This is a genomic window from Asticcacaulis sp. AC402 (genome assembly GCF_000495835.1).
Lineage (GTDB): Bacteria > Pseudomonadota > Alphaproteobacteria > Caulobacterales > Caulobacteraceae > Asticcacaulis.
Genome location: NZ_AWGC01000002.1, coordinates 1 through 56,524 on the forward strand (window position 1 = coordinate 1; position 56,524 = coordinate 56,524).

Genomic DNA, 56,524 nt, shown 5'->3' on the forward strand with positions numbered 1-56,524 from the left:
CGTGACAGGCTCCGAGCTTCCGGCTCCCCCTCCGCTTCGACGCGCGTCGCCTGAAGAAGGCTCGCTTGCTCAGCACCTCCCCCGCACGCGGTGGAGGATAATCTTGCTGCCTCTTGGCGCAGTTGCTGTAATATGTGACTATCCTCGCAAAACATAATGGGAGGATATCATGACCTTCAAAGCCGGCCTGCTCGCCGTTTTCGCCCTGCTGTTCAGCGCCCTGCCCGCCACCGCCCAAGAGGTCGTCTATCTCTGGGACAGGGGCCAGCCGGGCTTCGAAGCACGCAAGGACATCCCCGAACAGCATGCCGAATGGTGGTGGCGGTCGATCAACAATCCGTCCCTGACCGTGTTGCGCCCCGATCCGGCCAAGGCGTCACGTGCCGCCGTAATCGTGGTGCCCGGCGGCGGCCACCGCGATCTGGTCTTCGGCGAGGAAGGCCTGAAACCCGCCCAATATCTGCAAAGCCAGGGCGTCACGGCGTTCGCGCTGAAATATGTCCTCGCCCGCGAACCGGGCTCGCCCTATTCCATCCAGGGCGACGCCCAGGCAGACCTGCTGCGCGCCATCCGCTATGTCCGTGCCCATGCCGCCGACTACGACATTGACCCCGACAAGATCGGCGTCATGGGCTTTTCGGCCGGCGGCGAACTCACGTCGCTGGTGAGCTTCACACCCCAGGGCGGAACCCCCAACGCCGCTGATCCGATCGATCGCATCGACGCCCGGCCGGACTTTCTGATTGAGATCTATCCCGGCCCACTGGGTATCCCGACGTCGCTGGATCGCGCCCCGCCACCGGCCTTTTTCCTCAGCGCCTATGACGACCCTATGGCAGTGGCCGATTTCGACATGATCCTGAAGCTGTACAAAAAATACCCAGAAGTTCCCTATGAACTGCACGTGCTGTCGGGCGACGGCCACGGTTTCAACATGGGCGATCGCTCCAAGCGAAAGGCCGTCCGCGACTGGCCGGCGCGATTGGCCGATTGGCTGACCGACATGGGGTATCTGGCGAAATAGGGTTCCGTCTGCATAAAGCCCTGTCTATAGTTGCCCGCTACAAGGGGAGACCTTATGGCTGCGGAATTCTACGAACTGGGTGCAAAGCAGGCCCCCGACAAGAAACCTCTCTTCGGCGATGACCGCGCCCTGATCCGGGCCGGGCTGATCCTGCTGGCGGTCATGACGATCTGGCGGTTCTACATAGGCCTGATCAGCCACGTCATCTGGGAAGAAAGCCACTTCGTCGTTTCCGGCGAGTATTTTTCCCTGGGCTATCCTGACATCCCCGCCGGCTATCCGTGGATCGCCAAGCTGATCACCTCGGTCTTCGGCTGGCAGGTCTGGCCACTGCGTATTTTTGGGCTGCTGGTCGCCACCGCCATTCCTTTTGCCGTCTACTGGATGGCCAAACCGGTCGTCTCCGAGCGTAACGCCGTCTGGGCCGCGATCATCTCGCTGGTCCTGCCGCCGGTGGCCCTGAACGGCACCATCTTTTACCCTGAAGGCGGTCTGCAGTTACTGCTGGTGCTGATGCTGGGCTGCCTGCTGCGGGCTATCACCTCGGACGGTCTGAAGTGGTGGATCTGGGCCGGGGTGTGCGCCGGCCTGGGGCAGTTGGTGCACTTCCGATTTTTAATCCCCGGTCTGGCCGTGGTGGTCTTCATGTTGGCGAACCGTCAGGGGCGCCTGCTCTGGACCAAACCCGGGCCATATGTAACGGCAGCTTTGGCGGTCGTCGGCCTGTTGCCGGCGGTGATCTACAACGCCATGGAAGGCTGGCCAGCCATCCAGTTCCATGTCGTCAACCGGCCACGCTTCGATCCTGACATCGGCCGGATCATCGCCTTTGTCGTTCAGCTGTTTGCAATTACCACACCTGTTTTCTTCATCGCCATGGTGGCGGGCGGCAAGAGGGCTTTGGTCGACGATCGCGCCAAGCCGGAAAGCCTGCTGGGCTATGCGGCTCTGGTCATCTTCGTGTTCTACGTCTTCCAGACCCTGGTCAACAAGAAGGTCATGCCGCACTGGCCATTCATGGCGACCCTGCCCCTGCTGCCCTACGTGCCGGGTGTATTGATCGGCTTCGTCGACAAGGCAACGACGCGCACGGGGCGCCTCGGCCGCACCGCAGTGATCGCAACCGCACCTCTGCTGGCCCTGGCCGTCGGTGTCGTCGCCAGCATCTATCAATGGCAGTACCGCCATTCGGCGGAGTTAAGCCACGTCGAACGCCAGAACAACATCCTGCAGAACGAGAATTACGAACTTCTGGAGCCGGACATCGCGGCGGCGAATGCACGAGCGGTGGCAAGGTTCGGGCCGGATATTGCCTGGGCTACCACGGGCCATCGTACAGCCGTCCATATCGAATTTCCGGGCAATGGTGGCCAGCATCGGCGCATCTACACCCTGCGTGAACCCTATGACGATATGGCGCGGTTCGTGGTGGCGCGGCAAGACTGGAAGCTGGATTTCGACGACCTGATGCGTGACCGCGCCGGCAGGGGCGTCGTGTTGATGATCAATGTGCCGGACTATCCCCTTCACGACATCGAAAAGAACCCGGTCCTGCGAGCACAGTATCAGCGTTTGTGCACCAGCTTCGAGGAGATCGAGCCGTTCCGGGTAGTGACATTGACACCGCACCGGACGGAGATCGATTTCTATACTGCACGGGTTCGCAAAGAACCTCTGAGCCTTGCGGCGCCGGTGCCGTGTCCGTTCATTCCGTCGCTGTACATTGCCCAGCCCCAGCGTGGTGAGTTCCTGGAGCGCGATACCGACAAGCAGTTTTACGGCATGGCGGTCGATCCGATCGGGCTGACACGGGTAGAGATCCTGCTGGACGGCAAGGTCGTCACCGAAGCCAAGTATGGTATCGACGAGAAGAGCAGCCCGGCGCCGATCGAAATCGGCTATGACCCGAACTATCCGCGGGTGCAGTTCACCTATAGCTTCCCCAAGGGGTCACTGGTGTCGGGCGAACACCGGCTGAGCCTGCGGGCGACGCGAACGGACGGGACGACGTTGGAAGGTGCTGGACGGACGGTTTATGTGAAGTGATGTTTCGGGGTTTGGGGCCTGCGGCCCCAACACTTCCCTTCTACGAAAAAACCTCGCCCGATCTGGGGCGAGGTTTTTTCGTAGAAAAGAAAGGTTTTGTGGGGCCGCCGGCCGCATGGCTCTGGGCGTTCGGCGCGGAAATCGACCCACTTGGTCGATTTCATAAGGTTTGCCATGCGGCAAACCTTCGCTTCTCACCCCCCAAACCCCATAAGTTTTTCAGCCAAACCGGCCGCCGATATACTCCCCCGTCTTGGCCACCTTAGGCGTCACAAACAGGTCCGCCGTCGGTCCAAACTCGATCATCTTCCCCAAATACATGAAGCCGGTATAGTCCGACAGACGCGCCGCCTGCTGCAGGTTGTGCGTGACAATCACGATCGTATAGTCGCGCTTCAACTCTTCCAGCGTGTCTTCCAGCTTGGCCGTCGAAATCGGATCCAGCGCTGACGCCGGTTCGTCGAGCAGGAGGATTTCCGGATTGACCGCGATCCCCCGCGCGACGCACAGACGCTGCTGCTGGCCACCCGACAGACCCAGGCCCGACTTGGTCAGCTTGTCCTTGACCTCATCCCATAAGGCCGCACGGCGAAGGCTCTCCTCGACGATTTCATCCATCTCGGAACTGCTCTTCGCGCCATGCAATCGCACGCCAAAAGCAACATTGTCATAGATCGACATCGGGAACGGCGTCGGCTTCTGGAACACCATGCCGACCCGCGCCCGCAGAGCCGTCACATCGACCTTGGAGCTCAGGATATCCATACCGTCGAACAGAATCTGGCCGTCGGCGCGCTGGCCCGGGTACAGATCGTAGATACGGTTCAGGATGCGCAACAGGGTCGACTTGCCGCAGCCCGACGGACCGATCAGCGCAGTAATGGCATGGCGCTTTACCGGCAGGTCGACGCCATGCAGCGCCTGGTTCGCGCCATAGAAGAAGTTCACCTTCTTCACTTCCAGAACCAGACTGTCGGCCGGCGGCGGCACGATCACGCTTTGAATATCGTTCGTCGTCATGTCGCTCATCTTACATCTTCTTTTCACGAGCCAGCCAGCGGCCGAGCACATTAATTCCCAAAACGGCTGCCGCTACCAACAGGGCGCCGCCCCAGGCCAGCTTGATCCAGACATCGTCCGGGCTGAGGGCGAAATTATACATCACGACCGGAACGCTGGCGGTCGGCCCGGACAACATGTTCCACCACTCCTCCGGCAGAAACTGATTGTTCAGCGATGTCAGGAGCAACGGTGCGGTCTCTCCCGAGATCCGCGCGAAGCCCAGCAGGCCGCCGGTCAAAAGGCCGGCACCCGCCGCCTTCCAGATAACCCGGCGGATCGTCACGAACTGCGACGCCCCCAGTGCCATACCCGCTTCACGCAACGAATTGGGCTGCAGGTTGAGAATGTCCTCGGTGGTCCGCGCAACGATCGGCGTCGCGAGAATGGCCAGGGCGATCGCACCGGCCCACCCCGAAAACCCGTTCATCGGAACAACCAGGAGCTGGTAAATGAACAGACCGACCAGGATCGACGGCACCGACAGCAGGACGTCGTTCAGGAAGCGAACAGCATGGCCGTAGGGCGTGTTGCCGCCGATTTCTGCCAGCCACGTGCCAGCCAGAATACCCACGCCGATGGCAATCAGCATGGCAACGCCACACATCATGATCGAACCCAGGATGGCATTGCGCAATCCGCCGACATACTGGGACGCCGCACCCGGTGTATCGTTGGTGAAGATTTCCAGATTGATGGCGGAGACCCCCTGGGTCACCAGCGACCACAGGATCAGCAACAGAGCGGTAAGGGCAATTACCGTCGCCACAAGGCAGGCGCTGGTAAATAGCCAACTGGCGGCTTTTCGGCGAAGGGCGCGGCTTTGATTTGCTATCATGACGAATGCCTCAATACCGCTGCGACGACAGGAGCCAGCGCGCAATGGCCAGCACGCCGAAGGTGATCAGGAAAAGCACCAGACCCAGACCCAGCAGGGCCGAGGTATGCATGACGCCGGCCTCGGCAAACTCGTTGGCGATGGTCGAGGCCAGGGTCGAACCCGAGGAGAACAGCGACGTCGGGAACCCGTGCGAATTACCGATAATGAACGTTACCGCCATGGTCTCGCCCAGGGCGCGGCCGAAACCCAGCATGGTCGCCCCGACCATACCTTTTTTGACGTAGGGGATCAGCACACGCGTCACAGCTTCGAGCGGCGTCGCCCCCATGCCAAAGGCCGCTTCGCGCACCTGTGGTGGAATGCTGCGGAAAAGTTCCCGGAAAACCGCCGCCATATAAGGCAGGATCATGATGGCCAGGATGACCGAAGCGGTAAATATATTGGCGCCGTTGGGCACGCCGGCAAAAATACCACCCAGGCCCGACAGCGGCGTCTGGATATGTTCCGAGAACCATGGCGCGAAAACAAAAAGTCCCCACATTCCATAAACGATCGAGGGAATGCCCGCCAGAAGCTCGGACATGATGGCAATCGGCTGCGCGATGGCGGGCGGACAGAACTGGGTCAGGAAGATCGCAATCCCCAGGGCAATCGGCAGGGCAAACGCCAGGGCCAGAAAGGACGAAAGCAAGGTTCCAACAATCGGCCCGGCAGCGCCGAACACCTCATTTGCCGGGTCCCAGTTCGAGGAAAACAGGAAGGCCGGGCCAAACTTTGAAAGCGCCGGCCAGCTTCCGATCGCCAGGGACACGATCAGCCCGCTGAGCACCACCAGCAGCAGGGTCGCTGCCGAGAAGGCGACATAGCGGAAGATCGGGTCCTCAAGGCTTCGACGCACTGCGGGTGGTTCCGCCACAGAGGCTAGGGTTGGATTTGCGGACACGTAATGACCCGGTTCGGTTTAAGGTTGAGCAGGAACATAGAGCGGTTTGCCATCGGCCGTAATCTGCGTCCACTGCTTACGCACCATGGCCTTGACCTCAGGCGGCATGGGCACAAAGTGGAGTTCATTCGCAGCCTCATCGCCGTTGCTGTACGCCCAGTCGAAGAATTTCAGCACAGCCAGACCGCGGGCGGGGCTGTACTGTTCCTTGTAGATGATGATGAAGGTGGCCCCCGTGATCGGCCAGGCGTTCTGCCCGGGCTGATTCAGCAGCAGCAGATAGTTGCCGGGCGCATGTTCCCAGTCCGCACTGGCCGCCGCCGCCCCGAAAGAGGCAGAGCCAGGAACAGGATACTGGCCCGCACCATTCTGCAAAAGGGCATAGGACGCGTCCGACTTCTCGGCATAGGCGAATTCGACATAGCCGATGGTGCCGTCGATACGCCCGACAAAAGCGGCTACGCCATCATTGCCCTTGCCGCCCAGGCCAGTCGGCCATTTGACGGCATCGGAAGCACCGACGTCAGACGCCCATTGCGGGTTCTGCGACGCCAGGTAGGTCGTGAACAGGAAAGTTGTCCCGGATCCGTCGGCCCGGTGCACGACGGTGATCGGCGTCGCCGGCAGCGCCAGCCCAGGGTTTAGCGCGACGATCGCCGGATCGTTCCACGTTTTGACCTTGCCGAGAAAAATGTCGCCCAGCACGGCACCCGTCAGTTTCATCTGTCCCTGTGCGACACCCTTGACATTAACGATCGGCACAACACCGCCCATGACGGTCGGGAACTGATACAGGCCGTATTTGTCGAGAACTTCGGGCTTCAGCGGCTTATCCGAAGCGCCGAAATCGACGGTTTTCTTCTGGATCTGCTTGACTCCAGCCCCGGAACCCATGGCCTGATAGTTGAAGCTGACACCAACGTCTCTACGGTAGCCTTCGGCCCACCGGGAATAGATGGTCGCCGGGAAGGTGGCGCCGGCGCCGGAAACGGCGGTTGCTGGCTTGTCGCCTTGGCTGCACGCCGCCAGGGCTGTCAAAAGCACAAGCGCCAGGAATTTCCTCAACATGCCGAAATTTGCCTCCGCCCACCAGCTTACCATGTCTGCGGTACTTGCCTTTTATGACAGCTTCGTGACGGTCGCGCAGCGCCTCTGTGAAATTGACGGTTAACGCAAAAGCACGACCGATTCTGCTGCCATTATGTCATATTTACCGACTTGCCAGCAGCAATAGCGAAAGGTTCCGCATCCTTGGTGATGGCTGCTGTTTCGAATTTCTGCGCGCGGGCAAAAAAATTGGCCCCGCGCTGACAGCGCAGGGCCAATACATGCAAGTCTCGGGCTTGAGTTGTACCAATCTTATGGCGAGATGGCTTTAGATACAATCGCCATCTCGCTCTAAATTTTTGTTTTGTCGCGCAACTTATCCGAAAACGGGGACGACCGTACGGTGCGTCACACTTTATCGGATCGCGCTCTAGAACTTGGCCTGAACGGAAAGCGAGAAGACCTGGCCAAGATCGTAAGCGTTGATATCGACCCGGTTATCGCCAGACGTTTGATACTCTTCGTATTTTTGGCCGGTCAGGTTACGCGCCTCGAACTTGACTTCAAGTTCACGGCCACGAACGGTCACGCCTTGCCGGGCAACAAAATCAACGCGCAGCCCTGGATACTCGAAGATATCCGGTTGTCCGCTGTTCACAAGCCCGCGGCTGGACGCGCGCTTGCTCGCATAGTTGATCAGAAGCGTCTGCTGCGACAGGTGGTCAGAGCTTTCGATGCCAAGCTCGATGTTGGCTATGTGCTCAGACTGTCCCGTCAGGGGCGAGCCATCACGGAAGAAGTCGATCGCGTTGGTTGACGCCGTAGCAAACGCAAACGTCTTGTCGTCCGGGCCGACGCTCAGCGATGATTTGGAATAGGTGTAGTTGGCCGACGTCAGGATGCGACGGTCGTTCCAGAACTCTCCCTTGTGTCCTGGAAGCCAGGACGGCGGGGTGAAGTACTTCACAACTTCCGTTTCAATGCCGTAAAGATCAGCTTTCGGCGCATTCGCAAAGCTCGTCGTAAAATCTTCCCCCGAAACGTAGGTCTCAATCGGGTTCTTGATTTGCTTGACGAAGGCAGCCACAGTGACGCGTTGTGCCGGAGCGTAATACCACTCGTAGCGGGCCTCGGCATTGGTCAATTCGCTATCGACCAACAGAGGGTTACCGCGATACATCCGGTTGCTTTCCGGATCGAAGTAGAACTGATAGATCAGTTCACGGAACTGCGGACGCGCTATTGTTTTCGACGCGTTGAGGCGAAGTTGCGAGTCCGCGTTGACCTGCCAGGTGAGGGTGGCGGCCGGCAAAACATAGCTTTCGTCCAGGTTGGTCGCGGCCAGAGACGCGCCAGGGGTATTGAAAACCTGGATTGGCGACACTTCGATCTTGGCATGCTCATAGCGCAGGCCAGCATCAAATTGCCAGGCATCCGTCAGTTGCCCGTCAAGCTTGACGAAGGCAGCATCGGACTTCAGCGTAGCGAGGAACGCGGGATTGCCCTCGTTCGTTTCGACCATGTTGATGCCAAAGTTATCGATGATGGCCGGCGCGAGCAGTAGGTCGGGCCGGAACATATCGACGCCATTCGGGAAGGTCGCTGGCGCCTGGAACTGGAAGTCGCGACGCGAACTGTCGCGCTTCGTGTCAGTAATGTCCAGACCGGCAGACAAGGCCAATTTCGGCGACAACTTGTAGCGACCATCGAAGCTGGCCGAGAGCAAGCGTTCGTTCAGATCAGAGAAGCTGATCTTTGCATCGCCGGCGTTGCCGTTGTTAAGGCGATTTATGAAATACTTGCCGAAGAGGTCCGCCGATGCGTTGGTACGGACATACTCAAAGCTCAACTCGAATGGCGACTCGCGCTTGGTTTCCGCATAACTCGCCCGGGCATTGAGGCTTAGCTTGTCCGTTGGCTTAAACTCACCAACCACCTGGCTGTTGAACAGCTGACGCTCAAACCAGGCGGTATTCTGCTGCATGAAGTCGACATTGGTGCCGTTACGATTTCCGAGACCAAGGCGTGAGTGCTTAATGGTGTCGTGGACATAGAAATTGGTCCAGCGCACCTTGGTGCTGCCGTTTATGAGCGACAGGCCGAGCAGACCGTTGGTGACAATCCGATTGTCGGTGGTTACCCGGCGGAAATCGGATTCGACGTCAGAGAGATCGCTTTGCAGCGAACGCTGGTTGATGGCGTCACGGGTGGTCCACTTGTTATTGTAGCCAGCCGCAGCGATAACACCAATCGTCATGCCATTAACTTCGAAGGGCTTGCCCGCCGAAACGCTGGCCGAGAAGTTGACCGGAAGTTCCGACCAGCGCTGTAAAAGCGCGTTGCGGCTGTTGACCAGTTCGCCGGCGATTTTTGCCGTATCGACAGTTCCGGAACTCATGCGATCGCCGCTGGCAAAATAGTCCGCCAGCGCCGGAGGCGTATCACGGTTGCCGTTGTCGTATCCCGTCCAGTCGGACTTGCTGCCGTAGTAGGTGTAACCAAGGCTGCCCGTCGTTTCGGTGTCGGCGGAGATACCGCCCCCGATGCTGACGAACGCCTCATCCGGCACAGCCCGTGTCGTCAGGTTGATGACGCCGCCGCCGAATTCACCCGGGAAATTGACTGAGTAGCTTTTTTGAATCAAGGCCGACGCAACAATGTTCGTCGGAAAGAGATCGAGCGGAACGACCCGCTTGAGCGGCTCCGGGCTCGGCAGAGGCGAGCCGTTGAGCAGGGCCAGCGAATAACGGTCGCCGAGGCCGCGAACATAGACATAGCCGCTGCCGACCAGGCTGAGACCCGTCACACGATTTAGAGCACCGGCGATGTTGCCTTCGCCTGTACGTGCGATCTCCAGGGTCGACAGGACGGAAACCACCTGCGCGCCAGAGCGGACACTTACAGCGCCGCGACGGCCGCGAACCGTAACGGTCGTGATTTCGGAGCCACCGGGTATGGACACATCAGGTTGCGCAGGTTCGGCTGGCGGCGCGACCTCCGCTGGCTGTGCGGGCTCAGCTTGCTGCGCCGGCTCAGACGCTTCCTGCGCTGCCTCCTGCGGAGGTAGCACTTGCGACCCGGTCCCCTCCTGGAGCGCAGCAGCGCGCGCCACTGACGGAAGAGTTAAGGCAGTAGATAGCAGTAATACGGACGTAAGCCACCGCGTGGTCATATCCAACCCCTTGGGCAAAAGCGAATCTGATCAGAAGGGGGCAGCCGTTTCCGGCCACCCCTCTCCGTAAGCGAACGATGGCGGATTAGTTAACCGGCAGCGACGTACAGGCCGAGTTGCCCGATCCGAGGTTGGCGGTGGCGCTGTTGCAGGTCCAGCCGGTGTACCAGGTATCGGCACTGTCCTTCACGGCACCGATGTAGGTTGTCGCGGAGAAGCCCGGCAGAGCGGAGACGTCGAAGGCCGGAACGGCGGTTTCATTGGCGCCGTTGACGAAACCGTTGGTCAGCGTGGACGTGAAGGCGTCGTTGTTGTTGTTGGCGCCCGAGCCGAACGCGGTCGCCACGGCAGCGGCATTAAAGCTGCCGGAGCCGAGGAACTTGGTGGCATTACACGTCAGGACGACCGAGCGTGCGACCAGGGTCGCCGGCGTGGCGCCCGTACCGTTCATGCGGATACATTCGTTGTTCGGGGTGGCGATGACCGTGTTGTACAGGGCTGTGTCCGAGTTACCACGGAACAGGCCAGCTGCCAGGTCATTGGCTTCGTTGTCAGGGGAGACCTGACCTTGAACGGCCGTGAAGTTGGAAACCTTCAAGGTCGAGCGCGGCAGGTGGGTTTCGAAACCATTGCTGTCGATTTCAAACAGGGCATCGCCCTTGGCCGGACGCTGAATCAGCAGGCCGTACTGGAAGTTACCGGTCGCGCCGACGTCGAGGTCAAGGCTGTCATCATCAGCGCCGATAACGACAAAGTGCTTCATGTTGACCACGCCGCCGAAGAATTCAGCGCCGTCATCCGAGCTGTTGAAGCTCATGATGTGATCGAGCACAGTGCCGGAGCCGGTGCCTTCGGTGGTCAGAGACTGAAGCTCTCTGTTCGCGCCAAGGACATAGCCGGAGTAGCGGATCTGAACGTAGGACATGCGGCCGCTGTTGTCGGTATCATCGGCACCGCCGTACACGGCCGGGTCAGCCGCGCCTTCGGTTTGGCGCTCGCAGGTACCGGAGGTCGTCGAACCGGTGGTGCAGTCGGTGATCTTCGCGCGCCCCATCAACACGACGCCGCCCCATTGGCCTTGCGACGTGTCTGTGTTCAGGCCGAGGACGTTGTCGCGGCTGGTGAAGACGATCGGCTGGCTGACCGTACCGACCGCATTGATCTTGTTACCACGGTTGACTGCCAGCCACGAAATGCCGGTGCCGCCATAGATGATGACGCCAGGCTCGATCGTCAGCGTGACATTGGTATCAGCAGCGGTCTTGGTGAAGCCACCATCGGTGCCGACATCAACGCGGCCCGGAAGTTGGTAGAGCAGGCCCGGACGCTTGATCAGCGTGATGGATGTGTTGATCCGCGACGGCAGGCTGCACACGCGCCAGGTGCCGGTCGGGCCGGAAATCGTGCCAGCGTCCGTCAGGCCTTGCGGATCAGCGATGGTCGGGCAACCCGAGGCCGGCGAAACCAGGGTCACCGACGAGGTCGAGCTGCTCGAGGACGATGTCGCGGGCGGATAGGTGATGGTGACGTTGCCGCCCGTTCCCGGAGACGAGATATCGTCCGCGCCACAGGCTGCGAGCGAAGCGGCGATGGCAACGCTGGCGCCGGTGGCCATAAGCAGCGTGCGCAGTTTATTCTGACTGATCATGTTTACGTCTCCAAACGTGTTTCGGAAGGCACGCTGGATAACGACCTAATGTCGTTCCTTCCCCATGCGGCCCATGAGATCGGAGCTATAGGAGCCGAAGATGACAGAGGGGCTACATTTATATGACGGTTTTGTGACAAGGGCCGCCAGATACCAAATGCTGTGGCTGCTGAGGCGCAAATGCCACAAGGTTTCGTTAATCAAGGCTCAAACGGATGTAACCTGAAAGCTGTTTCCGGCGTATACCTTAGGAACGAAAGGATGCGCTCATGAACCGCCGTTACATCTTGTCTTGTATCTCCGTCACCGCCCTGACCGCCGTGCTGGGCTGCTCTGCCCAGGCGCCGGAAGCCTCCGCCGAAACCGTCTCCCCCCTCAAACTATCCGACGCAGAGTGGCGTAGACGCCTGTCGCCCGACGCCTACAATGTTCTGCGCCTTGAGGCAACCGAACGACCCGGCTCGTCCAGACTGCTTTACGAAGAACGCAAGGGCACCTTTGTCTGTGCCGGTTGCGACCTCTCGCTGTTCAATTCGGACACCAAGTACGACAGCGGCACGGGCTGGCCCAGCTTCTGGAAGGCCATACCGGGCCATATCAAGACCAAGACCGACTACAAGATCGGCGTGGCACGAACGGAATACCACTGCGCCCGCTGCGGCGGTCACCAGGGGCACCTCTTCGACGACGGCCCGCGTCCCACCGGCAAACGCTACTGCAATAACGGCGTCGCCCTGAAATTCATTCCGGCCTAGGAGCTCATCATGCTGAGACGTTTCGTTTTATCTGCCGTCGTGGCCTTGGGACTGATGGCCGGCGCGGCCCAGGCCGAGGTCGCCGTCTTTGCCGGCGGCTGTTTCTGGAGCACCCAAAAGGCGCTCGACCAGGTACCGGGGGTGTCGAAGACGCGGGTCGGCTTCATGGGTGGTTCGGTTAAGAACCCGAGCTACAGCCAGGTCGTCCGCGGCAACACCGGCCATGTCGAGTCGGTCGAGGTAACCTACGATCCGAAGAAGGTCAGTTACCAGACGCTCCTGGACACCTTCTGGCACTCGACGGATCCGACCACCCAGGCACGGGTGATCTGCGATTCCGGTGAACCGTACCGCACCGCCATCTTCACCTTCAACGAGGACCAGCACAAGGCGGCGGTGGCGTCGAAGGCCGCGGTCGGCAAGGAACTGGGCAAGCCGATCCGCACCCTGATCGTGCGCTCGACGGAGACAGGCCTGCCCTTCTATCCGGCCGAGGACTATCACCAGCAGTACTGGAAGACTCACAAGGCGCAGTATGACCGCTACTATGTCGGCTGCGGCCGCGGCCCGGCACTGAAGAAGCTTTGGGGTGACAAGGCGAAGTAAGAGCCGGCAAAAGAGGACCCCTCCGTCGCGGACTTCGCTTCCGGCCTGACGGCCTTCAGCGAGCGCCGCGCCACCTCCCCATCAAGATGGGGAGGAGAAGAAAGGATGGATCTATTCTTTTTCTCCTCCCCATTTCTTCAATGGGGAGGTGGCGAGCAAGCGCAAGCCGAAGGCTTAAGCGCGTCGAGACGGAGGGGGCCTCTTTCCGATGATCACCCCGCCTTCAGCACAACCTTCCCGGCCCTCAATCCCTCCGCCGAAGCCGTCACCGTAATCGAGCCTGGCGATTTGCCAACCTGAACAATCGCACTGCATAATCCGTTGAAGGCCTTGCGTTGGCTGGCCTTGTCCGGCTCATGGCTGTTGGGGTTACCATTGCCGACACCGATGACCGAGCCCGAGCCTGCGACCTCGAACCGGATCAGATTTTCCGCTTTCGGCACCGGCCGGCCCCTGGCGTCGACAACTTCCGCCCGCAACACCGCCGCATCCATGCCGTCGGCCATCAGTCCGGTACGGTCTGCCGTCAGCACCACACGCGCTGCCGGTCCGGCCGTTTCGCGCTTGTCCTTCAACACCACCTTGCCCTTATTGTAACCGAAGGCCTCAATTCTGCCGGGGGCATAAGGCACCGACCATTCCAGGTGACGGTTGCGCGGCATGGCCTTCTTGCCTGCCGACTTGCCGTTGACGAACAGTTCGACCTCTTCGCAGTTGGAATGGGCCCAGACCGAAATCTCCTGGCCCTCCTTGCCCTCCCAGTTCCAGTGCGGCAGAAGGTGCAGCAGAGGCTCCGGACGCCACCAGGCGCGGTAGTAGTAGTAGTTGTCCTTGGGGAAGCCGCAGGTGTCGAACACGCCGAACTGCGACGAGATGCTGGGCCATTTCGAAAACGGCGTCGGCTCGCCGCGATAATCAAACCCGGTCCAGATGAAACCGCCGGCCACATACGGCTTATCCGCGGCATGGGTCCACCAGGTCTCCGACGTCGTCGCCCACCATGGCGCCGTGGTGTCGTAGGACGGGACGATATGATTGGCTGCATCCAGGATGTATTCGCCCCGCGTACACACGGTCGAGGCTGTTTCCGAGCCGATCAGCGGAATATGCGGATACTTGGCGTGGAACTCATCGATCAGATGCGTACGGTAGTTAAAGCCGATGACATCGACGACATGGGTCACGCCGTAGCCAAAGCCCTGGTCCATGGCGTAGGTGACACCACGCGTCGGATCCAGCTCATTGGACAGCCGCTTCATCGACCTGGCGACAACGGCGCCACGTTCGGTGCCCTGCTGCGGCTCTTCATTGCCGATCGACCACAGGATAATGGACGGGTGATTGCGGTCGCGCAGAACCATAGTGCGCAGATCGTCCAGCCCCTGCTGGGACGACGTCATCATCCGGACTTCGTCGATGACCAGCAGGCCCAGTTCGTCACAGGCGTCCAGCAACTCCGGCGTGGGCGGATTATGTGAGGCGCGATAGGCATTACAGCCCATCTCTTTCAACAGCTTGAGGCGATAATATTGCAGGGCGTCCGGAAGCGCGGCGCCAACCCCGGCATGGTCCTGGTGGTTACAGGTGCCCTTCAGCTTCAGGTGCTTGCCGTTCAGGAAGAAGCCCAGTTCGGCGTCGAATTTGACATCGCGGAAACCGAAACGGGTGGTGACACCGTCGACCTTTTTGTCACCCAGGCTGAGCGTCGTATCAATCTCATAGAGATGGGGTTCGTCGACCGACCACAGGCTGGGCGCGGCCACAGTGAAGGTCTGGACCACGTCACGAGTCTGGCGCGGCGGCACGGCGATACTCTGGTTGCCGGTATCCAGGGGCAAGGCCTTGCCCGGCTGAAAGACGATCGCCGACACCGTCACGGTCTGCGCGGCATCACTTTCGTTGCGTACCGTGGTGGCAACCTCTACCGTTCCATCGGTCTTCGACCGCACTCGCACGCCGTAAGGCGGAATATGAACCGCATCGGTCTTGACCAGCCAGACATGCCGATAGATGCCGGCGCCTTCGTAGAACCAGCCCTCGCCCAGCGAAGCATCGACCCGCACCGCCACCACATTGGGCTTTTCGTCGGTATTGAGGAAATCGGTGACATCGATATGGATCGGGGTATAGCCGCCCTGATGCTCACGGACGATATAGCCGTTGACCGTGACGACAGCGCTGCGGAAGACGCCGTCGAAGTGAAGCGAAATGCGCTTGCCGGCATCGGCCTTATCCAGGCTGAAACTCTTGCGATACCAGCCGACCGAGGTCTCCGGATACTCCCGGCCAAGTGGCTTGAAGCCGTGATTGGCCGCCGGATCCCAGATCTCGCCGCGGTCATTGGGCTTCAGTTCCGAGGCCTTCGGGTTCGGCACGAACGGAAGTTCGACCGCCCAATCGTGCGGCAGGTTCAATTCCCGCCATCCGGAATCGTCGAACGCGGCCTGGGGCGCCCCGCCCGAATCCGGGCCCTGCTTGGCATAGGTGCGCTGGTCCAGGCCAAAGCCGAAATCCTTGTCGGCGTCATGCAGGTGGCCAAAGGCAAAGCGCCAGCCGTCATTCAACCGGATACGCTGCCGCAGACCCTGGTCGGCGGACTTGACCACCGGCGAATAAGGCTGCGCCTTGGCAGACGCGGCCGGTGCCGCAGCGGCGATGGCGGCGGTGGCCAGCAGATGGCGGCGATTCAGATCCAACATGGCATTTCCCTCGTTAGGCTTTTTGTACGATAAAAAAGAACCGGAGCCCGACACAAGTCAAGCTCCGGCTAGTTGAGGCTCTTCGGGAGAAGAGGTCAGTCCTTAACCGTCACCTCGGCAAGGGCATCACGATAAAAATGCCGTCGACGCCCTCAATGCCGTCCTCGCAGTTGTCAACGATAACATCAGCCTCCTGTTCAAATGGCTCAGGCTTTATATGCCTTCGTCATGTAATAGGGACGACCTAAGTCTCATTTCGTTGAAGCATTCGAACTTGTTCTAGTTTTGGCAAAAGCAATCCCATCCAAACCTTGTAACCTTCTTCGTTCGGATGAACGCCATCGATAAACAAATCAGCCTTTTGTGACCCATCACTATTGACAAAGGCTGGATAGGTATCGAGCCATACAACATTGTCAATTTTATCGACTTCTCCATAAAGTCGACGATTGGCCTTCAAAACAATCGATTTGTTACGATACATATCATTTGTCGGCATGAGAGAATTGACAACAATGGTCGCTGCAGGCCTCAACGCCTGAAGCTTACGGATGACAGCAACCTGTCCCTCCACGACTTTCGTAGCGACATCACCGTTTGTATTCCACGTGTTATTGATTCCGACGAGCAGAACTATAACCTCAGGTTGAATTTCAGGGTTGTCCAACTGTCCAAACCCGCCTTCTTTCTCACTTAGAAGACGCAACAGGACATTTTCTGTTCTATCGCCAGCCACTCCCAAGTTCAGGGCGTAATTCTTTTCACCTGGCCTACCAAATTCGTTGTTCCAATAACCTGCCTGACCCAGCGCCTTTTCACCCATTAGGTGTTGCGTAATAGAGTCACCAACGAACACCAGTTTAACCTGCTTCAATTCAACGCCGCCTCCCAGATCCGCGGCCAGGTCTCGATATCTTTTCCTAACCCATTCGCTGTCTTTCGCGACATGTTTTGCGGCTATACTTGGACTGCCATCAGGCGTTGATGAAGGAAAATCACGAAGTTTCAGGGGCTGCTCGCTGTGGCTCTGGCCCACGCACAGTCCGATAGCAAAAAGTGTAGCCGATACGATTTTTAAAACCAGCTTCCCGTCTTTTCTTGTCAAAGTGACGATCCCCAGATTTGCGCAAGGTACGAAGCCTGAATGCGTGTCTCGCACACACACCGGCAGAATGGAAAGGCTGCGCCAAGGGCGCAGCCCTCTTTACGCGATTAGAGCGGGATGGCTTTAGGTAGAATCGCCATCTCGCTCTACGTTTTTGTTTTGTCGCGCAATTTATCCGAAAAGTGCTGCACACTTTATCGGATTTCGCTCTAGAACTTGGCCCGCACCCCAGCATAGTAGTAGGTGCCGAAATCCTCGTAGCGGCCATGAATATCCGGCGAGCCAAGCGTGGTCTTGTACGGAGCATTGTTCAAATTTTGGCCTTGGAGAACGAGTGAAACCCCGTTTGAAAAGTCGTACGATGCCTGGACATCGACAATGCCTTCAGGTTCATTGCTTTCAAAACCGCCTCCGTCTACCACGCGGGAGAATCTTGACCGGAACCGATAGCTGCCTCTTAGCTCAAAGCCACTTTTGTAGTAGTAGGCGGACAGGGTGCCGACGTTCTTGGACATGTTATTCAGTCCGAGTGTCTCGGCGCTGAAGTTTCGAGAAACCTTCACGTCGCTATCCGCGAGAGCCAGGTTCGCGTAGACACCCAATCCGTCCCATGGCGCCGGCAATTGGTCAAATTGCTGCTGATAAGTGAATTCGATACCCCGTATATACCCGCCTTGCCGATTCACAGGCTGGAAGAACTGAAACAGTGTGCCATCAATGTCAACAAACTGGGAAGATGTGGTGATGTAGTTTTTCAGATTTTTGTGATAGGCCGCAACCGCAAAAAAGTTGTTGGAACCGAAATACCATTCGCTTGTGATATCAATCTGATCAGCCCGAAAGGGTTCAAGCAACGGGTTGCCTCCGTATGCCTGTGGAGCGCCAAAGTCAAAGGCCGAAAAGCCAGCGTTCAGATCTTCAATAGCGGGTCTGGCGATCGTCTGGGCAATTCCCAAGCGCAGGATCCAGTTTTCGTTAGGCCGAAAATTGAAACTTACACTTGGCAGCACATCTGTGTATTCATTGGTCACAACATAGGGTTCTAAACTTGAACCCGCAGGTGTTGCGACCAGTCTTACGCTCGACGACTCATCCTGCGTCTCGACCACTCTAACGCCAGCGTTACCTGTGTAGTCGATACCAAAGAGAGTTCCCTTGAAATCTAATTGTCCGAATACGGCTAACGTCTTTTCATGGACGACCCAGCTTGCTGTTTGGGAATTTGTGGAAGCATTGGTAGGATTATACCCTCCGAAATAGCGATTGGCTACGTCGAAGAAGTTAAACGTCATGAATCTCGGTGCCTGATCCTGCGGCCCGGAATAGGCGCCTAATGCAAAGGGCAAGATCAGATCGGAGGCGATCTGCGTTGGTGCGATCGTCACGTCTTGCTGGCTCGATACCTCGGACTTCTGCCTGTCAGTGGACCTTATACCAAAGATAAACTTGTCGAAAAACTCGCCAGATGCAAAGTCGCGATGGTAGTCAATGCGATAATTGACAGCGTCATCAACTCCGTCTCGGTGGTATGGCACGCTCATTTGCGTGAGAGGGTTCAATGCCTTGTCAGTCAGATCGACATTCAAGGCAATTGTGGTCAGATCAGAACGGGCATCGAACGTAACTGACGGAGCCGGGGCGGATACACTAACATCTGTCAGAATCTCCCCATATTCCGACAGGTAGGTTACGCTGGACGTGGACAAATCTACATCAATCCAGGAAAGATCGTCTAGTTTGTACTTGGCATTGATACCTAGAGAGCTAAAAACGTCGTCACGACGGGAAAAGGTATTCTGGTTTGAAATCCTGATGCCGTTTGGCCGAATATTGTTTGTGATCGTACCGGCGACGAGCTTGTTACCATCAACTACAGAATTACTGTAAGTGTTTGCCCACAGTTGGGAGGTGTTGTTTACGTAGAGCCCAGACGCGTCTTTGTTATATTTGACACTTGAATAGAGCGCGTCGGCCAGGACGAACAAGCGGTCATTAGGTTTGAACGCGAGCGTGCCGAAGGCACCATCCCGCTTATCCTTACCTACGCCTCCCTGATGGAGTACACCATAGGTAACGATGTCATTTTGTCCGTCACCATCCCGGTCCTGATAAGTACTCGGGTTGTAAGACCCGTGCTGGGTGCGAACAGACGAAAACGGCTCGTCTCTCGTAGCAATGCCGAAGGCATAACCGAATTTTTTGTCATCGGAACGCCCCATATAAGAAAGGCTGGCGCGATATCCCGAGTCATCGCCCTGTGCGAATTTGCCGGCAGACGGAGCGAAAACCCGGGTGTAAGCTACTGAGCCCTCATTTTTCCTTACATCCAGAGGATTAATGGTCCTAAGGTCGATACTGCCGGCAATCCCGCCTTCGGGGATGGAGGCCATCGAAGATTTGTATACAAGCACGCCACCGACAAGTTCGGTGGGATACTGATCGTAGCGGATGTTTCTATTCGGCGTGGAACTGGCCAAATCACGACCGTTCATAGTGCCCAGCAGCATTTCGGTTGGGAGGCCGCGAAGTGAGATTTGGCTCGCCGCACCATTGTTCGGATCGCGGTCAGCTGCCAAACCCGGCAAACGCGCCAGAGCATCCGCGATACTAACGTCCGGAAGTTGACCCAGGTCAGTTAAGGAGATCGACTCCACGACGACCTGGGCGTCTCGCTTAACGTTACGTGCTTTTTTTAGCGTGCCGGCAAATTTGCCGCGGACAATTACAACCTGGGCAACGTCGTCGTCAGCCGCCGCACTTGCGCTGCTGACAGGCTGGGCATTTACAGGGCCCGCGACGCTTTCGGTCGTGGCCGTTTGCATCGAGGCGCGGACGATGACGGCCGAGTTGCCATCCTGGGTGCGAACATTGAGGCCCGTACCGGCAACCAGTTGCGTCAGGGCGGCGTCGACTTTCAAGGGGCCTTTGACGGGATTGGTCCGGACGCCACGCAGATCGTCCGCCGACGCCAGGACCTGCAGGCCCGACTGTTGGGCGAACTGCGGAACTGCCGTGACGGCGTCCTGGGCGGGAATGTTGAAGCTTCTGGTGGCCTGGGCGTAGGCCGGCGCAGCTATAACGGCAACCGCGGCCGACGCCATCAGCGCGCAGCGCAGACCGTTGTGCAAGTAAGACATGAGTTAGGCTCCCTGTGTTCTCTTTGTTGATCGGAGCCCGGTCGATTGAACCTTCTTCTCCCGCCCCGTTAACGGGGCAAGCGCTACGAAAGTATAGCTTTCGCGAGCGCAAGGACGGCGAAGCGGCGGGAGGGGCTTTTCCGTCAGTGGAATGGCCCCTGCCGTCTCATGGCATCGCCATGATCCACCTCCCCGGTCAACAGGGGAGGAGAAGGCAGTTCAAGCTAGATCCGTTGTGGCTCCGGGGGCGCTTTCGGCCCCCTACATACAAAGATGCGGCGCAGAAATTTTTCCGCCGAATTTGTACGATTTATTATCGGCCGGCTGAGACTGTGCCAATGATGATACGGTCTTCCCCGATGCTGACCGGCACCTCCAGCGCGATATGAACCGCGCGGGCAAAGCTTTCGGGCTGGTCGACCTGAAAACCTCCGACCAGTTCGGCGTTACGCAAAGCCGGGTCGGCGATGATGATTTCTCGATCATTGTAGCGGTTGAACTCTGCCACAGCCTCGGACAGGGCCGTGCTGTTCAGCATGATCTGACGGTCGCGCCAGGCCAGCTTGCGTTCGACCTCTTGCGGCCGGTGGGCGGCGCGGATTGTGTCCTGCTCAGGCACAAACGCCTCGGCGCCGGCCTTCAGGGTTATGCGCCCGGACGGATCCTTGACGCTCCATGCCTCGACGACACCCTCGGTGACCAGGACATCAGCGCCCCCGTCATGGCGGCGAACGCTGAAGGCCGTGCCAACCGCGCGAACACGGATATCGCCGGCGGTGACGACAAACGGCGCATCGGGATTTTTGGTGACCTGGAACCAGGCCTCGCCCTTGACCAGATCGACATGGCGCATGTCGTCCTTCATGGCGACATCAATACGGCTGTCGGTATTGACGGCCGCGATCGATCGGTCTTCCAGAGGCACATTGCGCAGTTCACCGTGGCCGGTTTCAAGGGTTACACGGCTGGCCAGATGCACGGCTACCGCCGCCCCGCCGGCAACCGAAGCCGCCATGACCCCGCCCAGCACATAGCGGCGGCTGCGTTCGGCCTTGCGGCGCTTGATGCCCGCCGCCATTTCGCGTCCCGCCACGCCCACACCATGCGTTATCACCTGAGCCCGGTCCAGCAGGGTCCAGGCCGCTTCGGCGCGCAGGTACGCGCCCGCGTGGCGCGGGTCAGCATCGTGCCAAGCCATAAACGCGACGCGCGCGTCGTCGTCGGGGTCCGCATACATGCGGGCCACCCAGGACGAAGCCTGCGCGTCGATCGGCGTTTCAGTCTGCAGCTTGGGCGGCATGCACGGCTCCGAAAGGGGCAGAATCGGCAGGTCTGCCTGCCGCGGGTTTGGCGGCGGCGAGGCGCTCCAGGATAAGGCTCAGGCCTCGGGCGGTTTCCTTCTCGACGACGTTCTCAGTCAGGCCGAGCGCACGGGCGGTCTCCGCCTGCGACAAGCCGTGCACCTTGCGCAGTTCGAAAACGCTGCGGCAGCGATCAGGCAGGCCTTTGATCAGGTTCAGGACCCGATCCAGTTCGGCCCGCGCCGAGGCACAGACTTCCGGACTGGGCGTGTGGTCGGCAATGCCGAGGTCGTCGATATTGTGTACCGTCATGATCGACACCACGCGGTTGCGCCGCACCTGTTCCAGGACGATGTTGCGCGCCGAACGGAACAGATAGGCGCGCGCATCAGCGATGTGATCGACGCGATCCATCCGCAGCAGACGGCAGTAGACCTCCTGGACGATATCGTCGAGTTCATCGGTCTTGACACCTAGACGTCGCAGCCACAGGCGCAGGACATGCTCGTGTGGCAGGATTTGGGTTGCTACGAAGGCCAGCAGGACCTGACGCTTCTCCACGGATGAGAAGGTCATGTCCGCACCGCCGTTAGAGCGCATCCCGAAAAGAGTGCCACACTTTTCGGATAAAGAGGCGCGTAAAAACATAAACTTAGAGCGCCGATCCGATTCTTCCGGATCGAAACGCGCTCTAAAACATAGACGCGTGGCATGGGGGTTTCCGCCGTTTTTCTGTTATCGGCGGAAATGATAACACAATAATGATCGCAAACCAGTCAATTATACTACAATATCATAGCTGTGACGCCAGAGTAACGGTGCCGCCGGCTTCCGGTATCTTCACGTCCTGAACCTCGGCATCGCCGACGGCAGCTTGCGTAGCAGCAACTGCCGCGATGATCTCGCTGCCGGGCCGCAGCCAGGCCTTGTAAACGAACTGGCCTCCGTCCTTTATCATCGGCACGATGACCCCATCGGTGAAATCCCCGGCCAGGAACTGCGCCGGCTGGCCGGTATCGGCGACGGCGAAGGTGACCTCGACCGGCCAGACATAGTCGGCCTTCGGCCATTCGATCGCCGGGACGGCCTTGCCCTTGAAGTCAAAAAAGGCGGCGTTTTCCCACGATGAGCCCGTACCCCAGCGCGTCTTGCACTTGGTCGACACCCAGGCCGGCTCCCAGTAAACGACGCCCGCGCCGCCCGAATCGAGTGTCAGTTGCATCAGGTCATGCATATATTTCGCCTGGCCTTCGGGGGTGATGGGATAGCCCGGCAGGATCGAATCCGTCCCCAGCAGGTTGCCCATCTCATCATTCCAACTGTCGGTGAAGGCGTAGGCGGTTTCGACGACGACGACCTCTTTGCCGAAGCCGTGATGGACGCGACGCATAGTCTCTGCCAGCTGCTGCAGGTTATATTTCGACCATTTGCGGTAATAGCTGATGCCAATGATGTCGTAATCGGTAACCCCGGCGGCGTGCGCCGCTTCAAACCACGGCTCGACGTTTTCGGGCTGGGCGATGTGCAGCATGATGTCAGGTTTTACGGAACTGCCAGCCGAAGCATCGCGCACGGCCTTGATGCCGGCGTTGAACAGCAAGGCATTGCGCGTCCAGTTGATGGGAAGTTTGGCGCCTTCCAGCGACGACACGATCTCGTGGTTGCTCTCGTTGCCGACCTGGACCATGTCCGGCATGAGGCCCTTGGTGTTGAGGTAGGTCAGCGTATCGAAGGTGAAGGCGTAAAGGGCATCAGCCTGCTGCTGGTCGCTCAGACCTTCCCAGGCGGCGGGCGCCAACTGCTTTTCTCCGTCGGCCCAGTCGTCGGAATAGTGGAAGTCGAGCAGGACCTTCTGGCCCGAGGCGCGTGACGCGGCCAGAGTCTTTTCGGCGTCGGCAAGGTCGGAATACTTTGTCCAGGTCGGATTGTTCCACAACCGGACGCGAACCAGATTATGGCCCGACTTGGCGAAGATCTTATAGGGATCGGTTTCGCCGTTGTAGCTGTATCTGGCGCCGCAGTCCTGCATTTCGTTGACGTAGGACAGGTCGGCGCCAAACCAGTAGTCGCGGGCGGATGCAGAGGTCCCAGCGATCAGAGCCAGCAGGGACAGGGCGGTGAGCGTAAAGTGTTTCATATCAACCCAGATGTTTGGCGGCCGCTTTTCCGCCGAAAAAAACCAGATCACCCTCGCTTCTCCTCGAAAAGCCACGGTTGGCTAGGTCTTTTCTTCTGCTCCTGGCAGACGGAGAGAAAGACCTTTGTTCCCATAACTAGCGGAAAATGTCGACCGGCACCAGCCGACAAGGAAGGGCGTATCAGCCCCAGCCGTCGACAAAGCCCTTGCGTCGGCCATTGGCCATGTCGGGCGTCGACATCATCAGGGGCTTCGGACGGCCCAGGTGATACCCCTGGCCAAAGCCAATCCCCATCTCGACGCACAGGTCCACCATGTCCTCGTCCTCGATCATCTCGGCGATGACCTCGGTTTTCAGTTCGGTGCACAGGCTGCTGACGGAGCGGATCAGGGCACGCTGGCGCGGATTGTCGCGGGCGTCCTTGAGGAAAGGTCCATCGATCTTGACATAGTCGACGTCAAAGCTGCGCAGATAGGCATAGGCTGCCGCACCGGCGCCGAAATCGTCGAGACAGACTTGATAACCCGTCCGCCGGAGCCAGCGCAGGAAGGTGCCCACCGCGTCCAGTTCCTTGATTTCGCTCGACTCCGTCAATTCGAACATCAAATGGTTCGTAAGGTCGCGATGCGGCATCAGCAACTGGCGAAGACTCTCGCGGAACGCCTCCGTCTCAACCGAAGCGCCGGACAGGTTGACCGCAATGCTGACATCCGGACGCGCCTGCAACATCTCGACGGCCTTTTTGCAGACCGCCAGATCGAAATCCTGCATCAGCCCCAGTTGTTCGCTCACACGTATGGTCTCGTAGGGCGAGCGGCCGTCCGCGAAGCGCATCAGGGCTTCATAGTGATGGATCTTGCGGTCCTTAAGTGACACAACCGGCTGGTAAAACAGGCTGAAGTTGCTGTCTTCGATCAGGTTTCGAATCGAGTCGAAATGCTTCACCGTTTCGGCCATGGCGGACTTCAAGCTCTCTTCAAGCGACCTGACGGCCGTCTTTTCCGGCTTGCAAAAATTTGTAACGGCAAAGCTGAGCGCGCGGGCGACGCTTTCCTTGTCGAGATTTCCCGTCGCCAGTTCGAGGCTCATGACTGTCGGCACGAAGCTGTTTTCGGCCAGGCCGGCGGCGACCGCCACAGCCTTGAACTCACGACTCAGGCTCTCGGGCGTCGAGACATCGCCATGCGCCGGCGGCAGGTAGCTGAACTCTTCGGCAGACAGACGCGCGGCCGATGTACCGCCAAGGGATTGGGCGCGCAGGACAGAGCCGATTTCGCCCAGGAGCGCGTGCGCCTGCTGTTTGGGAAGGCCGCGAACGGCGGTGGACAAGCCTTTCAGGCGGACCATCTTCATCACGCGCGGCGCCTTGGCCGCATCGCTGTCCAGAACCCTGTTTGCCACATCCTGAAAACCGGAAGAGTCAAGCAGGCCCGAAGTCGCGTCAAGGCTGGGCAGGACGACATTGGACAGGACGGTAAGACTGAGGAAGGTATGGTTGTTCTGGGTGGGCAGGTGGCAGGCGCCCAGATTGATCAGCAGCGGCGGCTTGTCGCCTTGATCGAGGCGTAGCGAACACGGCTCTATCCGACCCAGACGCTGCGCCCGCTGCAACAGTCGGCGCGCAAAGGAGCGATCGGCCAGGATAAAAATGTCGCAGACATCGCTGCCGGCGACTTCTGAGGCCAGATTGCTCAACAAGGCCTGGGTGGCGCCAACCGTCTTGACGATTCGGAAGTCTGTGTCGACTTCGACAAGCAGGTCGGCGGCGGCCAGTGAGAACGCCATGTACCGGTCGCGCTGGTTCTTGAAGTCGTCACTCATGCGGTCGTCCCCGTCAGGCCAGCCTCATTGGGCGGGCGGGCTGCAGCCGACAACTATGCCAGTGACGTGTTAATTTTGACTTATACCAACCCTCGATGACCTTGACTCATCGTGGGTTGGCAAGCGCGCCAAAGAACGTTCTGGGGCGCCCGAGCTTTTGCGAGGCGCCATGGGGGACGCCTAGTCCGGCGCTTAAGCTGAAAAAATGCGAATACCAAGCGTCATTCTTCAAGAGGCTTGGAGTTAGAGGCAATCCGATAAAGTGGACGCCACTTTATCGGATTGCGCTCCAGACGTTCTGACCTATGGTATTAAAGGTCCAGCTTCATGTCCTGAAGCAGGGCCTTGAGGTATTCACGGTTGATGCGGTCCTCATCGACCGGCGCCAGGCGTGCCGCAGCCTGGCTGCTAGGTCGCACATATTCGTTAACCGCACCATTGGAGCGTAGGGAATCGATGGGGGCGCGCATCGGGCGCGGCGCAATAAACTGCGCCGATTCGATCGCCCTGGCCGGACCTTCCACCCACTGGACGGGGATTTCGAACCAGAAGTTCGAACCTTCGCCCTGACGCGAGACGACACCGATATGACCACCCAGCAGATCGACGATGGCTTTGGAAATCGAGAGCCCAAGTCCGTTGTTGCTCTTGCGGTTACCTGAAACATCACCGCCGATGTCGCCGCCGTTGAACAGGCTCAGCGACTGGTCTTCGCTCATGCCAACGCCGGTATCGCGGACCGAAATCCGTAACCATTGGCCGTTATCGATCGTGACCTGCGAGGCGGTGACATTGATCAGGCCGCCGCGTGTGAACTTGCAGGCATTGCTGATCAGGTTCTGCACCACCTGGCGCAGACGCATGGAATCGAGGCGGGCATAGGGATTGTCGAGATCGACGAAATGCGCTGTCAGTTTTGTCTGGCCTGACTGGGCCTGTGGCGCGAACTGGTTGACGATATCCTTGATCAGGTTGACAACATTGACCGACTCTTCGGCCGAATGGGCATGGTCGTCACCGCGTGCCGGCACGGCATCCAGGGCTGAGACGTCGACCGTGTCCTTGACGAGCGACTGCAGGGCCTTGGCCGATTTCAGCAGGTTGGTGGTGTAGGCGGCAATGTCCGGGTTGTCATGGCGTTGCTCGTTCAGCAGGCGGGCATAGCCCAGGATGTTGTTGAGCGGCGTCTTCAGTTCGTTGGTAATGTGCGTCAGGAAGCTGTTCTTGGCTTCGTTGATGTCCTCCGCGTTCATACGGGCGCGGATAAGTTCTTCCTGGTCGGAAACCCCTTCGGTGATGTCGCGCACGACGCCACACAGGCGGATCGCTGTGCCCTTGTCGTCATATTCGACACCGCCCTTGGTGCGGATGTTGCGGTTGACCTTGTCCTTGCGGCGCAGGATCTCGACATTGAAATCGAAGTCTTCGCCATAGTTTACGGCGCGCTGGAACTTGTCGATAATCAGCTGTTGATCGGCCTGCTCGTAGATGTCGAGCTGGGTGGCAACGCGCGGTTTGTAAGACTTGGGCGACAGGCCATAGATGGCGTAGAGGCCCTTGGACCAGGTAACTTCGCGCGTCTTCAGGTCAATTGCCCAGTGGCCGATGCCTGTCATGTCCTGGGCGAGATCGAAACGGATCTGATTGGACTTCAGCTCGAACAGGATGTCGTTGCGCTCGACCGTGTTCTGCGCGAGGGCAATGGTGGTGGCGGCATTGTTGGCGAACTGGCGGAACAGCGCCAGCTTCTGGGCGGTGAAGTCATGGCGCGGCTGGCGTTCGCTGAGGATCATCACCCCCAGGACAACGCCGTCGGAGACCAGCGGCATATCGACGTAGAAACGCAGCTTCGGCCCATTGAGCACGGCGGCTTCCAGGAAGTAGCGTGCGTCGGCGGTGGCGTCCGGAATCAGCAGGGATTCGCCCGGTATCAGTTTGCGCTGGCAGAAGGAAATGTCGTCCAGCAGGGTTTCGTTGCTGAAGCCGGTGGTACCCTTTACGGCCAGCTGATTGCCCTCGTACAGCTTGATAATGGCCAGCGGGGTGTCGAACAGACCCGCCGCCAGTTCGCACACCGACTTGCAGATACGGCCGAATTCCAGCTCGCGTTCGTGGGCATGGGCATTGCCCTTGGCATCACCTTTTTGGTGCGCCATGGCATGGGCATGAGCCGTGTCTTCTGCAAATTGGGACATAGGTAAACCTTCTTGATGCGCGAAGGTTAACCAAAAAGGTTTACCCATTTGTAAATGAAAGCCTTAACCACGCGTTATGGTTAGGCTTTTCACGCCCTGTTCCGATTTTACGGGTAGATTCGTTTCGCAAAGGTATTTTACGCACCTGTTGCCGCAGGATTTTTTCCATGGGCTTCCCCCTGGCCAGATCGTCGATCAGTTTGTCGGCGTAGTGAATTTCCCGCATGAGGAGACCTTCGGTGCCTTCAATCGGTGCGTCACAGATCTTGGCTGTGATCAGTTGCCGCGACGGGTGGATGTGCGGGGCTTGCGCAAGGAAGGACTCGATATCGGTTTTCGCGGTCAGGTGGGCTTTCAATCGCGCCTGACTGTAGCCGGTCAGCCCGTGCACGATCTGGTCGACCTCAGCCACGGTCCGACCCCTGATGCTGGTGTCTGCTCGTGGTCAAATCCTTCGCTTAAATCTGGTAAATCGTGATCACAATATGCTATCCCGGGCTCGACACAAGGAGCCTGACATGACCGCCAATTCCGATCTCGCCGCCCGCCGCGCCGCTGCCGTTGCCCGCGGAGTCGGTCACGCCACCACCCTCTTTGCCAGCCGGGCTGAGAACGCTGAACTCTGGGACGCCGATGGCAACCGCTTCATCGATTTCGCTGGCGGCATCGCCGTGCTCAATACCGGCCACCGCCACCCGAAGGTTCAGGCGGCGGCCCTGGCCCAGATGGACGCCTTCACCCATACCGCCTTCCAGGTCGTGCCCTACGAATCCTATATTGCCCTTGCCGAACGACTCAACGCCCTGGCGCCCATCGACGGACCGGCCAAGTCGGTCCTGTTCACCAGCGGCGCCGAAGCGGTCGAAAACGCCGTCAAGATCGCCCGCGCCCATACGAAACGCGACGGCATCATCGCCTTTTCCGGCGGCTTCCACGGCCGCACCGCCCTGACCTCGGCGCTGACCGGCAAGGTCGTGCCGTACAAGAAGGACCTCGGTCCACAACAGCCCGGCATCTATCACCTGCCCTTCCCCGTCGAGGCGCACGGTATCGACACTGCGGACACGCTGAAGATGCTCGACTATCTGTTCAAGGCCGACATAGCGCCGGACGCGGTCGCCGCCATTATCATCGAACCGGTCCAGGGCGAAGGCGGCTTCCTGATTACCCCACCCGAACTGATGCGTGCCCTGCGCAAGATCTGCGACGACCACGCAATCCTTCTGATTGCTGACGAGGTCCAGACCGGTTTCGGACGTACCGGCAAGCTGTTTGCCATGGAAAACTATGACGTCAAGCCCGACCTGATGACCATGGCCAAGTCGCTGGCCGGCGGGTATCCGCTGTCGGGCGTGGTCGGCCGCGCCGAGGTCATGGACGCGCCCGTGGTCGGCGGCATGGGCGGCACCTATGGCGGCAATCCGGTCGCCTGCGCCGCCGCGCTCGCCGTTCTGGAGGTCATTGAAGACGAAGGCCTGCTCGACGCTGCCAACCGGCAGGGTGCCAAGATCAAGGCTCGCCTAGAAGCGATGTCACAGCGCAACGACCTTGTTGCCATGTCGTCGATCCGCGGGTTGGGCGCCATGATCGCTTTCGACATCGTCACGGAACGCGGCAGCTTCACCCCGGACGCCGCCGCCACAAAAACCGCCTGCGTGAAGGCCCAGACCCACGGCCTGATCCTGCTGTCGTGCGGCGTCTATGGCAACACTATCCGGCTGCTCGCGCCCCTCACTATCGCAGACGACCTGCTTGACGAAGGGCTCGACAAACTGGAAGCCGCGCTCAGGGTGTAACCTTGGCGCGAATAAAGATGTTGCCTGTCAGCCGGCCATGCCTGGGATCGGGGCTGAAATTGAAGTCGTCAGGCAACAGCCCCGAATGCAGCAGCCGACCTGGATAGATCAGGGCGCGATTATAGCGCGCCTCGACCTTGGCCAGTTCAATGAAACCATTGCCATCGCCGTCATGATAACCTCGTGCCGGCGCCAGTTCGAGACCGTCCTGTTCGCGCGCAACCGCGTAGGCCTGAAGACGATCCTGCGACAGGGTTTCAAAACCCGTTCGCTGATGGCGGTAAAACGCCGTCCCCCCGGCTGGACGTTTTGACAGATAATGCAGGATGGCGAAACTTTCGGCATCCGGGTAGTCAAAATGCGGAATGGACTGCAACGGCTGCAGGTCATCGGGCGCGGTCGTCACCAGGGAAAATCCCGCATCGAGGATGTCATAGCCGGTGACGCCGTAAACCGAGAGCATCAGGGGTATCAGGGATTGGCAAACCACGCGCACATAGTCGAAAGCCTCACCGTCCTGGGGGAGGATACGGTGGCGGCGACCGGGATAGTAGTGACCCGTCTGGCTGGGAAATGGGGCCAAATCGGTTGCGAGCTGAACAAGATAGTCGGGATCTTCAACAAAATTGTCGATGATGACCACAGAGGTTTCTTCCGCACCAATCTTTATGGTCTGTACCGACACGCCCGGCTCCTTGATTATTCCTGCCCCTTACTGACGCAAAATCCCTTGTGTTGCAATTCCTGCTTAAGCTTCTAGAGCGCGATGGCTTTAGGTAGAATCGCCATCTCGCTCTAAGTTTTTGTTTTGTCGCGCAATTTGTCCGAAAAGTGGCTTCCACTTTATCGGATTGCGCTAGAGCGCGATGGCTTTAGGTAGAATCGCCATCTCGCTCTAAGTTTTTGTTTTGTCGCGCAATTTGTCCGAAAAGTGGCTTCCACTTTATCGGATTGCGCTCTAGTTTGCGGAAAACCCAAAGAGGACGTCACATGGCCGCGGACATAGCCTTAAATCCCAATCCACATATCGAGATCTGGAAGTTCGGCCACGACAACGAACCCGTCTTCATCGCCGACAATGTCCTCGCCGACCCCGACGCCCTGCTTGCCAGCGCCAGGATGGACAGTTTCGGCGCGCCCCCGCAAAAATCATGGTATCCCGGCCTGGTTGCGCCCGTGCCTGATCTCTACCGAAAAATTGTGCTGGACGTCTTGAGACGTCCGATGGCGCAGGTGTTCGGGATGCACCCTGACTACAATGCCGGTTCCTACGGCTTTTTCGGTTTGACCACGCAGGGCCCTGACGACATGTCACCCAACCAGGTGGCGCCACACACCGATACCCATCGCCTGCACAGCTTCGCCACGGTGCATTATCTCAGTCATGGCGACTTTGGCGGCACCGCCTTCTATCGCCACAAGTCGACCGGTTTTGAACTGATCACCCCCAGCCGAAGCGCCAAGTTCGCCCATTTCCGCCGTCAGGAACTCGCCGAGCGTGCCGGCAAGCCGCTGTCGGAAATCCGCGACCTGTATGAGGAGATTGCCTATGTCGAGCCCAGATTCAACCGGCTGATACTGTACCGGGCCGGGCAACTTCATTGTGCCAAGATGGGTGAAGGCATACAGCTCAGCAAGGATCCCGCCGCCGGGCGGCTGACGGCGAACCTGTTCTTCAATTCAGAAGGTTGAGCTATCCGGCCGCCACCAGGCGCGCAGAGGTGGACGCACAGTGGCGGTTGATGAAGTCCTCATGCAGCGGCAGGGTTTTGACCCGCTCTGTTACAAGGGTCCGCCAACGACCCAAATGCAGGCGTAAGTCGTCATCTTCCAGGGCATCAGCTGCCGGATGGTAGTCCTGGGGCACCAGACCCTGGCCGGTCAGGACTGCAACCCAACTCACCTCTTTGAACAGGTCGGGTTCACGCGACAGAGTCTGACAGGTGGAGCGAAAAACGTCGAGGCGCGCCTGCAGGCTGTCAGGTACGCTCATCTGCTGCACCTGGCGCCAGAACGGGGTGTCGTCGCGTTCGGTCACCTTGTAGTGGGCTATGATGAAGTCCTTGATGTTCTCATAATCATGCTCGACCTGTCGGTTGTACTCATCGACGATATGCGGGTTGAAACCATGGCGCGGGAAAAGTGCCAGGAATTTGAAAGCGCCTGACTGGACAAGATGAATACTGGTCGATTCCAGAGGCTCCAGGAATCCGCTGGCCAGACCCAGGGCAACAACGTTCTTGTTCCAGGCCTTGTTGCGACGCCCGGTAACGAAGCGAAGGATTTTCGGATCGGCCAATGGCTTGCCGTCGAGACGCGCCAACAGGGTCTGCGCCGCCTCATCCTCGCTGATGAAATCGTTGCAGAAGACATAGCCGTTGCCGGTACGATGCTGCAACGGAATGCGCCATTGCCAACCGGACTCGCGTGCCGTGGCGCGGGTGTAGGGGGTCAGAACCTCGACACGCTCGCACGGCACGGCAGCGGCCCGGTTCATCGGCAGCCAGCGACTCCAGTCGGTATAGCCAGTTTTCAGGGTCTCCTCGATCAGCAGGCCGCGAAAACCGGAGCAATCGACGAACAGGTCGCCCTCGATGACGCGGCCATCGTCCATCTGCACGGAGGTCAGATAGCCAGTTTCCGGATTTTGGTTGACCTGGACGATGCGACCCTCTTGCCGCACGACGCCGCGTTGCTCGGAATATCTGCGCAGGTAACGCGCATAGAGGCCGGCATCGAACTGAAAAGCATAGTTGATGTTCGGCTTGCCGTTCTCAGGCTTGACCCGGCCAAAACGCCCCTGCAGAGCGGCTTCGGTCTCGGCATTGTATCTGCCGATATCGACCTCACCAGCGCCGCGCTGAAGATAGTGGCGGAAATAATAGTGCGGAAAGGTAAATCCATCGATTTCAATGCCAAACAGGCCGAACGGGTGGAAATAACTTTGCCCCTTCTTACGCCAATCAGCGAATTGGATGCCCAGCTTGAAGGTCGCATTGGTCTCCCGGACAAATTCATACTCATCGATACCGAGAAACTGGTTGTACTGGATGATGGCCGGGATGGTGGCCTCACCTACACCGACCGTTCCGATCTCCTCGGACTCGACCAGGGTGATATCGTAAAAATTCGGATCGAGAGCCTTGACGAAGCAGGCGGCTGCCATCCAGCCGGCGGTGCCGCCACCAACAATGACGATTTTCTTGACGACAGACTGCATCTACTTGTCTCCTAAACCGGGACCGGCGCCATACCAAGATGCGTTTCCATCGGCTTCATCGGACCGACCGTCGCGCGAATAAAGCCCAGCATGCTCTGGAACTGGCGGATGGCTTCGGCCTCGTCCGTCTGATCGACCAGCGGGTCATAGGCCTGAGGGATCAGGCCGTGGCCCAATAGCATGGCAATCCAGTCATCCTCTTCGAACGTTTCATCGTCGTAGAGAGCCAGACTGCCGCGGGCAAAGAAGAGCTCGAGCTTGTAGCGCAGCAACTCCGGGACCTCGATCTGGCGGCAATGGTCCCACAGGGGCTGACCAAAGCGCTGGTTCAGCAGGTAGTGGCACATCTGATAATCGCGCACGCGCTCGAAGGACGCGCTGACATTACGATTGTATTCCTTGCTTTCCAACATGCTGTTGCGATCGAGCGGGAACAGCGAAATCAGGTGCGCGAGGCCGATGAAGTTGGCGTGCATGCGAACGCTGTCAATCGGGTCCAGCACCACGGCCGCTTCACCAATGGCGACACAATTTTTTTCCCAATAGACCTTGCGTGTTCCGGCGGTGAAGGGGGTGATTACCGGGTCGGGATTAAGGCGCATGGATGACACAATAGCCGCCGCCTCAAAGGCTTCTTCGGCGGTCAGGTCGAGGCTGGCATAAACCTGCTGGATCGCCGTGCAGTTCTGCAATGGGTATATACCGACCCAACCCGATCGGAAGGCCGCAACCTGGCTGAATGAAGGTAAGGGCGCCAGGGGCGGACCATAGGTCGTTAGCAGCCGGTCGCACGGCAGCAGATGGTTCCACGACTCAAACGCAACACCCATGGCCTTGCCCAGGAGTTCACTGTCGGCACCCGTCGCGTCGATGAAAAAGTCGCCTTCGACGGTCTGGCCGTTCATGAGTTTGAGCGCCGTGATGCGTCCGTCCGCGGCATCTCTGATAACCTCGGCCAGTCGGGCGGCAACGTGACCCACCTTGCGTTCCAGGGCAACGGTTTTCAGGACGCGGCAATACCCCTGGGCACCCAGGTTGTAGGCATAGTTGCAGTTGGCAAAGCCATCCGTGGCTTCCCCCGGAATAAAGAACCTGCCTTGCCGGGCAGCAACGGCGTTGATCGAAAAATCGTCGAATTCTGCCTTGAGACCCGCGGCCCGGGCCTTGACCCAATGATGGTGAAATGGAACGCGATTAATCGACTGCCCGTAGGTCGAGTAGGCATGGATGAACGGCGGACGTGTTTTTGAGAAATTGGCAAAGCGCTGACCCAGGCTGTAGGTCGCCTGAGACGCGCGCATCATTGGCGCTTCTTCTATGCCCATCAAGCCATGATAGGCCTCTTGCTGCTTAAGCGTCGGATAAACGTCGCCCGGGCGCAACAGAGACGGTAGTTCGATGACAGTGATGTCAAGACCGGCCTGGTGAAAAGCCCGCCATAAGACGTTGGCAGTCAGCCATAGCGACTCATCGCGCCCAATAATGACCACCTTCGAAACGCGATCGGTCTCAGCCATGGACAGCGTCCTCCAGCATGACCTTCGCGGTCGGATCGAAACAGTAGTCGTTCAGAAACTGCTCATGTGTCGGCAGGGCGGCAACATTGACCAGGACGCGCTGGCGCACATCGGCCATCTGTTCCAGGATGGTCGCAAGATCCATATTGTCAACCTGACGGTCGTAGTGGTTCGGCAACACGCGCTGACCGACATAGACAGCGATCCAACTGGGCGGCGCGAACAGGCCGTCCTTATAGCGATGGATATGGCCGCGGTGGCGGAAGGTTTCCATCTTGGCCGTCAGGCTATCGGGCACCGGCATCTCGCGGACATAACGCCAAAGACCGGTCGGGTCTTCCTCAGCTGGCTTCTCGTTGGCGTGGTAGTGCAAGATGAGAAAGTCACGGACACGTTCGTATTCGATATCGACCAGACGATTGAACTCTGCGACCAGCTTCGGGTCGATGTTTTTGCCTGGGAACAGCCGCATCAAAAAGTTGGAGGCGATCTGCGCCAGGTAGATGCTTGTCGATTCGAGAGGCTCCAGGAACCCGCTGGCCAGGCCGATAGCCAGGCAGTTCTTATGCCAGGACTGCTGACGGCGACCGGCCTGGAACTTTAGCAGCCGCGGTTCAGCCTGGGCGGCGCCGTCCAGACCACCCAAAAGGACCTCGGCGGCGCGGTCTTGCGTGGAGAACTGGCTGGAAAAGACATAGCCATTACCCGTGCGGTGTTGCAGCGGAATGCGCCACGTCCAGCCGGCTTCGCGCGAGGTGGCGCGGGTGTAGGGTGTAAAGTCGCCAGCGCGGTCGCAGGGGACAGCCAGGGCGCGGTCGCACGGCAGCCATTGGGTCCAGTCCTCCCAACCCATTTTCAGCGCCTGGCTGATCAGAACGCCACGAAAACCCGAACAGTCGATAAACAGATCGCCCTCGACAACTTCGCCCGAGGCCAGGGTCAGGGACTGTATAAAGCCATCCTCGGGGCGCAGGGTAACATCGACGACCTTGCCCTCGGTGCGTTCCAGACCGCGCGCTGTCGCCCATTTGCGCAAGAAGCGGGCGTAGAGGACCGCGTCGAAGTGATAGGCATAGGCGAAGGTCGACCTTACCGAATTGTCGTCTTCCACCGGAAAATCAAATTTTAAATGCCGGCAGGCCGATATGGCGAAGGAATAGTCCTGAAGATCAGAGACGTGCCCGTTTTGCAGCGCGCGCAACCAGTACTGGAACAGGGGGACACCGTTGATCGCCTGGCCATGAATACCGAAGGGATGGATGTAGCTGTCGCCGATACGCGCCCAGTTTCGAAAATCGATACCCAGTTTGAAGGTGGCATTGGTGGCGCGCATAAACTCCGGTTCGTCAATCTCCAGAAATTTGTTGAAATCATGAATCTGCGGCAGGGTCGCTTCACCGACACCGACAATGCCGATTTCGTCGGATTCGATCAGACGAACCGTGCAAAATTCGGGCTTGAAGGCCTTGCTGAGGGTCGCTGCCGTCATCCATCCGGCCGTCCCGCCACCCAGTATGACGATTTTCATTGGAGACTTGCTCATCAGGACCTCCCAGCGCGGTTCATTTCGCCCAGCTTTTTTGATGTGTTGTCATGAGTAAAGACTTGGCTTCCGGGCGCGGTCAAGTGCGGCATAGTGTCTGCAACCAAATAAAAGAAAGACGCGCTGCCCTCGCGGACAACGCGTCTTCTTAGCTTAGTCTCGGAAAAGACGCTTAGTACTTCAAGCGAACCGAGGCTTGGATACGACGGTCATTTTTGAACCAGGCGTTCGGCAGAAGCAGACGCTCGGCCTCGTAGCCATTCGTCATGTTACCGTCAACCTGTTGCTTCAGGACCGTTTCGGTGCTCAGCAGGTTGGTACCTTCCAAGGAAACCTCGACATTATCGTTGAAGCGGTAGGCAACACGACCGTCCAGATATCCCGCGGCATCTTGCCAGATCGGGAAAGCAACGCAGCAGTCCTGAGCCGTAACCATGTACTGTGAACGCCAGTTGTATGCCAGACGCGCCGAGAGCGGACCCTTTTCATACATGCCGATCAGGTTAAAGGTATCATCGGACAGACCTTCCAGAGGCAGGTCGGAGAAGCTCAGAGCTGCCGTCGAGGTACCGCCGCCGGCAGCGCCGGACGAACCGTCACCCGAGTTGACAACAACACCCGAATTTTTGATGCCGCTGTTGCTCAGATGCGTCCAGTTGGTCTGAATGCCAAAGCCGTTGAACGGCGCGGGCAGGTCGTCGAAGAAGGTCTGGTAGGTGATTTCGAAGCCCTTGATCGAGGCCCCTTCACCGTTGACCGGACCGCTGATTTCAACGTCACGGGTCACGCCATTGTTGGTAAAGCTCGTGGTGTACTTGCCGTACTGGATGTAGTCGTGGAACTTCTTGTAGAACAGGTTGAAGGTGAACGAACCGGTCGATGAGAAGTAATTTTCCACCGACAGGTCGAACTGATCTGCCGTTACCGACTTCAGGTAGGGGTTATTGGCCGAACCTGTGAAGCGGGTCTTGGTTTTAACGATCGCACCGGAGCTGTTGCACTCAAAGGCACCCGTGGTCGGATTACAGTCAAGTGTCGCACTGGCGGGCGGAAGGCTCATCCCGACGCTGGTGTACTTCTTGAGGTTACCGATATCCGGGCGCGACATGGCCTTGGAAGCCGCAAAACGCAGGAACCACTGATCTGTCAGACCCAAGCGCACGTTGAAGCTGGGCAACCAGTTCTTATGCGTGATTGTTGCCGTTTCTAGCCCCGAATTGGGCAGCAGGAAGGCACGATCCTGCGTGAAGTTCGCCGGGTTGTTGGCATAAGCCGTGGCCGCGGCGACCTGTGCTGCATAGGTCGTCGGATCTGTCGTCGGGTTTGCCGTCACGGCGGGTGGCGTGCCAACCAAACCGGCAACATAGTAGGTGACGCTCGGTCTGAAGATGCCGCTGCCCGGTGCCGTTTCCGACAGGGGCGTAGCGCCGTAGGTCATGCCACTGCTGTAGTTGACACCACCGGTGCTTTCGTTGGTCGTTTCGACATAACGAAGGCCGATGTTGCCGGTGACCGTCACGCCGTTGAAGATGGTGGCGTCAGGGCCGCCGAACTTCAGTTGCACGTAAGCCGCCTTGGTCTTTTCCGAAACCAGAGCCACTTCCGCCGGACGGAAGCAGCCATCGGTTTCACCGCTGCGGTTGCAAATCGGAACCCAGGCGTTGGAGTTGGTTCCATCGGTATACTGCGGCTTGTAGGCCGTGTTGCCGAAAGCTGCGGCAAAACCTTCGCGATCCTGCAGGACTGACGTCTTGATAAAAGGTGCGGTGCTGACATTGGTCACGCCGCCGCCGTAGAAGTTCGAATCAAAGGTGTAGTCAGCGTAGGCATCCTGGCTCGGGAACTTCGAGCCTGTGATGTAGAAGTTGTCGGCCGTATAGTTAGACCAGTTGTTGACAACCGCCTGCCAGTTGTAGGTCGTCCAGCGCACCGTCTGTTCACGTTCGGCAAAACGCACGCCGGCTTTCAGGGTGTTCAGCCAGGGCGAGTCGAAGCTGTAGGCCAGATCAGCGCGGGTCGCAAAGGATTCACCCTCCGAATCCGTCACGTGATCCATGATCCATGGCACGCGATAGTTGTTCTTGTTGGTGATCTGGGCAGTGCCACCGGCGCCCGGAGCGAGGAACCAACCGACGGCATTGTTGGCGACTTCCATGGTCGGGTGATCACCCGTGAAATCAAGTTTCGTCGTCGCCCAGGTCGAAAGCTGGGTGGAGATATCGTAGTTCTCCTGAGTCGCATCAATGCGCTGGACATCGAAGTTCAGCTTCAGGCGATCGGTCGGGCTCCACTTGAAGTTGAAAGAGATATCTTGCGTGTTGTTGGTGGTATCACTCCAGCGCGTGTCGTTGGAGTAGGCCGTAGCCTTCTGCGACGCCGGGCAGCTGGCATTGGCTTCCCACGAATAGCAGGTGCGCGCCAGGCCGTTCGGCGAGGTCGAGCCGGTCGGATTCTGGAAGCTGCCGTACCATTGGCCATTGCCATTCACCAGCGTACCGGACTGGAAATAGCCATCGCCATCGAAGGTGCAGGTCGTGTTGGCAAGGCACTGAACGCCGTCACCGGTATTCACATAGTTGATCGGCTGCGCCCAGGCGTCAGCACCGGTCGAGGACGTGGCAACATATTCTTCCCACTGTTCCGTCTTCTTCGACTGGTTGTACTGCAGGGTCGCCAACATGGTCTTGTCGTTGTTCTGCCACTGACCCGCCAAAGCGATACCCGTACGGACGCGGTCATAGACGTTGTCCCGCAGCGCTACCGTCATCGGAAGCCAACGCTTGGCGCTTGTACCCCAGGTACCAGCATTGGCATAGGGCACCATGCGGCCAAAGGCGATGCCTTCGGAATTGGTATAGATGCCCGAATGGGCAGCATTGACCATGAAGCCGAATTCGCCGGCACTGGTTTCCCAACGGTCGGCATAGATGCCCGAAATCGACGAGGCGCCCTTCTTGACAAGGTCGCCGTAGGTGTATTCGGCCGTGGCCGCCAGAACGCGACCCTTGCTGTCGAACGGCAGACGGGTGCGCAGATTGATCGTACCGGCGATGCCGCCTTCGATCAGTTCCGCGGTCTGGTTCTTGTAGACATCGACGCCGCCCATCAGTTCCGGCGAAACGTCCGACCACGACAGGCCACGCGACGAGTCGGCGGTGAAGATGTCACGGCCGTTGAATTCCGAGCGGACCTGCTGCAGGCCGCGGACCACGACGCCCGACGGTTCGGCCGAGAAGTGGGCCGTGTCGCCGGTGGCGGCAAAACGGTTGACCGTGATACCGGCGACGCGCTGAAGCGCTTCGGCGACCGACTTGTCCGGGAACGAACCGATGTCGTTCGCCGTGATCGAGTCGACGACCGTATCGGCGTCCTTCTTGATCTGCTGGGCGGTCTTCAGCGAGCGACGAACGCCCACGACGACCACTTCCTGAGCGCCGGCGGCTTCGCCTTGAGCAGGAGCGTCTTGCGCCATTGCCGGAGTCGCAGCCACGGCCGCAAACGCCGTCAGGGCCAGAGCCGAAACTCCGCCCTTAAGCACCAGCCCCGTCAGGGCTTTGCCTTTGGAAATTCTCATACCTTCTTCTCCCTAATGTCCTTACGCCAGGCCCGAGCTCCTGGCGGTGAACCACTGAAAACCGAAACGACGTCAGTCTATAAAGCGATTTGGTAAACAGGTCATAACCTGATTCCCGATACAGAACCCCGTTACAGCGAATCTGTTTTTGACGTGGAAGTCAAATTTGAACCGATGCAACTTAGGGACGGGACTTCGGATGGCCCCAATACGCTTCTCAACCTGATTTATTATTTCGTCTTTCTATTTGTTATATAAACGACACGCCATTGGCTAGTTGATTGTGGCGGATTTTGCCACAAACCGCGACATAATGGCATGAATGCCACACTTTAGCCGGACAAAAGGCAATGACAACGATGACATGAACTCCTGCGCTGAACCTGTCCGTAGGCCGTTATCGAGAGGGTATGCACGGTCACCTTTCCCAATCTTGACCTTAACGTCAATACTTGCCAATTCAGGTGGTATCCCCTACGTGGAACACCTCAACGCTCGGACTGTATTCCATGGACCACATTTACGCGCTTCCCAAGGTCAGGGTCATCGAACAGGCGACACCCGAAATGTTCGTGACCCTCGTCCAGGAAGGCCGTCCTGTCTTGCTGAGGGGTCTGGTTGCGCACTGGCCCGCCGCACAGCATGCCCGGAAGACACCGCACGACATAGCCGGCTACCTCAAGTCGCTGGACAATGGCCGGCCGGCTTCGGTCATGGAAGGCCACAATGCCATGAAGGGGCGCCTGGCCTATGGCCCTGACATGCATGATTTCAACTTTCACAAACGCAGCAAGTCCATCTCCGCCGGAATCGATCAGCTGATCGCCGCCCTGGACCATCCCAATCCCTTTTATATCTATATCCAGTCGACACCGATACCGGACCACCTGCCGCGCTTCGTCGCCGACAACCCCAATCCGGTAATCCCGCCTCAGATTACGCCGCGCATCTGGATCAGCAATGCCACGCGCGCCCAGACGCACAACGACCATGACCACAACCTGGCCTGCGTCGTCGCCGGCCACCGCCGTTTCATTCTGTTCCCGCCCGAGCAGGTGAAAAACCTTTATATCGGCCCGATGGACCACACACCGGCGGGCCGCGCCATCAGCCTGGCCAGCCTGGAGGAACCCGATTTTGAGCGTTTTCCCCGTCTGAAGGATGCCCTGGCAACCGCGCAGGTCGCGGACATGGAGCCGGGTGACGCGCTGTATGTACCCAAGTACTGGTGGCACCACGTCCAGTCGCTGGACGGCTTCAATGTCCTGGTCAACTATTGGTGGGGCGCGGCGCCCGACACCCTGGACAATCCGATGGCTGCTTTTCTCTGCGGCCTGCTGGCCCTGAAGAACCTGCCGCCGGCCGAGCGACACTATTGGAACGCCATGTTCGACCACTATGTTTTTCAGACGGATGGCGATCCGGTGGCTCATATTCCGCCGCAGCATCAAAGCGCGCTGGGCAGGCCGACACCGCAAACACGCGCGGACCTCGTCAAGGCCCTGAAGAAGATGGCGAACGGCATTTGAGTGGTGGCGGGCAGGCTTATAGCGGCCACGCTATGCTATCGGAAGGTGGGCTCGCCACCTTTGAGAATAAGCGTGTAGGCCTTTTGAGCAGCCTCGGCGACGGGCTGCCAGTTGACCGTCCTGACGTCCGGCATTTTTGAACCTGGGCCGAGCGCGGCAGCGTAGGCCTTGACCAGTTCCGCGATCGCTGCGGCTTCGCCCTCGTCGAACAGGGCAAGGCCAATCATGCCGACGGGATCATCGGCGAAGTCATGATCGTCAAAAAAGAAATGGAGGTCGAACTCCACGTCGTGGACCTTCAGGTAATGCGAAGGGTCGCAGCCGTCTCTGAGATAGACCAGCAGTTCGGAGCGCCAATCGGGATACTGGAGACCACTCCAGTTTTCAGGGTATTGTTCTGACATCACGCGGCCTGTGGTTGCATCCGTAAAACAAAAACCTTCACGTTGCTTCGTTGCGCTCATGGCCCTTGCGCTTGCCGAGATATATCTCGGCTTCGCTCACCCCGCGCGAAAGGGCGCAGGGAGGTATAGGAAGGGGCGCGGAGAGCGCCAGGTGTAAGCTCAGGACTTAGAACCCTCCGCCGCCGCCAGGGCCGCCCCAGTTGCCGCGGCCACCACCACCTTCGCGCCAGCGTTCGCGGTTCTGGCCATCCTGGTTCTGATTCGGGTTATTGCCAGCCGCGCCCAGGATGTAGTTCAGGCCGATATAGAAGGTCGGGGCGCTCATGCTGCGGTAGGACTCGCTGTAGACCGTGCTGGTGTCCGTCACGCTGCGCACCTTGGCCGTGCGGAAGATGTCGTCCGCAGTCGCCACGAAGGCCAGCTTTGGATTGATCTGGCGGCGGTAGGACAGTTGCCCGCGGCTGAACGGCGAGCGGTAGCCCTGACCGGTCAATTGCTGACCCGAGGTGAACATCGACAGCTGAACCCGGTCCTTGGTCGTTACCTGATAGTCCAGGCTGGCGCGGCCGCGGGCCGTAATGCCGGAATCGTTGCCACCGTTGGGCGTATCCAACTCTTCGTAGCCGAGATTGCCGTTGACGCTGACCGTCAGCTTTTGCCACAGCTTACTGTTATAGTTGAACTCCAGGCCGGCTTGCTGGCCCTCGCCCAGATTCTGCTTCGTCGTCAGCAGGACGCCCGGGCTGATGAAGGTCGAGACGTCGGTGATCTGGTTGACCGACTTGCGGTAGTAGAGGCGCAGCGCGTAGGAGGTCTGGTCCTTGTTGTACTCATAGCCGGCTTCAAAGGAGTCGCTTTCGGACGGGTCGAGATCCGGATTGCCGGAGATGACGTTCTGCGGGTCGAGATAGATGACGTAGGGATTCAAATCCTGGGGGTTGGGCCGGCGCAGGCGGTGCGAATAGGAAAAGCGCAGCTTGGAATTGTCCGACAGGGTGTAGGTGGCAAAGGCGCTGGGGACCAGCTTGGTGTAGCTGGTGGTGCCTGTCGTGCCTGTGGTGATCTGGCGTGTCTTGAGGTCGATGGTTTCCGAGCGCAGACCGCCCATAACCACCCACTTTTCGCCAATCGGAGTTTGCCAGGTGACATAGGCGGCATTGACGATCTGTTTATAGGCGAAGTCGTTGTTCAGCAGAGCATCCGACGGCGCGTCAGGATCACCGCTGGCAGAGGTGTTGATGACCTGATTGTCATCGTAGCTGGTCTGGGTGCCCAGCGACAGCTGGCCTTCGCCGACATTGCGCTGGTAGTCGATGCTGAAATTACCGTTCGTGGTGCGCGAATCTGACGTCCGGACTTCTTCGAAATCGGTGCCAGTTACATAGTCGGTAAAGGCGGTATTGCGAGTCTTGCCGTTCGAGGTACTGGCGCGCAGATCGACCTTAAGCGTTTCGGCCGGGGAGTCGCCGGTATGGTCCCAGCGGACAGAGAAAGACGTGTCCTCGCGGTCGTTCTCGCCGATGGAGTCCCGCGTGCGGTCGATGTTGCGCGGCGTAGGGCCGCTGTTGTCGAAGCCGCTGTAGACGTCGCTGCCTTGGCTTTGGGCGGTGCGCTTGCCGTAGCCGAGTTGGGTGCTGACCTGATCGGTGTCGGTGATGTTATAGTCTGCGCCGCCGTTGAGCGACAGGTTGTCGAAACGGTTGGAGCCGACGCCGGATTGATCACGTTCGGAGACGACGGTGCCGGCCTGGTTGAAGCGTTGCTGCGTCGAAGAGGAGCGGCTGTCGCGGCCGTCGTGGCGGAAGCTGGCGCCACCGGAGAGAGTCAGCTTACCGGAATTGCGCGCACCGGAGAAGGTAGCATTGTAGCGGCCCTGGCTGCCGGCATTGGCGATGACAGTGCCGGAATTGCCGGGCTTACGGTTGCGGCGCAAAACGATGTTGATGATGCCACCCGAACCTTCGGCACTGAACTGGGCGCCGGGGTTGTTCATCACCTCAACCGAGTCGATATCGCCGCCGGACAGCGATTGCAGCGTGGCGGCGCGGTTATCACCGCGCATCATGGCCGAAGGCTTGCCGTCGACAAAGACCTGGACATTGGAATTGCCGCGCAGGGTGACATTGCCTTCCGGGTCGACATTGACCGACGGCACCTTGTTCAGCGCGTCCGACGCTGTGCCGGACTGGGCATCGATGTCGTTCTTGACGTCGTAGGACTGGCGGTCGATGCGGTTCTGCGGCTTCTTGCCAGTGACCGTGACCGTTGTGGTTCCTTCGGCTGGCGGGGTAGCGGGTGCTGCCTCGGCGGGCGCCGTCCCCGCGGGTTTTGTCTCGGCCGGCGCCGCTTGGGCCTGGGCCAGAGCCGGCAAAAAGACGCTCAGCAGCAGGGCACTGTACAGGGCGGTTGTCGACCTGATGAAGGCGGTATTTTTCATTTCGCTCATTTTTTCCGGCGCATGATTGAATTGTCATACCAATCAACGCGCGTGCACTGCAAACCCGTCTTTATGCCGTGCAAATAAATGGCGGCGTTGTAAAGACGTCTCAGTGTCCGTTCTGCAAAGATGCGGTAAGTGTGGCCGATGTGGCGCAGCGGTGGTATTCGAACGGCCACACAGAGGCCCCCTCCGTCTCGACGCGTTACGGACTTCGGCCTCACTTGCTCGCCATGGCACGGGCCACCCCGCACCCCATTGAAAACATGGGGAGGAGACAGGAAAAACAGCTCTATCCGCTTACTTCAGGCTGTTGAGATAGGCGACCAGCTTGGCGCGCTTGGCTTCGTCCTTGACAGCAATCATCATCGATGTGCCAGGCTTGGCTTTTTGCGGTGCGGCCAGATAGGTTGACACGCTCTCCCTTGTCCACTTGGTGCCCGCAGCGGCATCAGCGGTCAGGGGCTTGGAATATTTGAAGCCCGGCGCGGAGCCGATCTTGCGGCCGACGACACCATGCAGGTTCGGGCCGACACCCGCCTTGCCCCCGGCCGTCGCCGTGTGACAGGCACTGCACATCTGCTTGAAAACCACCTGCCCGTCGGCGACATCATTCGCCATAGCCGGTGAAGCCACACCCAGCGCAAGGGCGGCAACAGCAAGATATCGGGTACGCGACATGGGTTTCCTTTCGTGGATTGCGCAATTAAAAAACGTTGGATTATGTCATGTGTCAAGGGCACAAATGCGACGGTGGACGAAGCGGGCGACTTCGGCTAGTTTCACCGGCGGCACCATCCGGGGGTTTATGGCGCAGGACGAACGCCGGAGCAGGAGGGCAACTTGGCTTACAAACTGAACATCAATGGCAAGACGCGCGAGGTCGATGTCGATGGCGACATGCCGCTGCTGTGGGTCTTGCGCGACGAACTGAACCTGACCGGGACAAAGTTCGGCTGCGGCATTGCGCAATGCGGCGCCTGCACCATCCACCTGGATGGCGAAGCGACGCGAGCCTGCATCACGCCCGTGTCCTCGGTTGAGGGTGCGAAGATCACTACGATCGAAGGGATTTCGGCGTCTCAGATTGGGGCCAAGGTCCAGGCAGCATGGCTGGACGTCGATGTCATGCAGTGCGGCTACTGCCAGGCCGGCCAGATCATGGCGGCCACCGCCTTGCTTAGCCAGACGCCCAAGCCGACCGATGCCCAGATTGACGAGGCCATGGAAGGCAATATCTGCCGTTGCGCCACCTATGCCCGCATCCGCCAGGCCATCAAGCAGGCGGCTGGCATGGCCACTGCCGACACGCGGGAGGTCTGAGATGGACGACAAGTTTCAACCTTCGCGCCGTTTGTTTTTGACGGCTGGCGCAGCGGCCGGTGGCGGATTGATGCTGGGGTGGGGTGCCCAGGCCCTGACCATCGCACCGAACGTTCCACTGAGCCACTACGTCATCGTCAACCGGGCCGGCGGCGTTACCCTGGTCTCCAAGAATCCGGAGATTGGCCAGGGTATCAAGACCATGCTGCCCATGCTGATCGCCGAAGAGCTGGACGTTGCCTGGGATCAGGTCAAGATCGTCCAGGCCGATTCCGATCCCAAGTACGGCCCTCAGTTCGCCGGCGGCAGCATGGCCACACCGATGCACTGGATTCCCATGCGCCAGACCGGCGCGGCGGCGCGGCTCATGCTGGTGACGGCCGCTGCCAACCGATGGGGCGTCAAGCCCGATGACTGCATGGTCAAGGCCGGGGTGATCCATAACGGCGACCGAAAGATCAGCTATGGCGAGGTCGCTGACGATGCCGCCAAGCTGCCGGCACCCGATCCGGCGACGCTCAAGCTGAAGGATCCAAAGAACTTCACCATTATCGGCAAGTCGAAAAAGGGCTATGACAGCCCGAAGATTGTCAAGGGTGAGCCGATCTTCGGCATCGACATCACTGTGCCCGGTATGGCGCATGCCGTGTTTGTCCGGCCCCCGGCCTTCGGCGCGAAGGTTGTCTCCGCCGACCTCAATGCCGCCAAGGCGATGAAGGGTGTCAAGGATGCCTTTATCCTGAAGGCCGCCGATTACGGTAACGATTGGCTGCATGGGGTGAAGGACGGGGTCGCCATTATCGCCAGCAACTGGTGGTACGCCAACCGGGCGCGCGAGGTGCTGAACATCCAGTGGGACACCGCTTCGGGCGCCGGACACACCACGGAAACCTATGCCGCGAAAGCAAATGAGCTGTTCAAAGCCGCGCCGGCCAAGGTGACGTCGAGTCAGGGCGATGTCGATGCAGCCCTGGCCAAGGCCCACAAACAGGTCAGTGCCGACTATGGCGCACCGTTTCTGCCGCACGTCAATCTGGAGCCGCAGAACTGCACCGTTCACGTCCGGGCGGATGGCGTCGAGATATGGGCGCCGACGCAGAATCCGGGCTCGGGCCGCGATCTCGTGGCCAAGGCGCTGGGCGTCGCCCCCGAAAAGATCACCATCCACATGATCCGCTGCGGCGGCGGCTTCGGACGCCGGTTGGAAAACGACTATATGGTCGAAGCGGCCGTCATCGCCAAAAAGGCCGGCGTGCCGGTCAAACTGACCTGGACACGCGAGGATGATATCCAGAACGACTATTACCGGCCGGGTGCGCATGTCCGGCTGGAAGGCGGCCTGGATGCAGCCGGGCGGCTGACGGCGTTTCGTCAGCACGCCGTCACCTATACCCGCGACGGGAAGGTGGCCCAAGGCGCGGATGTCGACGCCCGCGGCATCCTGGCCGTAACAACGGCGCATAACCGCATGGCGGAATCCTATATTGAAACCCCGGTGACCACCGGTTACCTACGGGCGCCGTCCAGCAACCTGCTGGCCTTCGTCAGCGAGGCCTTTGTTGATGAACTTGCTCATGCCGCGGGCAAGGATGCTGTCGCGTTTCGGTTGGATCAGATCGAGGCGCGCCTGGCGGAGCATCCCCATACCGAGGCCGGCAATCCGTGGATCTATAATCCTGAGCGGATGCGCGACGTGTTGAAGATCGTCGCCGAACGGTCGGGATGGGGCAAGACCCAGCTACCCAAGGGTACTGCCTTCGGCGTCGCGAGCTATTTCTGCCACCAGGGCTATTTCGCCGAGGTCGCGCAGGTCAAGGTGGCGGACGGATTCTTCCATGTCCAGAAGGTCTGGGTGGTCGGCGATATCGGTTCGGTCGTCATCAATCCGAGCCATGCCGTGAACCAGGTCGAGGGCTCGGTCATCGATGGGATCGGGGAAATGTACGGCGAGATCACCTTTGCCGACGCGGCGGTCCAGCAGTCGAACTTTCACGACTTCCCGCTGATCCGCATGTCCCAGGCGCCGCAGATCGACACCCATTTTCACATCACCGGATTTTCGCCGACCGGGGTGGGCGAACCGGCCCTGCCGCCGGTCGTACCGGCGGTGGCCAACGCCATCTTCGCAGTGACCGGCAAGCGGCTGCGCAATCTGCCCATCCGGCCAGGGGACCTGGCTTGATCGTAGCAGCGCCCGACTATCGGGATTTCGTGCTGCAACACTGGCTGGACTGGCGGCGGGAGGGCAAAAGATGCGCCCTCCTGACACTGGTCGTGGCCCATGGCGGCTCTCCGCGGCCGGTCGGCAGCCAGGTGGCCGTGTGCGAGGACGGCCGCCATGTCGGCCTGATCTCCGGCGGCTGTATCGAGAAGGCGCTGGTGTTGGATGCCATCGCGGCGATCGAGCGCGAAGAGAACCATGTCGAGCGCTATGGTGACGGGTCGCGGTTTGTCGACCTGCGCCTGCCGTGCGGATCGGGCATTGATATTGCTTTTGATGTCGGACTAGGTGTGGCGACGGTCGAGGCCGTGGTCGCGGCGCGGGCGGCGCGGCGGGAGGCGGTGCTGGAGACGGGCGGGTTTTTACGGGTTTATCCGCCGGCGCCGAGGCTGATCGCTGTCGGCCAGGGTCCGATCATGACCTCGACCTTGCAGTTTGCCGCGGCCCTGGAGATGGAGCCGGTGGCCTATTCGCCGGATCCGGATACGCTTGAGGTATTGCGGGGACTGGGATTTACCGCCCTGGCGCTGGAAGCCTTTGGCGCCACGACGTTCGATCGGCATACGGCGGTACTGACCCTGTTCCACGATCATGACCACGAAGCTGACATTCTCGCCCGGGCAGTGACGTCGGAGGCGTTCTACATCGGGGCCTTGGGCAGCCGCCGCGCGCAGGCAGCGCGACTGGAGCGACTGGCGCTTATGGGCCTTGACGACGCGGGGGCGCGGATTAATGGACCGGTCGGACTGGATATCGGGGCCAGGACGCCGCCGGAGATTGCTCTGTCGGCTTTGGCGGAAATTGTGCAATGCTACCGGCAGTGATTGTGCTGGCGGCGGGGCTGTCGCGGCGTTTCGGCGATGCAGACAAGCTGATGGCGCTGCTGCGTGGCCGGCCGATGGTGGCGCATGTATTGGACACAGTTCGGGCCGTGGAGGCGGGTCAAAGGGTGGTGGTGACCCAGGCGGGCAGCGGGGTTCTGGCGTTGGCCGAAGGGTTCGATGTGGTGGTCAATCCCGATCCGGAAGCCGGGATGGGATTGTCGATTGCCCTGGGGGTTGCGGCGTTGCGGCCGGATGTGGAGGCTGTTTTTTTTGCGCTGGGGGATATGCCATTTGTCGAGACGTCGGTGTTTGGCGTTTTGGCGGCAGTAGAGGCGGATATTGTCGTGCCGGAGTATGACGGCCGGCAGGGTCATCCGGTATTGTTTCGCCGGGCTTGTTTTGAGGAACTGCGCCGGTTGGATGGGCAGGCAGGTGCGCGGCGTGTGATCGAGAATGGGTGGTATAATGTCACTATCTTAGGCATGCCCGGAAATGGCGGGTTGATCGATCTGGATACGCCAGAGGATTTTGACCGCTAAGAGGCCCCCTCCGTCTCGACGCGTTTCGCCAATGGCCTTCGGCCTGGCTCACTTGCTCGCCACCTCCCCATCAATGATGGGGAGGAGAAGTAAGAAGGCTGCTTGAGCCGTTACAGATACCCCGCGCCTTCGGCGTCCAAAGCCTGGGGAATAAGGGCCAGGTTAGCCGTTGCCGCGAGGCCCCATTGCGCCGCGCCGTTGGTCGAGATCGCGGGGTCCTCGTCCAGCGGATGCAGGACGTCAGAACCAGCGATCCGCGTCGTCTGAGGTTTGAGATTGGTGCGCCAACGCGGATTGTCGCCGCCCAGGAGCTCCTCCCACGCCCGTTTGGCCAGAGCCTCGTCCTTCAGTTCGCGCGCCGCATAGGCGGTTAAGCGCGAGTGGCCTTCACGCAGATTACGGCCGCGCGGCTTCTCGCCCAGGAAGGCCTCGATCTCGGTTTCGGGGGCGTTGTAGTATTTGCAGTAGTCCAGCCACACCTTCTTGTAAGCCGGGACATCGAGCAGCGGCAGCAGCTCCATATGCATCTCATAGACGCCGAAGACGCCGTTGAGGTGCGAGATGCTGACCTTGTCGCCGGCGCCGAGGAATTTGCCTGTCTTCAGGTCGAAGGGCGCCCCGCCGGCGAACCAGCCGTATTTCATCGTGGCGATCGTATTCATGCCGTTGACGATGCGGTCGCGCCATTTGGTATCGGCGGTACGCTCCCACTCGGTGAACCAGGCTGCGATGAACGAACCCCAGCTCGTTCCGAAAGCGCAATCGACCGTGCCCGGTACCCGCTCGCGCGCCTGGCCAGTCCCCCCGGCCCTGACCTTGCGCTCAATATAGACGTTCTGCAGGCTGTTTTCGGAATTGACCAGGTCGCGCATCAGGTCGCCGGTACGCTCGTCGGCCGTCAGATAGTAGAAGAAACGACGATAGGCCGCCTGGGAGACGCGGGGCTGTTTCGACGAGTCGCTGAAAAACTGGACACCATGGCGGGTGCCGAAACCCTTCCACGGGCCAAGGTGGTAAACGTCGGCCTCCCCCGTCTGGCGCGTCATGGCCTCAGCCATGCGGAAGACGTCGGCGCGGCCGCTGCGCAGGTAGCCGTACCACAGCATCATGTCGGTCGAGAGCTCGGAATTGTCCCAGGCAAAGCCGCCGATGTCATAGCGCCAGGCGTGGCGGTCGGCATCGTAGGTGTGCATGACGTCGCCATAGTTCCAGAAGCCGTACCATCGGTGCTGCTCGATCTGGCTGAGATAGTAGTCGAGTTGGTAGGTGAAACGGTTTTCGATGGCCGCGCGGATCGGGGTTGAGGTGTCGGGCAGGCTCCATTCACCGAAGACGCCGGCCTGGTGCAGGCGCACCGGCGTGGTGGTCAGGCGCGGCGGGGTGGCCGTGGCCACCGCCATTTGGGCCAGGCGCGGGCGTTCCGGCGTGGCGGCCAAGGCCCAAAGCATCAGCTCGGAGGTGCGGGCAGCGCCATAGGCCCGGTCCCAGCCAGGTTCGTAGTCTTCGTAGGTGATGTCGAGGCCCTTGTTCTGGGCTTCGAACGTCTCCATGCCCCAAACCGGGCGGTAGGTGCGCATGTCCATGGCCGGACCATCCGGCGACCACAGCCAGGCGGTAACGGCCGCCTCTTCGGACGCGGCGTTGCGCACGTCCAGCCTGGTGGCGGCGCGCTGCCAGAAGTCCTTCAGGCCCAGCGTGACCCCACCGGTGGCGCCACCGGCATAGACCAGGCCCGAGGCGCGGTGGCTGCTGATGACATCGATCCAGCCGTGGCCGGGCAAGGTGCGCTTTTTGATAGAATAGCCATCAGCGGTGGATTGCGACAGGGTGAAGTCACCCCAGGCCGGGATATGGACGAGATTGGCGCGGACGTTGGCGTTCATGCCGGCGAGGTCGGGGATGGCCCTGCCCGCCACCTGGGCCTCGCGATTGACCTTGCCGGTATCTCGACGCAGGCCTGTCAAGGGCCGAACGGCCTCGCCCCAGACGCCGCCTTCCTGTCCGGTGAAGCGGACATGGCGGTCGTAGAGTTCGTCGCGCATCGGCACGCTGGCTGTGAGACCGATGCCGCGGATGAAGTCCGTGGTCTCGTCGCCGTCCCAGATGAAGCTGTGGACGATGCGCAGGGACTCGGCGCCGGCATGGGCGTAGAGGCGGACTGAGAATGGCAGCCATTGCCGCGCACCGTCGCTGTGGTGGCCATCCAGCTTGATGACGACGCGGACGGGGCCGGCTTGCTCGATCGTGGCCCGGGTGACGACGCCGCGATGGCGGGTCTGTTTAACGGCGTCGCTGTCGTCAAGGCCCGGCGTGTCCTGGGTCAGGACGGTCAGGCTGACCGCGCCCATGACCTGTCGGCCGGCGACCGTAGCGCCGGAGATCAGAACCTCACCCCTGGTTGGGACGGTCCATTGGCGGTCGCCGCAGGTGATGGCGATGGAGTCAGTTGTCTGGGTGACCTTGACGGACGCGGCGGGCGCGGCGGGCGTGCCAGGCTTTAATCTGTAGTTCGCCGCGGAGGCCGCGCCGGCTGCCGTCGCATGAGCCGACCATTTCAGCGAGCCGTCTGGCCAGTAGGCGATTGGCCATGACTGAACCGGCACATCGCCCAGGGCGAACTGCGTGCTGGCCTTGACCGCCCCTAGCGGCCACGGAATGCCGAAGGTCATGCCTTCGTTGAATCCAGGCGCATCTCCGTCCAGCCAGACGATGGGAGTGTCGGGAGTTCGGGCTGCAGCCACCGCTGGAAGCGACCCGGCCACGCCAAGCGCGGCTGTAGCCGTCATGAGTTGGCGCCGGGAGAGTTCGGACATGTTTCCTCGCTTATGGGCTTGGCGCTTTCCCCGGCGCGACGCGTTTCGAGAAATGAACACGTGCGCGCACAATTTGTCAACCTCAATCAAATTCGACATAAGGCTGGTCATTTCTCTAACGTCTTGATGCAACGAAGCTTTCGACGTGAGATACGGTATTTAGCTATCCGGATAGGTTGGCCGCGTAACGAACCCGTGCACGACACGCCTAAGACTCAAAGTCACGGCGTCAGTAGCTCCAGTTGATTGGTCCCGGTCTCGAGTGGGTACGTCCGACCCTTCCAGATAAATCGAGCCGGCAGGCCCTCAGGGACGCTTATCGTCGCAAGCATCTTCTGGCCGGATAACCGATAGCTGACGGAAACGAGCCCGTGAGGCGTTGGCGTCGCGGCGTCGACAGACTTTAGAGTCCCCAGGTGCGGCTCAATCACAGCCGAACTGTACCCGAGCGCACCAGGGCGTATACCTGCCACAATGCCGATTAGGTCTGCCGTCGGGTGAGACGACCAGGCGTGGGTATCGGAACGTGTGTCTCCGCGGCTTTCTGGCCAGGTCGTATAGTTCAATGTCAGAAGATCACGCCAGGTTTCAACCAAGACAAGATACTCGTCATCGAGATCGGCATGGTCGAACGCCTTGACGATATACCACGAAAAATAATAGCTCGCCTCGATAATACCTTCCGGGGCGTCGACTCCATGTCCCTTTGTAACCTTTCTCAGAATGCCTGCCGCCTTGTCCTTCGGGGCGACATCATAAAGCACTGCGAGAGCGTTGGCGTGCTGGCTAAACACGGTCCTGTCCGGAGAGTCAGCATAAAGCCCTTTGTCTGCGTCCCAGCACTGATCGTGAATAGCGTTCTTGATGGCGTCAGCTTTTTGCCGATCGGCCGCCGCCAGTGCAGGGTCTCCCGCCGCCATTTCCACCACAGCCATGTCATTCAGTGCGCCGAGGTAGCTCAACGAAATGATGCACGAGGTCTTCATCGCCGCGTCGAACGACGGGAAACGATCCTCGTGCGTTGGGTTACCGGGTTGCTGGGCTTCACCAGCCCAATCGATGTAATTCCATTTCGGCGTAATGCCGACAAGTCCGTTACTGGCGACATAGGGCGCGTACCAATCCAAGATCTTGCGCGCGCCCGCGAGGTTTCGCTTCAGCACATCCGTGTCGGGATGGTACTGAGCATAGTCGCGCATCATCCCAAGCCACAAAAGACCAAATGGCGGTATGATATTGTCACCGCTCGATGGATAGGCGGACTGGATCATTCCGTCCTTGCCCTGCGAATGACCAAAAGCGTCTATCGCTTGGATTGGAAGACGCGGATCACCGGCCACCGTATAAACGATATAGTTGTCGATACGCGTATCGCCGACATACTGCAGTTGTTCCCAGTAGGAACTATCCATGAAGGTCTCATGGGCGTTTATCTGCAACGTACGCCATCCTATCTCCCAAATCTGGTTGAGCGCCGCATCGTCTGATTTGAAGAAGCCTCGCTCGTCAAAGGGATACCCTGTCTCATGAAGCGACAATCCTTCCAGCGTGAGGGGCTGATCGCCTGTCTCGACATGGAGCTGCATGTAACGCCAGGTCCGCCACCACAAAGGGCGGAATGAGACGCGATGTGCTCCGTCTGGCAGGAAGGTATCCTCAACTCCAAGAACCAGGCGGTCTCCAATGGCATTGCGATCCCCCTTTTTCTTATTCTTATCGTAGAGGGCTTCAGAATAGGTGACGGTGATTTTCGCGCCTTTGCCGCCTGAAACGACGAACTCAGGATAGGCGGACACCATTTTCGCCTGATCAATCAGCAGTGTAGCGGAAGCATGCGCGGCGATTGTCACAGACGATTTCGGGAATGCCGTGCCCGAAGCGAGGTTGGTCCGAACGACCTCACCAGGAGAAACCGGCGTGTAGCGCATGGGGGGCAGCTTGTCGGATTGCAGCGCCCACGGTGCGGCCTCACCCGGCGCCAGGGCCGCTACTGCGTTCACCCACTCGGCATGGGTCTCCTCCAGGGCATTCCAATTCCAGTCAGCCTGAGCAGCATCGACGATCTCAGAGCTTCCAGCGACATAATAGGTGCCTCCCAATACTGTATTCAAATGGGGCCAAGGCGACTCGAACGTGCGGCTCCTGTCGCGCGACACGCGCCAACTTGCTCCAGTCTCAAAAACAGATGCCGCACCATCGCCTCGGAGCCAGAAACCCGTCCGCGCGCTGACCTGGGCTAACGGCGCACGCGGCGGAGTCTCGCCGGTGAAACTATTCCACACCTCGGCTGCCACAACATTCTTGCCCTTGTGGAGGTAAGGCCTGAGATCAAGCTGTTCGTACCGCCAGTGCGCCAGGTCGCCACGCGAGGGACCTTCCGCCACACGCTTCCCGTTGACATACAGAATGAAGCGATTGTCGGCGCTAAGTTCCACCGGATAGCTGGCGGCGAGACTGTCCAGGATCACTTCACGTCGGAAGTGCAGGAACACAGGCTTTTTTTCTTCAAGCCCCGGATAGGTTACCCACAAAGGCTCCGCGTTGGACGCAACGGCGCTTCCGGCCAACGCTGCAATGACGCCAAGCATAGTAATTAGAGCGCGTTTCGATCCGGTAGAATTGGATCGGCGCTCTAAGTTTTTGTTTTGACCCGCATCTTTGCCCAAAAAGTGCGCCACACTTTTTGGGATGCGCTCTAATTTCAACATCGCTTTTGACTCTTTGTAATGGGCAAGCGCGGAACGTGTGACAAACGGTGGATTTGCGTTCAAACCTTGGGTGAATCTAAAGGTCCGGAGGGGGATGTTCAACCTCTGGATCGCTATGAGACGATGAACATTTGATCGAGGCTCCGGATCGCGATTTGGAAGCCTACCGTTCCAATCTGTTCCAGGTACTGCGCTTCGCCACGGAAGGGATTAAGGAAAAAGAAAGCGCTGGTCCCGAAGGACCAGCGCTCGAGTGCACTTCAGGGAGGAAGTATCATTGAGGCTTTAGTGACGGATGGTTATGCCCGTGGTGATCCGGTAGCCCGGCCAGGTGCTGGACAGGATGCTGGGCGTGCCGTCGGCGAAGTTGGCCGATTCGCCTTGTGAACGCATGACCACTTCGTTGTTGACGTTGCGGACTTCAAAGAAGGCTTCCATGCCCTTCTTGAACTCATGCGTCACCTTGAAGTCGACATAGGTCGTCTTCTCGGTGTAGTTCGGCGCCCCCGGGTTGTACGGCAGGACCGTGGTACGGCCACCGGCCGGGTTCGGGTAGTTGTTGACCGTGTTGGCGCCGCAGGCGGAGATACAGTCGAACACCTGATCGCGGCCCTGGATGGCCAGACGGGCGGTGGTGCGTCCGTCGTCATACCAGATCGAGGCGTTGTAGTAGTAGGAGGGCTCGTTCACCGGCGGCAATTCAGCGCCCGTGACCAGGTCATACCAGCCGTCCGCCGTCAGCGAGGATTCGATCTTGGCATAGTTGCCGTCGAAGCCGAGATACTTGAAGCGCCACGGCAGGAAGGTGAAGGCGATCTTGGTCGAGGCTTCGAGGCCGTTGCGCGACAGCCCCTGGCCATTGACGTAGGTCGGGTAGACGAAGTCGATATCTTCCAGCGATTCCCCGGTCAGTGGATCTACAGCGCCAGTGCCTTCCAAGACCTTGCCTGTGGTGCTCTGCACGATTGGGGCGCCGCGAACGATCTTGTTCTTGAAGTAGGCCAACGAGAACATCGTGTCGCGGTTCGGGTAGTATTCCAGGCTGTAGTTCTGGTTCAGCGACTGGTACGCTTCCAGGCCCGGATTCCCGACGGTGCTACAGTCGTTGGTGGTGCCGGTGTCAACGTCGCGCTGGTCGTAGGTACAGGTTCCGGACGGCAGCAGACGGTTCAAAGGCGGACGGGCGATAACTTCACCCCAGTTATAGCGCGCCACAACCTTGTCATCGAAGCCCCAAAGGTTGAGGTTCAGACTGGGTGTGATGTCGTCGGTGCTGGACTCGATGGCGACTTGCTTGGTGACGCTGGCCGAAACCGTACCGCCGACCGCGTTCGGCGCCGCCGGGTTGAAGGCGGAGGTCTTGCGGATGGCAGTAAAGGTCATGAAGCCGTTACCCTTGGTGTCCGTGTGGACAAAGCGATAACCGCCGTTGCCGTCGAAACGCATGGAGAAAGGAAGGTTAACTTCGAAGTCGGCCATGAGATAGGCCGCCGAATTGCGTTCCCAGGCATAGGAGAACGGCATCGTATAGTCCTTGCCGTCGTTGCCCTTACAGACCTTGAGGCAGTCGAAATTGTACTTAGCCAGCGGATCTCCGCCACTGTAGCCCGGCTTGCTCGAATAGTCGGTTAGCAGGCTGTAGAACTTCTCGACATCGATCTGGGTCCAGCCGTCGAACAGGTCGCCACGGTCTGGATAGCTATTGTAGAACTGGTTCCACGGCTCCCGCAGGACCTCGCCGATAATGCCGGTCAGGTCAGCCTGGCGCAGGGTGAACAGGCCTTCCTGATTGTTGGCCAAATCGTTGAACGGCACATAGCCGTAGTTGCAGGGCTCAGCGCCGGTCGGCGCTGCCGTGCCCGTCAGACCGTAACGTGTGTCGTCGCAGGCGCGGACCTGGCCACGGAAGGTCGAGTCCGGAACGACAATCGGATTGACATAGCCGGGCTGGCCGTAAGGAATGGCGGCACCAGTGGTGGTGTTACGATTTATGGCGGGCGACACTGTATAGGCCCCGCCGGCCCAGGCCTTCTGGTCGAATTCTCGGACGTTAAACCCGGAATAGACCTTGGTGATGAAGGGCACAACACCTTCAAGATCATAGTCGGCATCCAGGCGAAGCGTGGTTTCGTTGGTCTCCTGCTGCCTCGGAGAATACTGGATACCTATGGTTGGGCTGACCCAGGGACGCTGGGCGACGGTATAGGCGTTGACGGCGTTCGGGTTGAGGCCGTTTGAGGTACCGCTGGCGACGACGCCACCGGCCGGAACAGCGTTCTGAGCGACCGTCTGGGGGCTCATGATGGTATACAGCGCCGGATTGGAATCATCATAGGCGGAGGAGGGAGTGATGTTCCAGAACCCTGACGTCGGATCGATTTCAAACGTCGCCGGACCGTAGGAATAGGAGAGGCCCATGCGGCGGTCGTAACGGGTGTATTCGGTATGGCCGCGACCTACGATGAAGTCGATGTTCAGACGCTCGCCATCATAATTGCCCCCCGTCGAGAAGGTCATGGTCTTCCAGTTGTTGGTATTC

37 protein-coding genes are annotated in these 56,524 nt (G+C 59.4%); 11 read left to right on the forward strand and 26 right to left on the reverse strand.

From position 1 onward, the window contains the following. The first annotated feature begins 169 nt into the window (after nt 1-169). Nucleotides 170-1,024 (forward strand): alpha/beta hydrolase, encoded by an 855-nt coding sequence (locus tag ABAC402_RS22195; RefSeq protein WP_023447818.1) that lies wholly within the window; start codon nt 170-172, stop codon nt 1,022-1,024. 54 nt (nt 1,025-1,078) lie between these two features. Beyond that, nucleotides 1,079-3,070: a glycosyltransferase family 39 protein gene (locus ABAC402_RS22200; RefSeq protein WP_023447819.1), complete on the forward strand. Its 1,992-nt coding sequence runs from the start codon at nt 1,079-1,081 to the stop codon at nt 3,068-3,070. 219 nt (nt 3,071-3,289) lie between these two features. Here the strand turns inward: ABAC402_RS22200 and pstB are convergent, their stop codons facing one another. The 6 genes from pstB to ABAC402_RS22230 all read right to left on the reverse strand — a co-directional run bounded on the left by pstB (nt 3,290) and on the right by ABAC402_RS22230 (nt 11,780). Continuing rightward, nucleotides 3,290-4,090 (reverse strand): phosphate ABC transporter ATP-binding protein PstB, encoded by an 801-nt coding sequence (gene pstB, locus ABAC402_RS22205; protein ID WP_200862118.1) that lies wholly within the window; start codon nt 4,088-4,090, stop codon nt 3,290-3,292. 10 nt (nt 4,091-4,100) lie between these two features. Then, nucleotides 4,101-4,967, reverse strand: a complete 867-nt coding sequence (gene pstA / locus ABAC402_RS22210; RefSeq protein WP_023447821.1) for a phosphate ABC transporter permease PstA — start codon at nt 4,965-4,967, stop codon at nt 4,101-4,103. Between the two features lie 10 nt (nt 4,968-4,977). Continuing rightward, on the reverse strand, nt 4,978-5,868 hold the full coding sequence (pstC, locus tag ABAC402_RS22215) for a phosphate ABC transporter permease subunit PstC (RefSeq protein ID WP_023447822.1): 891 nt from the start codon (nt 5,866-5,868) through the stop codon (nt 4,978-4,980). Between the two features lie 63 nt (nt 5,869-5,931). Further along, on the reverse strand, nt 5,932-6,981 hold the full coding sequence (gene pstS, locus ABAC402_RS22220; protein ID WP_031235032.1) for a phosphate ABC transporter substrate-binding protein PstS: 1,050 nt from the start codon (nt 6,979-6,981) through the stop codon (nt 5,932-5,934). A gap of 409 nt (nt 6,982-7,390) precedes the next feature. Beyond that, nucleotides 7,391-10,030: a TonB-dependent receptor domain-containing protein gene (locus tag ABAC402_RS22225; protein WP_235079893.1), complete on the reverse strand. Its 2,640-nt coding sequence runs from the start codon at nt 10,028-10,030 to the stop codon at nt 7,391-7,393. Between the two features lie 187 nt (nt 10,031-10,217). Beyond that, entirely contained in the window at nt 10,218-11,780 is a 1,563-nt protein-coding gene (locus ABAC402_RS22230) for a hypothetical protein (protein WP_023447826.1), read from the reverse strand. Between the two features lie 269 nt (nt 11,781-12,049). Between ABAC402_RS22230 and msrB the strand changes: the two genes are divergently transcribed. Together msrB and msrA are read left to right on the forward strand one after the other, a co-directional pair. Then, nucleotides 12,050-12,535: a peptide-methionine (R)-S-oxide reductase MsrB gene (gene msrB, locus ABAC402_RS22235; RefSeq protein ID WP_023447827.1), complete on the forward strand. Its 486-nt coding sequence runs from the start codon at nt 12,050-12,052 to the stop codon at nt 12,533-12,535. Nucleotides 12,536-12,544: 9 nt separating this feature from the next. After that, nucleotides 12,545-13,141 carry a peptide-methionine (S)-S-oxide reductase MsrA gene (gene msrA, locus ABAC402_RS22240; protein WP_023447828.1) on the forward strand — a complete coding sequence of 199 codons (597 nt, stop codon included), beginning with the start codon at nt 12,545-12,547 and terminating at the stop codon, nt 13,139-13,141. Between the two features lie 212 nt (nt 13,142-13,353). Here the strand turns inward: msrA and galA are convergent, their stop codons facing one another. The 9 genes from galA to ABAC402_RS0119600 all read right to left on the reverse strand — a co-directional run bounded on the left by galA (nt 13,354) and on the right by ABAC402_RS0119600 (nt 27,949). Further along, a complete protein-coding gene (gene galA, locus ABAC402_RS22245) occupies nt 13,354-15,840 on the reverse strand; it encodes a beta-galactosidase GalA (protein WP_023447829.1) in 2,487 nt (828 codons plus the stop codon). Nucleotides 15,841-16,084: 244 nt separating this feature from the next. Continuing rightward, nucleotides 16,085-16,945 (reverse strand): GDSL-type esterase/lipase family protein, encoded by an 861-nt coding sequence (locus ABAC402_RS0119595; protein WP_031235034.1) that lies wholly within the window; start codon nt 16,943-16,945, stop codon nt 16,085-16,087. A 209-nt stretch (nt 16,946-17,154) separates the two neighbouring features. Further along, nucleotides 17,155-20,082, reverse strand: a complete 2,928-nt coding sequence (locus ABAC402_RS22250) for a TonB-dependent receptor (RefSeq protein WP_023447831.1) — start codon at nt 20,080-20,082, stop codon at nt 17,155-17,157. Nucleotides 20,083-20,395: 313 nt separating this feature from the next. Then, nucleotides 20,396-21,382, reverse strand: coding sequence for a FecR domain-containing protein (locus ABAC402_RS22255; RefSeq protein WP_023447832.1), 987 nt, complete (start codon nt 21,380-21,382; stop codon nt 20,396-20,398). Continuing rightward, nucleotides 21,360-21,959: an RNA polymerase sigma factor gene (locus ABAC402_RS22260; protein WP_031235035.1), complete on the reverse strand. Its 600-nt coding sequence runs from the start codon at nt 21,957-21,959 to the stop codon at nt 21,360-21,362. The genes ABAC402_RS22255 and ABAC402_RS22260 overlap by 23 nt, the downstream gene beginning before the upstream one ends. A 217-nt stretch (nt 21,960-22,176) precedes the next feature. Continuing rightward, complete coding sequence (locus ABAC402_RS22265; protein ID WP_023447834.1) at nt 22,177-23,571, reverse strand: glycosyl hydrolase 53 family protein; 1,395 nt, start codon at nt 23,569-23,571, stop codon at nt 22,177-22,179. A gap of 130 nt (nt 23,572-23,701) precedes the next feature. Further along, nucleotides 23,702-25,342, reverse strand: a complete 1,641-nt coding sequence (locus tag ABAC402_RS22270) for an EAL domain-containing protein (RefSeq protein WP_023447835.1) — start codon at nt 25,340-25,342, stop codon at nt 23,702-23,704. 311 nt (nt 25,343-25,653) lie between these two features. After that, on the reverse strand, nt 25,654-27,537 hold the full coding sequence (locus ABAC402_RS22275; protein ID WP_023447836.1) for a GAF domain-containing sensor histidine kinase: 1,884 nt from the start codon (nt 27,535-27,537) through the stop codon (nt 25,654-25,656). Between the two features lie 40 nt (nt 27,538-27,577). After that, entirely contained in the window at nt 27,578-27,949 is a 372-nt protein-coding gene (locus ABAC402_RS0119600) for a DUF2200 family protein (RefSeq protein WP_023447837.1), read from the reverse strand. Nucleotides 27,950-28,055: 106 nt separating this feature from the next. Here ABAC402_RS0119600 and gabT point away from each other — a divergent pair, with 106 nt between their 5' ends. Then, on the forward strand, nt 28,056-29,333 hold the full coding sequence (gabT, locus tag ABAC402_RS22280; RefSeq protein ID WP_023447838.1) for a 4-aminobutyrate--2-oxoglutarate transaminase: 1,278 nt from the start codon (nt 28,056-28,058) through the stop codon (nt 29,331-29,333). Here the strand turns inward: gabT and ABAC402_RS22285 are convergent. Continuing rightward, a complete protein-coding gene (locus ABAC402_RS22285; RefSeq protein WP_023447839.1) occupies nt 29,323-30,018 on the reverse strand; it encodes a DUF6445 family protein in 696 nt (231 codons plus the stop codon). The genes gabT and ABAC402_RS22285 overlap by 11 nt on opposite strands. A gap of 305 nt (nt 30,019-30,323) precedes the next feature. Here ABAC402_RS22285 and ABAC402_RS39060 point away from each other — a divergent pair, with 305 nt between their 5' ends. After that, nucleotides 30,324-31,025: a DUF6445 family protein gene (locus tag ABAC402_RS39060; RefSeq protein WP_023447840.1), complete on the forward strand. Its 702-nt coding sequence runs from the start codon at nt 30,324-30,326 to the stop codon at nt 31,023-31,025. A gap of 1 nt (nt 31,026) precedes the next feature. Here ABAC402_RS39060 and ABAC402_RS22290 read toward each other — a convergent pair whose 3' ends face one another. The 4 genes from ABAC402_RS22290 to ABAC402_RS22305 form a co-directional block, all read right to left on the reverse strand. Continuing rightward, the gene (locus ABAC402_RS22290) at nt 31,027-32,553 is read right to left on the reverse strand and encodes a tryptophan halogenase family protein (protein WP_023447841.1); all 1,527 of its coding nucleotides are present in this window, start codon (nt 32,551-32,553) and stop codon (nt 31,027-31,029) included. 11 nt (nt 32,554-32,564) lie between these two features. Beyond that, on the reverse strand, nt 32,565-34,070 hold the full coding sequence (locus ABAC402_RS22295) for a tryptophan halogenase family protein (RefSeq protein WP_023447842.1): 1,506 nt from the start codon (nt 34,068-34,070) through the stop codon (nt 32,565-32,567). Beyond that, nucleotides 34,063-35,613: a tryptophan halogenase family protein gene (locus tag ABAC402_RS22300; RefSeq protein WP_031235039.1), complete on the reverse strand. Its 1,551-nt coding sequence runs from the start codon at nt 35,611-35,613 to the stop codon at nt 34,063-34,065. Before ABAC402_RS22300 ends, ABAC402_RS22295 begins: the two co-directional genes overlap by 8 nt. Before the next feature lie 172 nt (nt 35,614-35,785). Then, on the reverse strand, nt 35,786-39,187 hold the full coding sequence (locus ABAC402_RS22305; RefSeq protein ID WP_023447844.1) for a TonB-dependent receptor: 3,402 nt from the start codon (nt 39,185-39,187) through the stop codon (nt 35,786-35,788). 509 nt (nt 39,188-39,696) lie between these two features. On the opposite strand from ABAC402_RS22305, the gene ABAC402_RS22310 reads away from it, so the two are divergent. Continuing rightward, nucleotides 39,697-40,716 carry a cupin-like domain-containing protein gene (locus ABAC402_RS22310; RefSeq protein ID WP_023447845.1) on the forward strand — a complete coding sequence of 340 codons (1,020 nt, stop codon included), beginning with the start codon at nt 39,697-39,699 and terminating at the stop codon, nt 40,714-40,716. Nucleotides 40,717-40,751: 35 nt separating this feature from the next. Here the strand turns inward: ABAC402_RS22310 and ABAC402_RS40060 are convergent, their stop codons facing one another. The 3 genes from ABAC402_RS40060 to ABAC402_RS22325 all read right to left on the reverse strand — a co-directional run bounded on the left by ABAC402_RS40060 (nt 40,752) and on the right by ABAC402_RS22325 (nt 44,238). Then, entirely contained in the window at nt 40,752-41,180 is a 429-nt protein-coding gene (locus ABAC402_RS40060) for a hypothetical protein (protein ID WP_155847270.1), read from the reverse strand. A 106-nt stretch (nt 41,181-41,286) separates the two neighbouring features. Continuing rightward, complete coding sequence (locus ABAC402_RS22320; protein WP_023447848.1) at nt 41,287-43,566, reverse strand: outer membrane beta-barrel family protein; 2,280 nt, start codon at nt 43,564-43,566, stop codon at nt 41,287-41,289. A gap of 291 nt (nt 43,567-43,857) precedes the next feature. Continuing rightward, entirely contained in the window at nt 43,858-44,238 is a 381-nt protein-coding gene (locus ABAC402_RS22325) for a cytochrome c family protein (RefSeq protein ID WP_023447849.1), read from the reverse strand. Between the two features lie 162 nt (nt 44,239-44,400). Between ABAC402_RS22325 and ABAC402_RS22330 the strand changes: the two genes are divergently transcribed. The 4 genes from ABAC402_RS22330 to ABAC402_RS22345 are packed head-to-tail and all read left to right on the forward strand — an operon-like array spanning nt 44,401 to nt 48,464. Continuing rightward, nucleotides 44,401-44,880, forward strand: coding sequence for a (2Fe-2S)-binding protein (locus ABAC402_RS22330; protein ID WP_023447850.1), 480 nt, complete (start codon nt 44,401-44,403; stop codon nt 44,878-44,880). A 1-nt stretch (nt 44,881) separates the two neighbouring features. Then, a complete protein-coding gene (locus ABAC402_RS22335) occupies nt 44,882-47,062 on the forward strand; it encodes a xanthine dehydrogenase family protein molybdopterin-binding subunit (RefSeq protein WP_023447851.1) in 2,181 nt (726 codons plus the stop codon). After that, the gene (locus ABAC402_RS22340; RefSeq protein ID WP_023447852.1) at nt 47,059-47,925 is read left to right on the forward strand and encodes an XdhC family protein; all 867 of its coding nucleotides are present in this window, start codon (nt 47,059-47,061) and stop codon (nt 47,923-47,925) included. The genes ABAC402_RS22335 and ABAC402_RS22340 overlap by 4 nt, the downstream gene beginning before the upstream one ends. Next, a complete protein-coding gene (locus tag ABAC402_RS22345) occupies nt 47,910-48,464 on the forward strand; it encodes an NTP transferase domain-containing protein (RefSeq protein WP_023447853.1) in 555 nt (184 codons plus the stop codon). Before ABAC402_RS22340 ends, ABAC402_RS22345 begins: the two co-directional genes overlap by 16 nt. A 110-nt stretch (nt 48,465-48,574) precedes the next feature. Here ABAC402_RS22345 and ABAC402_RS22350 read toward each other — a convergent pair whose 3' ends face one another. The 3 genes from ABAC402_RS22350 to ABAC402_RS40410 all read right to left on the reverse strand — a co-directional run. After that, nucleotides 48,575-51,277 carry a hypothetical protein gene (locus ABAC402_RS22350; protein WP_031235042.1) on the reverse strand — a complete coding sequence of 901 codons (2,703 nt, stop codon included), beginning with the start codon at nt 51,275-51,277 and terminating at the stop codon, nt 48,575-48,577. 221 nt (nt 51,278-51,498) lie between these two features. Continuing rightward, complete coding sequence (locus ABAC402_RS22355; RefSeq protein ID WP_155847271.1) at nt 51,499-54,087, reverse strand: alpha-L-rhamnosidase C-terminal domain-containing protein; 2,589 nt, start codon at nt 54,085-54,087, stop codon at nt 51,499-51,501. A 183-nt stretch (nt 54,088-54,270) separates the two neighbouring features. Continuing rightward, nucleotides 54,271-56,524, reverse strand: a 2,254-nt coding sequence (locus ABAC402_RS40410; RefSeq protein ID WP_023447856.1) for a TonB-dependent receptor, incomplete at its 5' end; no start/stop codon positions are given.

Excerpts from the sequence above, each read along its gene's own strand:
- ABAC402_RS22195 (WP_023447818.1), top strand. The coding sequence starts at position 170 with ATGACCTTCAAAGCCGGCCTGCTCGCCGTTTTCGCCCTGCTGTTCAGC.
- ABAC402_RS22200 (WP_023447819.1), top strand. The coding sequence starts at position 1,079 with ATGGCTGCGGAATTCTACGAACTGGGTGCAAAGCAGGCCCCCGACAAG.
- pstB (WP_200862118.1), bottom strand. The coding sequence starts at position 4,090 with ATGACGACGAACGATATTCAAAGCGTGATCGTGCCGCCGCCGGCCGAC.
- pstA (WP_023447821.1), bottom strand. The coding sequence starts at position 4,967 with ATGATAGCAAATCAAAGCCGCGCCCTTCGCCGAAAAGCCGCCAGTTGG.
- pstS (WP_031235032.1), bottom strand. The coding sequence starts at position 6,981 with ATGTTGAGGAAATTCCTGGCGCTTGTGCTTTTGACAGCCCTGGCGGCG.
- ABAC402_RS22230 (WP_023447826.1), bottom strand. The coding sequence starts at position 11,780 with ATGATCAGTCAGAATAAACTGCGCACGCTGCTTATGGCCACCGGCGCC.
- msrB (WP_023447827.1), top strand. The coding sequence starts at position 12,050 with ATGAACCGCCGTTACATCTTGTCTTGTATCTCCGTCACCGCCCTGACC.
- msrA (WP_023447828.1), top strand. The coding sequence starts at position 12,545 with ATGCTGAGACGTTTCGTTTTATCTGCCGTCGTGGCCTTGGGACTGATG.
- galA (WP_023447829.1), bottom strand. The coding sequence starts at position 15,840 with ATGTTGGATCTGAATCGCCGCCATCTGCTGGCCACCGCCGCCATCGCC.
- ABAC402_RS22250 (WP_023447831.1), bottom strand. The coding sequence starts at position 20,082 with ATGTCTTACTTGCACAACGGTCTGCGCTGCGCGCTGATGGCGTCGGCC.
- ABAC402_RS22255 (WP_023447832.1), bottom strand. The coding sequence starts at position 21,382 with ATGCCGCCCAAGCTGCAGACTGAAACGCCGATCGACGCGCAGGCTTCG.
- ABAC402_RS22260 (WP_031235035.1), bottom strand. The coding sequence starts at position 21,959 with ATGACCTTCTCATCCGTGGAGAAGCGTCAGGTCCTGCTGGCCTTCGTA.
- ABAC402_RS22270 (WP_023447835.1), bottom strand. The coding sequence starts at position 25,342 with ATGAGTGACGACTTCAAGAACCAGCGCGACCGGTACATGGCGTTCTCA.
- ABAC402_RS22275 (WP_023447836.1), bottom strand. The coding sequence starts at position 27,537 with ATGTCCCAATTTGCAGAAGACACGGCTCATGCCCATGCCATGGCGCAC.
- gabT (WP_023447838.1), top strand. The coding sequence starts at position 28,056 with ATGACCGCCAATTCCGATCTCGCCGCCCGCCGCGCCGCTGCCGTTGCC.
- ABAC402_RS39060 (WP_023447840.1), top strand. The coding sequence starts at position 30,324 with ATGGCCGCGGACATAGCCTTAAATCCCAATCCACATATCGAGATCTGG.
- ABAC402_RS22290 (WP_023447841.1), bottom strand. The coding sequence starts at position 32,553 with ATGCAGTCTGTCGTCAAGAAAATCGTCATTGTTGGTGGCGGCACCGCC.
- ABAC402_RS22295 (WP_023447842.1), bottom strand. The coding sequence starts at position 34,070 with ATGGCTGAGACCGATCGCGTTTCGAAGGTGGTCATTATTGGGCGCGAT.
- ABAC402_RS22300 (WP_031235039.1), bottom strand. The coding sequence starts at position 35,613 with ATGAGCAAGTCTCCAATGAAAATCGTCATACTGGGTGGCGGGACGGCC.
- ABAC402_RS22305 (WP_023447844.1), bottom strand. The coding sequence starts at position 39,187 with ATGAGAATTTCCAAAGGCAAAGCCCTGACGGGGCTGGTGCTTAAGGGC.
- ABAC402_RS22310 (WP_023447845.1), top strand. The coding sequence starts at position 39,697 with ATGGACCACATTTACGCGCTTCCCAAGGTCAGGGTCATCGAACAGGCG.
- ABAC402_RS40060 (WP_155847270.1), bottom strand. The coding sequence starts at position 41,180 with ATGAGCGCAACGAAGCAACGTGAAGGTTTTTGTTTTACGGATGCAACC.
- ABAC402_RS22320 (WP_023447848.1), bottom strand. The coding sequence starts at position 43,566 with ATGAGCGAAATGAAAAATACCGCCTTCATCAGGTCGACAACCGCCCTG.
- ABAC402_RS22325 (WP_023447849.1), bottom strand. The coding sequence starts at position 44,238 with ATGTCGCGTACCCGATATCTTGCTGTTGCCGCCCTTGCGCTGGGTGTG.
- ABAC402_RS22335 (WP_023447851.1), top strand. The coding sequence starts at position 44,882 with ATGGACGACAAGTTTCAACCTTCGCGCCGTTTGTTTTTGACGGCTGGC.
- ABAC402_RS22345 (WP_023447853.1), top strand. The coding sequence starts at position 47,910 with ATGCTACCGGCAGTGATTGTGCTGGCGGCGGGGCTGTCGCGGCGTTTC.
- ABAC402_RS22350 (WP_031235042.1), bottom strand. The coding sequence starts at position 51,277 with ATGTCCGAACTCTCCCGGCGCCAACTCATGACGGCTACAGCCGCGCTT.